Source organism: Treponema sp. Marseille-Q4130 (assembly GCF_014334325.1).
Lineage (GTDB): Bacteria > Spirochaetota > Spirochaetia > Treponematales > Treponemataceae > Treponema_D.
Genome location: NZ_JACSET010000002.1, coordinates 346030 through 403568, shown reverse-complemented (window position 1 = coordinate 403568; position 57539 = coordinate 346030). Strand labels below are relative to the sequence as shown.

56 protein-coding genes and 1 tRNA gene (1 of these 57 running past the window's edge) are annotated in these 57539 nt (G+C 49.6%); 45 read left to right on the top strand and 12 right to left on the bottom strand.

The features are described 5' to 3' along the window. Window positions 1–102 precede the first annotated feature (102 nt). Window positions 103–846 (top strand): MvaI/BcnI family restriction endonuclease, encoded by a 744-nt coding sequence (locus H9I36_RS03770; RefSeq protein ID WP_187384034.1) that lies wholly within the window; start codon window positions 103–105, stop codon window positions 844–846. On the opposite strand, the gene H9I36_RS03765 is transcribed toward H9I36_RS03770, so the two are convergent. Together H9I36_RS03765 and H9I36_RS03760 are read right to left on the bottom strand one after the other, a co-directional pair. Beyond that, entirely contained in the window at window positions 843–2162 is a 1320-nt protein-coding gene (locus tag H9I36_RS03765) for a DNA methyltransferase (protein ID WP_187384033.1), read from the bottom strand. The two genes, H9I36_RS03770 and H9I36_RS03765, sit on opposite strands and share 4 nt — an antisense overlap. Window positions 2163–2188: 26 nt before the next feature. After that, window positions 2189–2386, bottom strand: coding sequence for a helix-turn-helix domain-containing protein (locus H9I36_RS03760; protein WP_187384032.1), 198 nt, complete (start codon window positions 2384–2386; stop codon window positions 2189–2191). Window positions 2387–2626: 240 nt separating this feature from the next. Here H9I36_RS03760 and secG point away from each other — a divergent pair, with 240 nt between their 5' ends. The 25 genes from secG to rsfS all read left to right on the top strand — a co-directional run bounded on the left by secG (window position 2627) and on the right by rsfS (window position 24380). Beyond that, on the top strand, window positions 2627–3007 hold the full coding sequence (secG, locus tag H9I36_RS03755) for a preprotein translocase subunit SecG (protein ID WP_187384031.1): 381 nt from the start codon (window positions 2627–2629) through the stop codon (window positions 3005–3007). 18 nt (window positions 3008–3025) lie between these two features. Next, complete coding sequence (locus H9I36_RS03750; RefSeq protein WP_187384030.1) at window positions 3026–3490, top strand: PTS sugar transporter subunit IIA; 465 nt, start codon at window positions 3026–3028, stop codon at window positions 3488–3490. 3 nt (window positions 3491–3493) lie between these two features. Beyond that, window positions 3494–3805, top strand: a complete 312-nt coding sequence (locus H9I36_RS03745) for a hypothetical protein (protein WP_187384029.1) — start codon at window positions 3494–3496, stop codon at window positions 3803–3805. A gap of 14 nt (window positions 3806–3819) precedes the next feature. Then, a complete protein-coding gene (locus H9I36_RS03740) occupies window positions 3820–4845 on the top strand; it encodes a V0D/AC39 family V-type ATPase subunit (protein WP_187384028.1) in 1026 nt (341 codons plus the stop codon). Window positions 4846–4874: 29 nt separating this feature from the next. Further along, a complete protein-coding gene (locus H9I36_RS03735) occupies window positions 4875–6866 on the top strand; it encodes a V-type ATP synthase subunit I (protein WP_187384027.1) in 1992 nt (663 codons plus the stop codon). Between the two features lie 141 nt (window positions 6867–7007). Further along, window positions 7008–7334 (top strand): ATP synthase subunit C, encoded by a 327-nt coding sequence (locus H9I36_RS03730; protein ID WP_016519701.1) that lies wholly within the window; start codon window positions 7008–7010, stop codon window positions 7332–7334. Between the two features lie 16 nt (window positions 7335–7350). Then, complete coding sequence (locus H9I36_RS03725) at window positions 7351–7683, top strand: V-type ATP synthase subunit F (RefSeq protein ID WP_187384026.1); 333 nt, start codon at window positions 7351–7353, stop codon at window positions 7681–7683. Between the two features lie 12 nt (window positions 7684–7695). Continuing rightward, window positions 7696–8331, top strand: a complete 636-nt coding sequence (locus H9I36_RS03720; protein ID WP_187384025.1) for a hypothetical protein — start codon at window positions 7696–7698, stop codon at window positions 8329–8331. Continuing rightward, a complete protein-coding gene (locus tag H9I36_RS03715; protein WP_187384024.1) occupies window positions 8328–10118 on the top strand; it encodes a V-type ATP synthase subunit A in 1791 nt (596 codons plus the stop codon). Before H9I36_RS03720 ends, H9I36_RS03715 begins: the two co-directional genes overlap by 4 nt. After that, a complete protein-coding gene (locus tag H9I36_RS03710) occupies window positions 10115–11536 on the top strand; it encodes a V-type ATP synthase subunit B (protein WP_016519705.1) in 1422 nt (473 codons plus the stop codon). Before H9I36_RS03715 ends, H9I36_RS03710 begins: the two co-directional genes overlap by 4 nt. 3 nt (window positions 11537–11539) lie before the next feature. Beyond that, window positions 11540–12160, top strand: a complete 621-nt coding sequence (locus tag H9I36_RS03705; RefSeq protein ID WP_187384023.1) for a V-type ATP synthase subunit D — start codon at window positions 11540–11542, stop codon at window positions 12158–12160. A 20-nt stretch (window positions 12161–12180) separates the two neighbouring features. Then, entirely contained in the window at window positions 12181–12687 is a 507-nt protein-coding gene (locus H9I36_RS03700) for a universal stress protein (protein WP_187384022.1), read from the top strand. A 12-nt stretch (window positions 12688–12699) separates the two neighbouring features. Continuing rightward, on the top strand, window positions 12700–13506 hold the full coding sequence (locus tag H9I36_RS03695; RefSeq protein WP_187384021.1) for a J domain-containing protein: 807 nt from the start codon (window positions 12700–12702) through the stop codon (window positions 13504–13506). Beyond that, complete coding sequence (gene map / locus H9I36_RS03690) at window positions 13487–14242, top strand: type I methionyl aminopeptidase (RefSeq protein ID WP_187384020.1); 756 nt, start codon at window positions 13487–13489, stop codon at window positions 14240–14242. Before H9I36_RS03695 ends, map begins: the two co-directional genes overlap by 20 nt. Before the next feature lie 192 nt (window positions 14243–14434). Then, window positions 14435–15913: a Do family serine endopeptidase gene (locus tag H9I36_RS03685; RefSeq protein WP_255422643.1), complete on the top strand. Its 1479-nt coding sequence runs from the start codon at window positions 14435–14437 to the stop codon at window positions 15911–15913. A 254-nt stretch (window positions 15914–16167) separates the two neighbouring features. After that, entirely contained in the window at window positions 16168–17820 is a 1653-nt protein-coding gene (locus H9I36_RS03680) for an ABC transporter permease (RefSeq protein ID WP_187384019.1), read from the top strand. 40 nt (window positions 17821–17860) lie between these two features. Continuing rightward, complete coding sequence (locus H9I36_RS03675) at window positions 17861–18904, top strand: extracellular solute-binding protein (protein ID WP_187384018.1); 1044 nt, start codon at window positions 17861–17863, stop codon at window positions 18902–18904. A gap of 208 nt (window positions 18905–19112) precedes the next feature. Beyond that, a complete protein-coding gene (gene rplU / locus H9I36_RS03670; protein WP_187384017.1) occupies window positions 19113–19427 on the top strand; it encodes a 50S ribosomal protein L21 in 315 nt (104 codons plus the stop codon). Next, a complete protein-coding gene (locus H9I36_RS03665; protein ID WP_187384016.1) occupies window positions 19427–19765 on the top strand; it encodes a ribosomal-processing cysteine protease Prp in 339 nt (112 codons plus the stop codon). Before rplU ends, H9I36_RS03665 begins: the two co-directional genes overlap by 1 nt. A gap of 12 nt (window positions 19766–19777) precedes the next feature. After that, window positions 19778–20035, top strand: a complete 258-nt coding sequence (rpmA, locus tag H9I36_RS03660) for a 50S ribosomal protein L27 (RefSeq protein WP_180485238.1) — start codon at window positions 19778–19780, stop codon at window positions 20033–20035. Window positions 20036–20397: 362 nt separating this feature from the next. Beyond that, on the top strand, window positions 20398–21528 hold the full coding sequence (obgE, locus tag H9I36_RS03655) for a GTPase ObgE (protein ID WP_187384015.1): 1131 nt from the start codon (window positions 20398–20400) through the stop codon (window positions 21526–21528). Further along, entirely contained in the window at window positions 21525–22187 is a 663-nt protein-coding gene (nadD, locus tag H9I36_RS03650; protein ID WP_187384014.1) for a nicotinate (nicotinamide) nucleotide adenylyltransferase, read from the top strand. The genes obgE and nadD overlap by 4 nt, the downstream gene beginning before the upstream one ends. Then, window positions 22168–22758, top strand: a complete 591-nt coding sequence (gene yqeK / locus H9I36_RS03645; protein WP_187384013.1) for a bis(5'-nucleosyl)-tetraphosphatase (symmetrical) YqeK — start codon at window positions 22168–22170, stop codon at window positions 22756–22758. Before nadD ends, yqeK begins: the two co-directional genes overlap by 20 nt. A gap of 25 nt (window positions 22759–22783) precedes the next feature. Continuing rightward, a complete protein-coding gene (locus tag H9I36_RS03640) occupies window positions 22784–24010 on the top strand; it encodes an LCP family protein (RefSeq protein ID WP_187384012.1) in 1227 nt (408 codons plus the stop codon). 16 nt (window positions 24011–24026) lie between these two features. After that, complete coding sequence (gene rsfS / locus H9I36_RS03635; protein WP_187384011.1) at window positions 24027–24380, top strand: ribosome silencing factor; 354 nt, start codon at window positions 24027–24029, stop codon at window positions 24378–24380. Window positions 24381–24641: 261 nt separating this feature from the next. Here the strand turns inward: rsfS and H9I36_RS03630 are convergent, their stop codons facing one another. Next, the gene (locus H9I36_RS03630; RefSeq protein ID WP_255422642.1) at window positions 24642–24920 is read right to left on the bottom strand and encodes a hypothetical protein; all 279 of its coding nucleotides are present in this window, start codon (window positions 24918–24920) and stop codon (window positions 24642–24644) included. A 121-nt stretch (window positions 24921–25041) separates the two neighbouring features. Between H9I36_RS03630 and ispE the strand changes: the two genes are divergently transcribed. From ispE to H9I36_RS03580, 10 genes are all read left to right on the top strand, one after another. Next, window positions 25042–25917, top strand: a complete 876-nt coding sequence (ispE, locus tag H9I36_RS03625) for a 4-(cytidine 5'-diphospho)-2-C-methyl-D-erythritol kinase (protein ID WP_187384010.1) — start codon at window positions 25042–25044, stop codon at window positions 25915–25917. 26 nt (window positions 25918–25943) lie between these two features. Next, complete coding sequence (gene spoVG, locus H9I36_RS03620; RefSeq protein ID WP_187384009.1) at window positions 25944–26255, top strand: septation regulator SpoVG; 312 nt, start codon at window positions 25944–25946, stop codon at window positions 26253–26255. A 13-nt stretch (window positions 26256–26268) separates the two neighbouring features. Continuing rightward, a tRNA-Gln gene (locus H9I36_RS03615) sits at window positions 26269–26341 on the top strand. A 68-nt stretch (window positions 26342–26409) separates the two neighbouring features. Next, window positions 26410–26964 carry a 50S ribosomal protein L25 gene (locus H9I36_RS03610; RefSeq protein ID WP_021329190.1) on the top strand — a complete coding sequence of 185 codons (555 nt, stop codon included), beginning with the start codon at window positions 26410–26412 and terminating at the stop codon, window positions 26962–26964. Window positions 26965–27032: 68 nt separating this feature from the next. Beyond that, window positions 27033–28553 (top strand): tRNA lysidine(34) synthetase TilS, encoded by a 1521-nt coding sequence (tilS, locus tag H9I36_RS03605; protein WP_187384008.1) that lies wholly within the window; start codon window positions 27033–27035, stop codon window positions 28551–28553. Between the two features lie 3 nt (window positions 28554–28556). Then, complete coding sequence (locus tag H9I36_RS03600) at window positions 28557–30713, top strand: hypothetical protein (RefSeq protein ID WP_187384007.1); 2157 nt, start codon at window positions 28557–28559, stop codon at window positions 30711–30713. Window positions 30714–30720: 7 nt separating this feature from the next. Further along, a complete protein-coding gene (locus tag H9I36_RS03595) occupies window positions 30721–32355 on the top strand; it encodes a S1C family serine protease (RefSeq protein ID WP_187384006.1) in 1635 nt (544 codons plus the stop codon). Window positions 32356–32371: 16 nt separating this feature from the next. After that, window positions 32372–34174, top strand: coding sequence for a translation elongation factor 4 (gene lepA, locus H9I36_RS03590; protein ID WP_187384005.1), 1803 nt, complete (start codon window positions 32372–32374; stop codon window positions 34172–34174). A 98-nt stretch (window positions 34175–34272) separates the two neighbouring features. Next, the gene (locus H9I36_RS03585) at window positions 34273–34470 is read left to right on the top strand and encodes a type II toxin-antitoxin system HicA family toxin (RefSeq protein WP_222864629.1); all 198 of its coding nucleotides are present in this window, start codon (window positions 34273–34275) and stop codon (window positions 34468–34470) included. Beyond that, window positions 34467–34844 carry a type II toxin-antitoxin system HicB family antitoxin gene (locus tag H9I36_RS03580; protein ID WP_187384004.1) on the top strand — a complete coding sequence of 126 codons (378 nt, stop codon included), beginning with the start codon at window positions 34467–34469 and terminating at the stop codon, window positions 34842–34844. Before H9I36_RS03585 ends, H9I36_RS03580 begins: the two co-directional genes overlap by 4 nt. A gap of 93 nt (window positions 34845–34937) precedes the next feature. Here the strand turns inward: H9I36_RS03580 and H9I36_RS03575 are convergent, their stop codons facing one another. Further along, window positions 34938–36770 carry a 6-hydroxymethylpterin diphosphokinase MptE-like protein gene (locus H9I36_RS03575; protein ID WP_187384003.1) on the bottom strand — a complete coding sequence of 611 codons (1833 nt, stop codon included), beginning with the start codon at window positions 36768–36770 and terminating at the stop codon, window positions 34938–34940. A gap of 230 nt (window positions 36771–37000) precedes the next feature. Here H9I36_RS03575 and H9I36_RS03570 point away from each other — a divergent pair, with 230 nt between their 5' ends. Continuing rightward, complete coding sequence (locus H9I36_RS03570; RefSeq protein WP_187384002.1) at window positions 37001–37768, top strand: DUF1295 domain-containing protein; 768 nt, start codon at window positions 37001–37003, stop codon at window positions 37766–37768. A 53-nt stretch (window positions 37769–37821) separates the two neighbouring features. On the opposite strand, the gene H9I36_RS03565 is transcribed toward H9I36_RS03570, so the two are convergent. The 3 genes from H9I36_RS03565 to H9I36_RS03555 form a co-directional block, all read right to left on the bottom strand. Further along, a complete protein-coding gene (locus H9I36_RS03565; protein WP_187384001.1) occupies window positions 37822–39381 on the bottom strand; it encodes an NAD-dependent epimerase/dehydratase family protein in 1560 nt (519 codons plus the stop codon). Between the two features lie 29 nt (window positions 39382–39410). Continuing rightward, window positions 39411–40889 (bottom strand): SurA N-terminal domain-containing protein, encoded by a 1479-nt coding sequence (locus tag H9I36_RS03560; RefSeq protein ID WP_187384000.1) that lies wholly within the window; start codon window positions 40887–40889, stop codon window positions 39411–39413. A 106-nt stretch (window positions 40890–40995) separates the two neighbouring features. Beyond that, complete coding sequence (locus tag H9I36_RS03555; protein WP_222864628.1) at window positions 40996–42240, bottom strand: branched-chain amino acid aminotransferase; 1245 nt, start codon at window positions 42238–42240, stop codon at window positions 40996–40998. A gap of 153 nt (window positions 42241–42393) precedes the next feature. On the opposite strand from H9I36_RS03555, the gene H9I36_RS03550 reads away from it, so the two are divergent. The 8 genes from H9I36_RS03550 (at window position 42394) to H9I36_RS03515 (ending at window position 51953) form a co-directional block, all read left to right on the top strand. Further along, on the top strand, window positions 42394–43221 hold the full coding sequence (locus tag H9I36_RS03550; RefSeq protein WP_187383999.1) for an FAD synthetase family protein: 828 nt from the start codon (window positions 42394–42396) through the stop codon (window positions 43219–43221). A gap of 10 nt (window positions 43222–43231) precedes the next feature. After that, window positions 43232–43501 carry a 30S ribosomal protein S15 gene (gene rpsO, locus H9I36_RS03545; protein ID WP_180486678.1) on the top strand — a complete coding sequence of 90 codons (270 nt, stop codon included), beginning with the start codon at window positions 43232–43234 and terminating at the stop codon, window positions 43499–43501. 618 nt (window positions 43502–44119) lie between these two features. Continuing rightward, the gene (gene pnp / locus H9I36_RS03540) at window positions 44120–46216 is read left to right on the top strand and encodes a polyribonucleotide nucleotidyltransferase (protein ID WP_187383998.1); all 2097 of its coding nucleotides are present in this window, start codon (window positions 44120–44122) and stop codon (window positions 46214–46216) included. Window positions 46217–46233: 17 nt separating this feature from the next. Then, entirely contained in the window at window positions 46234–46683 is a 450-nt protein-coding gene (gene dut, locus H9I36_RS03535; protein ID WP_187383997.1) for a dUTP diphosphatase, read from the top strand. After that, window positions 46680–47939, top strand: a complete 1260-nt coding sequence (locus tag H9I36_RS03530) for an LptF/LptG family permease (RefSeq protein ID WP_187383996.1) — start codon at window positions 46680–46682, stop codon at window positions 47937–47939. The genes dut and H9I36_RS03530 overlap by 4 nt, the downstream gene beginning before the upstream one ends. Then, on the top strand, window positions 47936–49006 hold the full coding sequence (locus H9I36_RS03525) for an LptF/LptG family permease (RefSeq protein ID WP_187383995.1): 1071 nt from the start codon (window positions 47936–47938) through the stop codon (window positions 49004–49006). The genes H9I36_RS03530 and H9I36_RS03525 overlap by 4 nt, the downstream gene beginning before the upstream one ends. A gap of 2 nt (window positions 49007–49008) precedes the next feature. Next, window positions 49009–50142, top strand: a complete 1134-nt coding sequence (gene tgt, locus H9I36_RS03520) for a tRNA guanosine(34) transglycosylase Tgt (protein ID WP_021331470.1) — start codon at window positions 49009–49011, stop codon at window positions 50140–50142. 266 nt (window positions 50143–50408) lie between these two features. Then, window positions 50409–51953 (top strand): HEAT repeat domain-containing protein, encoded by a 1545-nt coding sequence (locus tag H9I36_RS03515; protein WP_187383994.1) that lies wholly within the window; start codon window positions 50409–50411, stop codon window positions 51951–51953. Between the two features lie 125 nt (window positions 51954–52078). Here H9I36_RS03515 and H9I36_RS03510 read toward each other — a convergent pair whose 3' ends face one another. The 5 genes from H9I36_RS03510 to H9I36_RS03490 form a co-directional block, all read right to left on the bottom strand. Continuing rightward, on the bottom strand, window positions 52079–53233 hold the full coding sequence (locus H9I36_RS03510; protein WP_255422641.1) for a M20 metallopeptidase family protein: 1155 nt from the start codon (window positions 53231–53233) through the stop codon (window positions 52079–52081). A 53-nt stretch (window positions 53234–53286) separates the two neighbouring features. Continuing rightward, window positions 53287–54816, bottom strand: a complete 1530-nt coding sequence (locus H9I36_RS03505; RefSeq protein ID WP_187383993.1) for an amidohydrolase — start codon at window positions 54814–54816, stop codon at window positions 53287–53289. Between the two features lie 255 nt (window positions 54817–55071). After that, window positions 55072–56082, bottom strand: a complete 1011-nt coding sequence (locus tag H9I36_RS03500; protein WP_187383992.1) for a uroporphyrinogen decarboxylase family protein — start codon at window positions 56080–56082, stop codon at window positions 55072–55074. A 23-nt stretch (window positions 56083–56105) separates the two neighbouring features. Continuing rightward, entirely contained in the window at window positions 56106–56603 is a 498-nt protein-coding gene (locus tag H9I36_RS03495; protein WP_021331449.1) for an L-2-amino-thiazoline-4-carboxylic acid hydrolase, read from the bottom strand. 53 nt (window positions 56604–56656) lie between these two features. Next, window positions 56657–57539: the final stretch of a M28 family peptidase gene (locus tag H9I36_RS03490; protein ID WP_187383991.1), read on the bottom strand. The gene runs 1013 nt beyond the window's last position; only the last 883 of its 1896 coding nucleotides appear in the window; its start codon lies off the right edge, out of view — the gene reads right to left on this strand; it ends in the stop codon at window positions 56657–56659.

Here is a 57539-nt window from a genome sequence, read left to right as displayed (position 1 = left end):
AAATGGTTAAGGAATATAAAATTATCCGATAATCAAGGATTTCGCATATTTTTATCTATAAATGCGGAATCCCTGATCCGATAAGTTTGAGAGAGGAAAATAATGTCTGTTCCCAAAAATTTAGAAGAATTTGTTGAAAAGTTTACAAAAATTACAAAAATGGGTTGGGTAAAAACTCATAGAGCGGGTCCTACCGGTATAGGGAAAACTCTTGAAGATTTGCTTGAAATACCGGAGAACAATATAGATGGACCTGACTTTGGTGATTACGAATTAAAAGCGATGAGGTCTTCAGCGAATAGTATGCTTACATTGTTTACAAAAACTCCCAAGCCGCAAAAAGTGAATTCGTTTTTGCTGGAAACTTATGGTTTTATGACTGATAATTATAAAAATAGAGAAAAAGTCTTACATTCGACATTAAACGCCCAAGTTTTTTCATCATTAGGAAATACAGGTAAAGCTTTAAAAATAAACTGTTACCCAAATAAAATTTCAATAGTTGATAATCATGGAAATGAACCTGCATATTGGGATGCTTTAGAATTAGAACAAGCATTTTTGAAAAAATATAGATACCGCCTTATTCATGTATTCGCAGATTCAATTTTCACTGGATATGATAAATCGGATGAAGAATTTAAATTTCATACGGCTTGGGAATTATATGATTTTAGTTTTGAAAATATGCTAAATCTTCTTAGAGAAGGAGTTTTAAAAGTTGATATTCGTATTGGTCAATATTCCGACGGTAGCCCACATGATCATGGTACGGGTTTTAGAATTCAAGAACAATATCTTGATAAGATGTTTAAGGCTAAGAATGTATTAGTTGAAGAAAATTAGAGCTTTTTCAAGACGATAATATTTTCAGTCATCATTGTATGAACGGTCTTGCCTTTTTCATTGGTAGGGCTGTTTTTATATGCCATTCGTTTATTCATAATATTTCGAGAATAAATTTTTTCGGCAGAATAACCGAGCGTTTTTGCAAATTCGGTAATAATAATATCAGTCCTTAGATATACTTTTTTTACAGTTCTGTTTCCTGTAACCAAAATAAAATATCCGCCCCTTTTTATATAATGATTTGCAGAAGTTAATGTTGAATATAAATCAGTGTAAAACGCAATGACATCATTAACCCTTTTACTATTGTCGACTTTTGCAATTTCTTCAGATTGTTCTGTGAGTTTATTAGATAATTTTAAAATAGACATATCAATATTTTTTGTATTTCCGCCAAGTAAACTTCTATCTAGTTGGATAATATCATCTTTTTGTGAAAGCCATTGCCACGGCAATCGAGAATATTGTCCATAAGCTACAGTTGTTTTTGAATCTCCATAAGGGGGAGAGGTTAAGATTAAATCTATAGAATGTTCTGGAATTTCCGAATGGATGATTCTCGAATCACCATAAATAAGAGTTTGTCTTGTTTTATTATTTCCTGTAATTTTATTATTTTTTTTTAGTAATTCAAAATTCCTTTGTGCGGTTTTAAAAAATTCATTCCAAACATCCGGTTCAAAATAGTTATTTATTTTTATCTTTGAGCGGTACATTTTAAATCCACCGTGGTCAAGAAATGAAGTTCTGCGTGAAATTTCACAGAGTACGAGAAGATAGAAATCCTTGATTTTTTCATCAACAATTTTTGAAATAATATCAAAAAGTTTTGATAATGACGAAATTGCTGCTTTTGAATACCAAAATTCGATATTTTTAAAACTAATTAATGAGAATTTATAAGATTTGTCTGAAAATTTATTTTCAATTTTTTTTATTTCTTCAATTGCAATATTTTCATCTAAATCTTGCAATTTTGTTTTTGTCATAAATATGGCAAAAGGATTCAATTCAATTCCGTAAGCATTTTTTATTCCTAAATATTTACATTCAAGTAAAGTTGTTCCTGAACCTGAAAAAATATCTAATACGGAAGCATCCTTTGAAACAAATGTTTTTATAATCTTTCTGACTAACTGGGGAATAAAGCGTGCTGGATATTGATGCAATCCGTGATTATAAATATTTGGATCAAATTTTCCAAAATCCCAAGTATTTTCCCATTCTTCTAATGTATTTGGCCTATAGTACAATTCATCTTCATTCAGAAACTTTTGCAAAGAATTCTTAATTAACTTTTCAAGCTCTGTCATTTGTTTCATCCGATGATATAATATCGCTATTTGCGATATTTGTCAATGATTTTTATTTCTATATTTAAAAATTCACAAAGTTTTTCGAATAAACCCAATGAGAATTCTTTTTTCCCTCTCAGTAATTCACTTGTATAACTTTGCGATAATTTTAAAGCTTCGCAAATATCTTTTTGTTTTATATTGCGATCAGAAATTATTTCATGTAATTTTTCTAAAAGCATAAGATCAAGATACTAAAAAAATTAAAAATATGGAATACATACGGAAAACAATTTTTATTCAAAAATAATAGCAAATCGTAAGGATTTATGAGCCATCGAAAGATAATACTTTTCTACCCCGAGAATCTCCGAATCTCCGAGTTTCCGATTGACCAAAGTGCACAATTAGGTTAATATACTAAAACAATCGATATTGTCTCTCCGCTTTTCTGCGGGGATTTGTTTACGGGAGTATATAAAATGGGTGCTATTCGTGTAATTCTGCTCGTCGCATTTATCATTGCGTGCGCGTTGCTTATCCTTATCATTCTCGTGCAGGATGACGGTTCGAGCGGCATGGGCGGCCTTTTGGGCGGACGCGGAACGACGGCATTCGGTTCTCATTCTGCAAATATTCTGACGAGGACGACTTTCGTGCTTGTCGTGCTTTTCTTCGTGTTTGCATTGGCCCTCGCGCTGCTGAACAAGCGGCCGCGCCTCGAACAAAATCTCGTTCCTTCAGGGACAGTGCAGCAGGGTACGTCTCCTGCCGATACGCAGTCGAACGATTGGTGGAAGACATCCGATACTCAAGGTTCGGCGGACAATGCCGGAAGCGTAGCGGTCGAACCGCAGCAGTGATTTGAGAGGAGATAAGCGATGTTAAGTCATTTACTCACTCCCGCGAATATCAAAGCCGATTTGGAAAGCACGGAAAAAGACGAAGTGTTTGAAGAGATGCTCGAAATGGTCGTTGCATCCCAGCCCTCAGTCGATCGGCAGGGTGCGCTGGATGCGCTCATGCAGAGGGAAGCGCAGCAGACTACCGGAATCATCCCCGGTATCGCCGTTCCTCACGCGCAGTGCGCTTCGGTGCGCGGCACGGCTTTGGCGTTGGGTTTGAGCCGTACCGGAGTCGAATACGATTCACTCGACGGCAGTCCCGTCAATTTTATCATCATGATGCTCTTCGCCGAGGGCGATACGGAATCGCATCTCCAGACGATGAAGGATGTCGCGAACCTTTTGCAGGCACCCGATTTTTTAAAAACAATTCTGGAAAAAAAGACGCCGCAGGAAATATTCGACGCCGTATGTAATTTTGAAATGTCGTTACAGGGGTAGTCTATGTCCGAAAGCGAAGTCAACGTTATCAATCATCTGCTTGAAGTGGAAAAGCGTGCATCGGGTTTGACGTCCGATGCGCAGGCCGAAGCCGATAAGCGCCTCGCCGCGTACCGCGCCGAAGCGGAAAGCGATTATAAAAAACAACACGACGAAATCTTGGCAAAATTCGAAAGCGACTATCAGGCGCAGACGAAAGCGATTGACGAAAAACACGCGGAGACGATCGCCGCATATCGATCCGAAATTCAAAATACGACACAGGATACCGGAGCTTTTTACAAGCTGCTCGATACGCTGCTTGCGGCAAACTGACGGACGGCGCGCGTATGGAATACTCCGGTGCTGCTTCTTATGTAAACGCTAAAGCTGCGGGAATGCTCCGAAAAGCCTTTGTCGGCGAGAGAGCTTCAGCTCTGTTTGCCGTAAAGACGCTTCCCGAATTGTGGACACTCGTGTTCGGTACGGAAGTGCCGCTTATCCCGCAGACTATGCTCGGCGAAAAATTGGAGGAAGAAGCGGAAGATCGTTTTTTGGCGCAGTATATTTCGCTCGTCGAAATGTACGATAAACCTCATGCCATTCTGACTGACCTTTTGTACTTTTACGTCGTTGAAAATTTAAAGACGATAAGCGCGGCGTTGTGCTTAAAAGAAGAAAAGATACCGCACCTCTCTGCGCTCGGCTCATACGGTATGCTCGATTATAAAGCGTGGCCGAATATCGCTTCGATCACGAAGGGGACTCCGTTTGCGTGGTACGATTCGGTGCCCGATATCCACGAGCAGCACATCGTCAATGCAAAGCTCGACAGTCAATACGTCAAGCTCATGTGGCAGTGCGTAAACGAAGTGCGCGGAGAAATTAAAAAGCCCGTCGTCGATTTTTTTACGCATTACTATGTTATGCAAAATATCGTGTGGGCGCTCCGTTTGAAAGTGTACTACGATATGAAAAAGGACGAGATATTGACGCACCTCGCGTATGCGGACGACGGCCGCGAATCGTCCGATCCGCTTGCCGCTCCTGCGATCGCGATCCTCGACAAAGCGACGGATACGTACGCCGATTGGAAGGACTGGCAGTATGCGCCGCTGCTCAATCCTCACGAAGAGGGAGCTGTGTGGAAACTCGATCCGCGCTGGATGGAAGATGCGTGTAAAGCCGACATAAATCGCCGCGCCGAACGTCTCTTCCATCGATATCCGCTGACCGATGTCGTGCTTATTTCGTGGTTTAAGATAAAGCAGCACGAATGCGATATCATACGGACGGCGGCGGAAAGCATCCGCCTCAATGTCGGCGCGGAAGAAGCGATGAAGATTGCGGGAGTGGCGGCGAAAGCCCGATCATGATGTTGCAGCAAATAGCGAGAAGGTAAAATATGGCACGAACGACTGAAATGAGGCTCATAGAGCTTATGACGCTCCGGCAGGATATTTCAAAAGTGATCGAATATCTCGGCAAAAAGGGTAACTTTCAGTTTCAGACAAAACTGCGCGATGGAGACGCTTCTCCTTCCGACGCTTTTAAAAACGCGGACAAAGAATTTTTCGACAATCTCCAGCGCGCGCGCATCTTTCTCGCCGTTCCAGACAGAACGGACGACGGGCGATCGTGCAGCGCACCTTCCGATGCGGACAGGGACGAGGCGGCAAAACTGCTTGCCGCGGTCGACGATTTGAAGCATCGCGTTACCGTAAGCATCGAAGAAGCCAAGCGTGTCGACGACGCGTATAAAGAAGCGCTCGCATTTTCGAATTTGAAAGCGTCGTATTCGGAACTCGAACATCTTTCGTTCCTTTCGCTGAGGATCGGCAAAATCGATCCGACGTTGTTTGAAGCGCTTAAAGATGCGGTCGGGGAGCGGGCTGTCGTCATTCCGCTCGGCAACGACAATTCGCGCATCCTCGCGGCGTCTTCGAAAAAGGGACGCTTTGCTCTCGACACGGAATTGAAAAAATTCAATTTCGTCAATATGGAAATCCCTCAGGATTTTAAAGGGATCCCCGACGATGTGCTTGCCGGTCTCAAAAACGAAAAAAGTGCCGCCGCGCAAAAGGTCGCCGCACTGGAAAAAGAGCGCAGCAATTTTGCCGAAACGCACCGTGAAAAACTGCTCGCGCTCCTGGGCGCGTTTTCGATCGGCATGCAGATTCAGGACGTCGAATCGAAGCTGCAGTCGACCGAACTCGTCTACCGCTTGACCGGCTGGGTTTCATCCCGCGACAGCAAAGCGATGATGAAAGAACTCGACGAACTGACGGAGGGGCGGATCGCTATCCGCGAATATCTGCCGTCCGAAGTGCCGTCGGTCATAAACGGAAAAGAGCAGGTGCCGGTCGAAGTGCATCATCGGAAATTCGTCAAAGGCTTCGAGCGCATGCTCTTCAGTTACGGCGCTCCCGTCTACGGTACGATCGATCCGACGCCCTTCGTTGCGCTCTTTTTTACGCTTTTGTTCGGTATCATGTTCGGAGATTTCGGACAGGGTCTTGTTATATTTTTGCTCGGTCTTTTGCTCGAAAGACGGATCCTGCGCATCGGTTCGTACAACAGATCCGCTCCCGTCTTTATCGCAGTCGGAGTGAGCAGTATGATCATGGGGCTTTTGACGGGCGAGTTTTTTACGAACGAAACGCTGCTCGAACCCTTTGCATATTGGGTGACGGGATTTTTCGGAAAGCCGCATGCGCCCATCATAAAGCTCATGCCGTCGGGAACCGACACGTCGGCGATGTTCGCGATGTTCGGCGTTGCGATCGCCGTCGGCTTTCTCATCAATACGATCGGCTTAATAATCAATATTACGAATAAATTCATCGTGCGAAAACCCGGCCGCGCGCTTTTCGGAAAGACGGGACTTGCCGGCGCGTGCTTTTTTTGGTACATCGTCGCGCTCGTCGTACGCGTTTTGTTTTTCCATCAAACGGCGTCGCGCTTCGACTTTATCGTGATCGGCGTGCTCATGTTTTTTGCCGCATTCGGAGAACCTTTCGAGCGCCTCGTTGACGGAGAGCGTCCCATCGCCGAAAACGGCATCGGTGCGCTCGTCATTTCGGGCGTCGTCGAACTCATCGAAGTGATTTCGACCTACCTTTCGAATTCGGTGAGCTTTTTGCGCGTCGGTGCGTTTGCGCTTGCGCACGCGGTGCTCGCGTTCGTCATTTCGATGCTCGCCGACATGATCGGCTCTCCGGGCGGTATCATCGTAACGGTGCTCGGAAACGCGCTCGTCATTGTGCTCGAAGGCATGATCGTCGCGATCCAAGTCGTGCGTCTGCAATACTACGAATTCTTTTCGAAGTTTTTCAATGAAACGGGTGTCGAGTTTTCGCCGTTTTGCTTTACGTATAAACAGGGCGCCGTGCAATAGGCTGCCTCATGAGTTTGCGTTGCAGACTCGAATATATAGCGTGCGCTTGCCGGAAACGTCGGAGTAAGGTTCTGCGCTTCGAAGCACGCGCATGATTAAAACTTTTTCGGATGCTGATGATATCCGAAAACGGGAGTTTCTATGTATAAAAAACTTATCGCGGTTGCCGTTCTTTCGGCAATTTTTTCGGTCGGCGCGCTTTTCGCGCAGTCTTCAAATGAAACGCAGAGCGCACCTGCCGTGGAATCGAAAGCTTCCGTGAGCGGCGGCATCCGCTACATCGCTGCGGCGCTTGCGGTCGGTATCGCGTGTATCGGCGGCGGTATGGCCGTCGGCAAAATCGGAGCGGCTGCTATGGGCGCGATGAGCGAAAACGCGAACCTTTCGGGAAAAGCGCTTCCCTTCGTCGGTCTTGCCGAAGGTATCTGTCTCTGGGGCTTTTTGATCGGATTCCTTATCATCAACTGATCGAGGATACACCGATTTGAACTATTTTGTGATCGGTGAACGCGAAATGGTTCTCGCATTCCGACTTGTCGGCGTCGACGGTGCAATAGCCGAAACGCGTCAGGAAGTGCTGGAATCGTTTAACCGCGTTACCGGCAGGGGCGGTGCCGTATCCGTTCCCGTTGAAAAAATTCCCCGCGTCCTCATTCTCACGGAAAGCGCCGCCTCTTATATTCAAGACGAAGAGCTCGAATGGCAAAAGACGGCCGACTATCCGCTTATCGTAGAGATACCCGGGCTCGAAGGCCATTTGAGCGGGCGCAAAACGCTTACCGAAGCGATCGGGGAAGCAATCGGCGTAAAAATTTAAAGGACTGTTGTTATGGAAGAATTACGCTCGACCGAAGTTCTCGACAAAGAAATCGAAACGGACGCACGGAAAAAAGCGGAACGCATTTTGGCAAAAGCCGACAGCGACGGAAAAGCGCTCGTCGCCGATGTGGCGCACCGCATCGAAAAATTTACGGAAGAAAAAACCGCCGAATATCAAAAAAAGGCGGAAAGCTATCAAGCCGATAGAGACGCCGTCGTCCCGCTTGAAAAAGAGCGTTTTCTCGTTTCGTTTATGGAAAGCGCGATTATTAAAGCGATCGATTCCTACCTCGAAGCGCTGGGGGAAGAAAAGCGTATCGCGCTCGCCGTCCGCCGATGGAACGCATATAAAGCGGTTGTCGCTTCTCAAAAAGTGAACGCGCTTGTATTCGGCTTCGATGCCGCGCGTGCGGAAGCGGCTTTGAAAAAAGAAGGTGTGCCGCTTGCATCCTGCTCGTCCGTCGCATACGAAAAAAGCGGCGACGAAGAGATCGCCGGCTTGACATTTAAAGAGGGTATCATCCTCGAAACGGAAGATAAAATGATCCGCTGCCGTCTGACGCTTTCACAGATCGTCGGCGAGCTTGAAACGGAACACCGCGCGGAACTCGCCAAAGCTCTGTTCGGCGGGAGGTTTGATTCATGACAGTTGAAGGGAAAATTACACGCATTTCCGGCCCCATCGTTTTTGCCGAAGGACTCGACGAATGCGGATTATACGATGTCGTCGATGTCGGCGAAAAAAAGCTCATCGGCGAAATCATCAGACAAAATAAAGGCAAAGCAACCGTTCAGGTTTACGAAGACGACACCGGCATGCACGTCGGTGAAAAGATCGTAAGCTACGGACGCCCTCTGTCGCTCAGGCTCGGGCCGGGACTTGTCGGTACGATTTACGACGGTATCCAGCGCCCGCTCGAATCGATGTACGAAGACGGGACTGCGTTTTTGCTTCCGGGGCAGCGCACCGAACCGCTCGACACGAAAAAGACCTGGCACTTCGATGCCGGAAAAACTTCCGACGGAAAAACGATAGGGGAGGGTTCTCCGATCGCGCCGGGTCTCCCGCTCGGAACGGTGCGGGAAACGCCGTCCGTTTTGCATACGATTATGGTGCCGCCCTATATTCGCGGGCGCGTGCTTAAAACGTTTAAAGGAAGTTGCGATTGTACCGTCGACGATGTCATTGCGACGACGGAATTGGACGAAGAGATAAAACTTTCGCAGTATTGGCCGGTGCGCACTCCGCGTCCCTATACCGAAAAGCTTACGGTATCCCAGCCCCTCGTTACGGGACTCCGCGTTATCGACGTGTTTTTTCCGCTGTCGAAAGGCGGAACTGCGGCGATCCCCGGCGGTTTCGGTACGGGCAAAACGATGACGCAGCACGCCGTTGCAAAATGGTGCGATGCCGATCTCATCGTCTATATCGGATGCGGAGAGCGCGGAAACGAAATGACCGACGTTCTCACCGAATTCCCCGAAATCGTCGATCCGCGGACGGGACGCTCCATCATGGAACGCACGATCCTCATCGCGAATACGTCGAATATGCCCGTCGCCGCGCGTGAAGTGTCGCTGTATTCGGGCATCACGCTTGCCGAATATTACCGCGATATGGGTATGGCCGTCGCGATCATGGCCGATTCGACGAGCCGCTGGGCGGAAGCGCTCCGCGAACTCTCCGGCCGCATGGAAGAGATGCCTGCCGAAGAAGGCTTTCCCGCCTACCTCCCGACGCGACTTGCAAGTTTTTACGAAAGGGCGGGACGCATCAATTCGCTGTGCGGGAGGGAAGGATCTGTTTCCGTTATCGGCGCGGTTTCTCCTCCGGGAGGCGATTTTTCGGAACCCGTCACCCAGCACACAAAGCGCTTTATCCGCTGCTTTTGGGCGCTCGACCGGGATTTGGCAAACGCGCGCCATTATCCGGCTATCGGCTGGATCGATTCGTATTCCGAATACGCCGACGAAGTGAAGGGCTGGTGGGAACGCCACAATCCCGAGTGGTCGTCGGTGCGCACCGGAGCGCTCGACCTCTTAAAGCGGGAACAACACCTCCAACAGATCGTGCGCCTCATCGGTCCCGACGCGCTTCCCGACGCCGACCGTCTCGTGCTTTCGGTTGCGGAAATGATTAAAAACGGATTTTTACAGCAGGATCAATTCGACCAAATCGACGCGTACTGCGTTTCGAAAAAGCAGATCGCGATCCTCGTGCTCATCATGGATTATTATTCGTCGGCGCTTGCGCTCATAAAAAGCGGCGCGCCCCTGGTCAAATTGACGGCCCTTCCGGTGCGCGAAGAGATCATGCGTATCAAGTCGAAATACACAAACGACGAAGCCGATAAAATTCAGGACGTGAAAATGCATCTTGAAAATCAACTCGACGAATTGAGACGGCTCTACCGAAGGACAGGCAGCGTATGAAAGGAATAGAATACCGCGGATTTACGTCGGTCGACGGCCCGATCGTCATCGTGCGCCGAACCGAAAATATTTTTTACCTCGAAACGGTGTGCGTTCGGGACAGAAACGGAAACAAGCGTATCGGGCGCGTCATGGATCTTTCCGAAGATGCGGCGGTCGTTCAGATTTTCGGCAATACGACCGGCCTCGACCTCGATGCGACAACCTACGAATTCCTCGATACGCCGCTCGAACTGCGCGTCGGCGAAGGCTTGCTCGGACGCATTTTCAACGGACTCGGTGAACCGATCGACGGATACCCTCCCATCGTATCGTCGGAGCTCGTCAATATAAACGGAAACCCGATCAATCCCTATGCGCGTATCTACCCGCGCGATTTTATCCAAACGGGTATTTCGGCGATCGACGGCATGAACTCGCTCGTGCGCGGACAAAAGCTGCCGATTTTCAGCGGCAACGGTTTACCGCACAATAAGCTCGCCGCGCAGATTATCCGTCAGGCAAAGCTCCGCTCGAGCGACGAACAGTTCGTTATGGTCTTTGCCGGCATGGGAATCAAATACGATATCGCGCGCTTTTTTACCGACACCTTTGAAGAATCGGGCGTCCTTTCGAAAGTCGTCATGTTTCAGTCGCTTGCCGACGCTCCGTCCATCGAACGCATCATCACGCCGAGGTGTGCGCTTACGGCGGCGGAATACCTCGCGTTCAAAAAAGGCATGCACGTTCTCGTCGTGCTCACCGATATGACGAATTACTGCGAAGCGCTCCGCGAAATCTCGACGACGCGAGGCGAAGTGCCCGGCCGCAAAGGATATCCCGGCTACCTCTATTCCGACCTCGCGGAACTTTACGAACGGGCGGGGCGCATCAAGGGCTCGGCCGGTTCGATCACGCAGATTCCGATTTTGACGATGCCGAACGACGACATATCGCACCCTATTCCCGACTTGACCGGCTACATCACCGAAGGGCAGATCGTTCTCGACAGAGAGCTTTCGCAAAAAGGATTGTATCCGCCCGTCGCGGGACTTCCGAGCCTTTCGCGCCTCATGAAAGACGGTATCGGAGTTGCAAAGGACGGCAGGGTCATGACGCGGGAAGATCACGCGAACGTTTCGAGTCAGCTTTTCGCTTCGTATTCGAAAGTGAAGTCGGTACGGAACCTCGCGGCGATTATCGGCGACGAAGAGCTTTCGCCGCTCGACCGCGAATACCTCAAGTTCGGTGATAAATTCGAAAACGAATTTTTGATGCAGGGCGAATACGAAAACCGTACGATAGAACAGACGCTCGACTTGGGCTGGAAGATTTTGTCGACGCTGCCGCGTGAAGAGCTCTATCGCATCAAACCGGAATACATCGAAAAATATATGCCGAAAAGCGAAGACGAAAGCGGAGATGCGGAGCGGAACTAGCCTATGGCAAAACTGAATATTGCGCCGACAAAATCGAACCTCCTCGCCATGAAAGAGCAGCTGGCCGTGTCTAAAAACGGCTACGACCTCTTGGAGCAAAAACGCGAAATCCTCGTCATGGAACTCATGCGCATGGTCGAAAACGTCAAGCTCCTCGAGCACGACATCGATAAAGTGATCGAGGAAGCGTATCCCGCGTTTCGAAAAATGCTTGCGAGCATGGGAAGCGATCAAGTCGAGCGCATATCGCACGGCGTGCACTACGATTTTGTCATACACGAAAAGCAGGAAACGCTCGGCGGTATGTCGTTCAAATCGCTCGATGTCGAACTGCCGAAGAAAGAATTGTTTTATTCGTTTATGGGCACCTCATCCGACAGCGATAAAGCGATGGATCTCTTTTTCCGCTTGCTTGCGCTTTTGACGAAGATGGCGTCGATCCGCACGATCGTGTGGCGCCTCGCGGGCGAAGTGAAAAAGACTCAGCGGCGGGTCAACGCGCTCGATAAGATGATCATTCCGCAGACGAGCGAAACGAAAAAATATATCGAAAGCGTACTTGAAGAGCGTGATCGTGAAAACATCTTTACGCTCAAAGCGCTTAAAAACCGCAACAGGCGGTAGTCGATAGGAGGTAGGATAAAATGAGTAAACCGCTTTTCCGCCGTATTCTTGTTGCCGTCAACGGATCCGAAGCTTCGATTCAGGCTGCGATGTACGGCATCATTATGGCAAAGACCTATCACCTCGATCTGAAATTTATATACGTCGTCGATACCGCGACGATCAAGCGATTGACCTTGTCGAAATTTTTTGCGAGCGATGAGCGAAAGCTCTACGAAGAAAATCTCATCGCCGACGGAAAAAAATATCTTGCGTATACCGGAGACCTGGCAAAGTCGAAAGGCGTTACCGCCGAAACGGAATTGCTCAACGGAGCCGTATGGGCGGAGATCGTCAAAGCGGCCGACGACTACAACGCGGACTTTATCCTCCTTGGCGGAAAAATACGCGACGTGTCGTACACGCCTTCGGGCTCAAACCGAAGCGATGTCGTTTCTCTCGATCAAAGCCAAACGATCGCCGCCGCGAATTGTTCCGTCATCGTAGTCAAGCAAAAAGACATAGAGCAATTATTTAAAATCGCATAAGGGTACGGCTGCTTGGAAAACTGCTATGAAATCCTCGGCGTAGCGCACGATGCATCGGCGTCGGAAATCAAACGCGCGTTCAGACAAAAAGCGAAAGAGTATCATCCCGATACGTCAAAAAGAAGCGATGCCGAAACGACCGCCCTGTTCCGCCGTCTCGTGCAGGCCTACGACATCCTTTCCGATGCGAGACAGCGTTCCATATTTGACAATTCTTTTTTCAGCCGCTATCATATACGGCGAGTTCGCAAAAATTCGTTCGATTATCACGCGTGGCTTTCGGAACGCAGCGACGATGAAAGCAGGGCAAAGCTCATATTTTGGGATCTGATGCACCACCGCGAAGACGAAGCCGTTTCGGAATTCAAACGCATGATGACTTCTCGTGCGGGCTTTAATCTTGAAAGATGGTTTTCGCGCGAAGACTTTATGGATTACGGCTACATCCTTGCCGAAGAGCTTACAGTACGCGGAGAGTTTTACGATGCGTTTTTGCTGCTCGAGCGAATTATTAAAATGGAATACAAGAGCGATTATTTCAGGCTCTTTTTTCCGGAAGTGATTTCGTTTGCGCTCCATATTTTAAAAAGCAATATCGAAGGAAATACGAGCGACGAGCTTGCCCTCGACGCGTGGGAGCGGGCTCTCGATCTTAAGTTTTCGGCGGCGGACGATTCGTTTTTTTTAAAAAAAATGGCGGAAGCCTATCTCAGACTCGGCGATCGGCACACGGCGGACATCTGCTTTGAAGAGAGTGAAAAATTAATAAAAAAAGATCAATTTCGAACACGAGGTGTTTATGATACGGTTAAAGAATGACGATGAAATCGCAGGTATCAGAAAATCCTGTCACCTGCTTGCGGATATGTTCAACGAAATCCTCCCGCGCGTAAAAGCGGGTATGTCGACGAAGGATATCGACGATATGTGCAAGCATTTTATGCTTTCTCATCACGGCAAACCCGCGTGGTACCGCGAAAACTTTCCCGGAGCCGTGTGTGTCAGCGTCAACGAAGAAGTTATACACGGCGTTCCGTCTTCGAAAAAAATAATCCACGACGGAGATTTGGTTTCGATCGATGCGGGAATCGATTTGGACGGTTTTATCAGCGATTCGACGCACACGGTGCAGGTCGGAAACATCCGGCCGGAGTGGAAAGCGCTCGACGACGTGACAAGGGAATGCCTTGCTGCGGGGATTGCTGCCTGCGTCGTCGGAAACAGGATCCACGACATTTCAAAGGCGGTCAATGATATCGCCGTGAGTCACAACTACGGCGTCGTCTACGAATACTGCGGTCACGGCGTCGGTCTCGACGTGCACGAAGATCCGTCGATCCCGAATTGCCCCTCGGGGCCGAATCCGCGCATTCAGGCGGGTATGGTGCTCGCGATCGAGCCGATGATCAATCTCGGAACGGCGGACGTCGTAACGGCGGATAACGGCTGGACGGTACTGACCGCCGACGGAAAAGCGTCCGCACACGAAGAGCACACCGTCGCGGTTTTTAAAGACCGTACGGAAATACTTACCGCGCTCGATTATGCCGGATAACAATTTTTTAAACTAACAAAATTTTATTAAGACTGCCGCGCTTTTTTGTAACACTTATCCTTCGATATGTATTATTTTAATAGTGTGGATGTCGAGATAAAAGTGTTTCATAATAAAATGCTTTCGGCATTCATATCAATAAAAGAGCGGACTGCGGCAATTGCGTGCAGCATCGCTCCGGAGGTTTTGATTATGAAAACATGGACAAAGAGGATAATCGGCATTTCGTGCGCCGCCGTTTTGGCATTCGGCGCAATTTCGCTTTCGTGCAGAAAGACGCCGGTAAACGGAAGCGCGGACACGGCTTTTGCGGAAACGAGAACGACGTCTCCGATACCCGCCGATTCTTTAAAGATGATCCAAGCTATGCAGGATGCGTTCCGCTCGATCAGCGACACGCTGCTTCCTTCGGTCGTTGAAATCGACGTGACGGAAACGAAAACGGTGCAGTCGAATCCGCTCGGAGATTTACCGTTCTTTTTTTTCGGCTTGCCGAACCAGGGCGGCGGAAGAGAGAGGCAGTATGAACAGCAGGGACTCGGATCGGGTGTTATCGTGAGGCGCACGGGGAATACGCTCTATGTGCTTACGAACAATCACGTTGCCGGCGAAGCGACGAAGATTTCCGTAAAGCTCAACGACGGACGGCAGTTCGACGGCAAACTCGTCGGAGCCGATTCCCGCATGGACGTCGCTCTCGTTTCGTTCGAATCGAGCGATAAATCGATTCCCGTCGCCTCTCTCGGAGATTCGGATGCGGTGCACACCGGCGATCTCTGCTTTGCGATGGGAGCGCCTCTCGGCTACAATCAGTCGGTGACGCAGGGCATTATCAGCGCGACCGGCAGAAGCGGCAGCGATATCGGCAACATCAGCGATTTTATTCAAACCGATGCCGCGATCAATCAGGGAAATTCGGGCGGCCCGCTTATCAATATTTACGGAGAAGTGATCGGTATCAATACGTGGATCGCTTCTCAATCCGGCGGCTCTCAGGGACTCGGCTTTGCGATCCCGATCAACAATATCAAAAGCGCGATCGACGACTTTATCTCGAACGGGAAGTTGGCATACGGCTGGCTCGGCGTTTCGCTCGTCGACATCTCTTCGGAATATAAAAGCGCGCTCGGTGTTGCGGACAAAGAAGGCGCCTTCGCTTCGCAGATTTTCCGCGATTCTCCTGCGCAAAAGGGCGGCATTCAGCCCGGCGATTATATCGTTTCGCTGAACGGAAAGAGCGTCAAAAGCGTCAATCAGCTTGTGCGCGATGTCGGCAACTTAAAAGCCGGTTCTACGGTGTCTTTCGAAGTGCTTCGCGGCAAGCAGACGGTAAAGCTTTCCGTCAAAATCGAAGCGCGGAATGAAAACGTATCGGGCGACAACAGCAAACTCTGGCCCGGCTTTATCGCGGTTCCGCTCACCGAAAAAACGCGAAAAGACTTGAAGCTCGACAACGCGAGAATACAGGGCGTTGCCGTCACGAGCGTGCTCGAAAAATCGCCTGCGGCTTCTCTTCGTCTGCAAAACGGAGACGTGATCACCGCCGTCAACGGCAAATCGATAAGTTCGATCGAAGACTTTTACGCCGAACTCGGCAAAGCCAAGCGCAGCGTAAACTTTGACGTGTATTCGAACGGCGGCACGATTACGACGGGAACGTATAAGTTTTAATGCCGCCTTTTTCTCTCCGCCGTGCGGCGGGGGGGGGGGAGGACGCGGTTGCCCCTTGCGTTTTGAGACCGCGTTTCGATAAAACGCAAGGGGCTTCACATGCGAAACGGCGGTTTTATATGTGAAGCGGTATTTTTTGTGCGAGTGTGCAGAGAATACCGCTTTTGTTTTTTACAGAATGTCTTTTCGAAATTTCACCGGTGCTATTTTCCTTGACAGGTCGTTTTTCGGGATGTATACTTAACAAATCAACTATGACTATACATCGAAAGCGATTTGAAATTTGGACAATCATATCGGTCGGGCTTTTTCTCGCGTTTTTGATTTTTTTTATCTATCCGATCGGGATGCTGCTTCGTCAGGCATTTACGACATCGCAAAAATCATATACGTTTGATAATTTTATTAAATTTTTCAGTAAGCCGTTCTATTACAATACTATTTTAAATAGCTTTAAAGTATCGGTTGCCGCCGCATTGGTATCGCTTGTCATCGGCATCGTGTTTGCATATTTTTATTCGTTTTATCGGCTGAAGGGCGCGCGATTCCTTGCCGTTGCAAGCGTTTTGTGCTGTATGTCGGCGCCGTTTATCGGTGCGTATTCATGGATTTTGCTCATGGGCAGATCCGGCGCGATAACACTTTTATTAAAAAATATCGGTATCAATACGGGGAATATCTACGGCTTCGGCGGAATCCTGCTTGTGCAGGCGACAAAATTATATCCTCTCGTTTTTATCTATATGAACGGTATGTTCGGTTCCATCGATAACAGTTTAATGGAAGCCTCATCCAACTTGGGCTGCACGGGTATCAGACGCTTTTTTTTAATCGTACTCAGCCTTTCCATGCCGACAATTCTTGCGGCCGCCCTGCTTGTTTTCATGCGCGCCTTTGCCGATTTCGGAACTCCGCTTTTAATCGGCGAAGGATATCGAACATTCACTGTAGAAATTTATAAACAATTTTTAAGCGAAACGGGCGCGGACTACGGTTTTGCCTCTGCAATCAGCGTCATTGCAATCGTTTTGACTGCGATAATTTTTTGGCTGCAAAAATATGCCACAAAGAAATTCAGTTTTACGATGAATGCGCTTCATCCTGTGGAAAAAAAGAGTGTATACGGAATAGGCAGCATACTCATGCACTTCTATTGCTACGGCGTTGTTGCGATTTCATTGCTGCCGCAGTTGTATATCATTTACATTTCTTTCAGAAAAACGAAGCTCGGAGTATTTCAAAATGGTTATTCGCTCGAAAGCTACAGGCTTGCCATAACACGGCTTTTGTTTCGGGCGATCAAAAACACGACGCTTGTCGGCGTCATTGCACTCGCTGTAATCATTTTGTTCGCCGTTTTAATTTCATATCTTGTCGTACGGCGCCCCAATCCGTTCAATCATTTGATCGATACCGTTTCGATGCTGCCGTATATCATGCCCGGTTCAGTCATAGCGATCGCATTAGTTATCGGTTTCGGGCGGAAGCCGATCGTACTTACGGGCACTCTTACCATTATGATAATCGCCGTTATTATAAGACGGCTGCCGTATACAACGCGGTCGGCTACGGCGACACTCGTGCAAATATCGATGAGTATCGAAGAAGCGGCGCTCAGCTTGGGTTCATCCAAAATGAATACGTTTTTCAAAATCACCGTTCCTATGATGTCAAGCGGTATCGTTTCTGGTGCTATTTTAAGCTGGGTTTCGATTGTGACGGAAGTGTCGAGCGCAGCGATATTATACAATAATCGTTCCATAACGCTTACTGTCGGCACGTATGCGGCGGTTTCCCGCGGAAATGTAGGCGAAGGAGCCGCTTTTGCAGCCGTTACGACGATGCTTACCGCGCTTTCTTTGCTCGTATATATCAAAATTAATAAAAATGAAAATTTTGATATTTAATAATTATTAATATCTGTATAACGGATACAAGGAGTAAAAGATGAAGAAAAGCATCGGTGTTTTTTGTATTGTACTGTCCGCTTTCATATTGTCGGTGGGCTGTAAAAAAAAGGATGTCGTATCGGAAGGTGCGGGATTAACGGGAACGGTTGTTGCATATAGTACGCAAACCGACACGGATCATGAGGTATTTTTAAATATTTTTAAAAAATATTATCCGAATGCTTCCGTAGAATTTATCAGCGGTTCGCTCGGAGAGCTTGTTGCGCGCGTCGATGCGGAAAAAGCGAATCCGCAAGCGGACATTATTTTGGGCGGACTGTTTCAAACGGACGGCGACCAGTATTTTCATCTCCTGCAGCCCTATACGCCCAAATACGCTTCCGAATGTGCTGCGGAATCGAACGGTTATTATACATATTTTGCATACCAATACGTGTGTTTGCTGAAAAATACGCAGGTACTTAAAGAACTCGGTGTCGATGTAAACGGATATGCCGATTTGCTCCAGCCACAGCTGAAAGGAAAAATCATTCAAGCCGATCCGTCCGCATCTTCATCGGCATGGCGGCAGCTTCAGACCATGTTGTATGTAATGGGAGACAGTTTCGGCGATGAAAAAGCGTGGAATTTTCAGCGTAAACTTATGCAGAATTGTTCCGGCGTTATTACCACAAGTTCTTCGGCCTGTTATCGAAACGTGTATAACGGAGAATACGCCGTCGGTCTTTCTTACGATAACGCATGTATTTCGCTTAAGATGAACGGCGCCGACAATGTGGAAATATGCTGGCCGAAAGAAGGCAATACCGTGGTTGTCGGAGGCGCGGGAATGGTAAAGAATTGTCCGCATCCCGAACTCGCGAAAGTATTCCTCGATATTTTATCGAGCGCGGAATATCAGCTTGCCCGAGAAAAGGCCGCAGGTTCACGCGGTCCCAATAAAACCTATCATTACGATGAAAGTTATTTTCCGAAAGATATCGACGACAGCGTTGTCCCGATGGACGTCGCAATGCTTGCAAAGCGCAAGACCGAGCTGCTCGATAAGTGGACGGATATGTGGGCGGATGTAAATAAATAACACAATATGTTTTTGCGCAGCCGTATGGTTCCGTCGTTTGGGTATCATGCGGTTGCACATTTTTTTACATACCTTTATCGACATATTGACTAATTCCCGTATTTTCCGATAAAATAATCGACACGCGTAATGTAAAACGGTTTTACAGAATCTCCGTTTCGTGTGCCGCCGTTTTATGCGCATTATTTTAATAATTAGGAGTGTTGCCATGTACGCACTTATCGAATATAAGGGCAAACAGTATAAAGCGGAAAAGGGTGCCGTTTTAACGGTCGATAAATTGAGCGAAGAAAAAGGCGCAACCGTCGAACTCGATTCCGTTTTGCTCGTAAGCGACGGCGATAAAATCAGCGTCGGCGCTCCCTATGTTGCGGGCGCTAAAGTCAAAGTCGAAGTCGGGGAAACTTTCCGTGACAAAAAAGTGCTTGTGTTCAAATACAAAGCGAAAAAGGATTACCACAGGCTTATCGGGCACCGACAGGCGTATACGAAAGTTACCGTAACGGAGATTATCGGCGCGTAATGATTTCCGTGCTGCTCACCTGCGGCAAAGACGGAGTGCTCGTATCGTGCAGGGCGCTGGGACACGCGCGTTTTGCCGAGAGGGGAAGCGACATCGTCTGCAGCGCCGTTACGGTTTTGCTGCGCACGACGATGCAGGCGCTTTCCGAAACGGAGGGCGTCTTTGTCAGGCTTGACGCTTCGGAGCGGGGGAGCTTGGATTTCGATGTGAGCGCGGAAAGCGCGCCGGCGGAATCACGGGCGGCGCTCGTATATGCCGGGCGATTTTTGGAAGCGGGACTCGCTTCTCTTGCGCGGGAATATCCGCACAACGTAGAATTGAAGATACAAACTGATTAAACGAGGTATACTATGGGAAGATCGAGAGGCGGCAGCGGCGCCAAAAACGGACGCGATTCCAATCCTAAAAATTTAGGCGTAAAGCGATACGGCGGAGAAGCGGTTACGGCCGGTTCCATACTTGTCAAACAGCGCGGAACGAAATTTTTTCCGGGCAGCAATGTAAAGCGCGCAGGCGACGACAGCCTGTATGCGACGGCGGACGGCAAAGTCGTCTACCACGAACGGATGAACAGAAAATATATTTCCGTTGCTCCGGCAAACGCGTAAAATTTTGTTTGACACTATGATGATACCCGGTTCAGCACAGCCTGCGCCGGGTATTTTCGTTTAGGGTAATTTTAAATGAAAATAGCAGGGCAACTGCACTGGAAATGTATACACAGAAAAGAAGCGTATACTTACATAAGAAAAGGCGGAACGCGAGGCAGCGGAACTGCCGCCGAGCCGCTCAGACCGATGGCAAGCAAACTTTTTGCGAAAAAAGTTTGTGCAGTCCGATTCCGATTACGGTCTGCCGCGGCGAACGCAGGGCTGCTGCCGGGAGTGCAGCCGATTTTTTATGTTACACCTTATTTTTTAGAGATTATAGTTTTCCAGTGCAGTTGCCCGGATATAAACAAGAGAACAGTATGGCACAATTTGCAGATGAAGCGGTGATCGAAGTCCGCTCGGGAAAAGGCGGAAACGGCTGCATCGCGTTTCGCAGAGAAAAATACATTCCGCGAGGGGGGCCGAACGGAGGAGACGGCGGCAAGGGGGGCGACGTTGTGTTTTGCGTCAAGCGCAATATGCGTACGCTTGCAAAACTCCGCAATCAAGTCGTCTTTAAAGCGAAAAACGGCGGCGACGGTTCGGGCTGGAACAAATACGGCAAAGACGGAGAAGATGTCGTCATCGCCGTTCCGCCGGGCACGACGATACGGGATGCCGAAACGGACGAACTCATCCACGATTTTACCGACGAAGACGAAAACGAGCGCTTCGTTTTTTTGAGCGGCGGTAAGGGCGGCTGGGGCAACGTTCATTTCAAGTCGTCGACGAATCAGGCGCCGCGTTACGCGCATCCGGGCACTCCCGGAGAAGTGAGGAAGCTCCGCCTCGAGCTTTCGATCATAGCCGATGCGGGACTCGTCGGTTTTCCGAACGCCGGCAAGTCGTCGCTTTTAAATGCGTTTACGAACGCGCGTCCGAAAATTGCGCCCTATCCCTTTACGACGAAAATCCCCAACTTGGGCGTGCTCCGCATCGATGACGATCGCGACATCATCATCGCCGATATACCGGGGATCATCGAAGGCGCGTCCGAAGGCGCGGGGCTCGGATTTAAATTTTTAAAACATATTTCGCGCACGGCCTGCCTCATCTATATGATCGACTGTTCCGACGAAAGCTGTATGGCCGCTTACGCTACGCTGAAAAAAGAACTCGCTTCGTATTCGCCCGAGCTCGCTGCAAAGCCGAAGATGGTGCTGTGCAATAAAATCGACGTGGAAGGAGCTGCCGAGCGCGCGCAAAAAATTATTAAATTGATTCGCGAAGCGGAAAAGGAAACTCCCGTTATCGCGATTTCGGTTACTGCGAATATGAATATGCGGAGCGCAAAGATCGGGATCATCGATATGGTCGATGCCGCTTCGGGCGTAAGGACTGAGGGGCAGGACGGCGAGATTTCTCGCGGAAATGAAGCGTCGTCGTTTCTTTCGACGCGGTCGGTCGACGAAAGTATGGAAACGCAGTATCCGGGGACGGAGCGTTCATGAAAATCGCTTTGCTCGGCGGTGCCTTCAATCCGCTGCACATAGGACACGCCATGCTTGCCGAAACTGCAGTAAAAGAGCTCGGCTTCGACAAAGTGCTCCTCGTCCCGACCTTTATCCCGCCGCACAAACACTTTACGGATGCGGCTTCTGCGAAAGACAGGCTCGGCATGGTGCGCTCGTTTTGCAAAGATTCTCCGCACTTTGCAGCCGAAGCGTGCGAAATCGAGCGAGGCGGGGTGTCATACACTTTCGACACGCTTGAGTATATTATTAAAAAATTCGGCGATTCGATCGAAGGAAAGCCCGCGCTCATCATCGGAGAAGAAAACGCGCGCGAGTTCGAAAAGTGGTATCGCGCATCAGACGTCGCTTCCATGTCCGATATCGTCATTGCGCGGAGGCGGGACGGAGAAAACGGAGAAGCGATCAAAGCCTTTCAAAATACGCCTCTGGGAAATTATACCGGCGGATTTGACGGAGTAGGGGAGTCCCTGCCTTTTCCGTTTCCGCACAGGCTTCTCGACAATCCTCGGCTTGCGCTTTCTTCGACCGAAATCCGCTCCCGCATCGGTTCGGGAAAAAGCTGGCGTTACCTTGTTCCCGAAAGCGTTTTTCGATATATTATACGGAAACGGCTTTATGGATACGGAAGATTTTAACGGCAGCTCCGCGCTCATCGCCCGCGTCAAAGACTATGCAAAAGCGGTTTTAACAAAAGAGCGTTACGAACATTTGGTGCGCGTTGCCGAAACCGCTTTCCGGCTTTGCAAAAAATACGGATTGGACGCGTCGCGCGGCTATCTTGCGGCCATCGCGCATGATATGTGCAAAGACATGAGCGACGAAAAGATCGCGGCACTCGCCCGTGAGGACGGAAAAGCGATTACGCCTCTTGAAGCGCAAAAGCTTTCGCTGCTCCACGGACGCGCGGCAGCTGTTATGCTCAGGGTCGATTTTGGCGTAACGGATAACGACATACTGCAGGCGGTCGCGGTTCACACGTTCGGAGAAGAGGGCATGTGCTCTCTTTCGAAAGTCGTCTATGTTGCGGATAAAATCGAACCCGGCCGTCCGCAGATGACAAAAGCGTATTCGGCTTCTCTCGAAAGTCTTTCGCTTGACGAACTCGTAGAAAAAGTGCTCGCCGACGGGATCGCGTATTTGAAAAAAAAGGGATGCGCCGTTGCACCCGAATCGGAAAGACTTTTGCGTTCGTTGAATTGCCGATAAATTATTAAGGAGTTCTTGGGATAATATGCATATCCGTGACGAACAAAAAGGCATACTGTTTTTGATCCTCATATTCGCCATCATCGCGGGCGTTTCCGTTTTTATCGCCCTGTCACTCCGTACCGACACGGTCGGCAAAAGTCTCGAAAACGATCAAGTGATCCGCACGCTCTATGTGCTCGACGACGGAAACGGAAATGCGCTTATGACGGAAGTCGTCATCTATTATCCGGTTTCGAAAAAAGCGGCCGTCGTCAATATCCCGTACAATGTCGGCGGCATTTACCGCGTGCTCGAAGGCGTCGAAGGCACGCAGGGACGTACCGACGGCATCGCGGTCATCTATCGCGAAAAGGGGATAGCCGCTTATCTCCGGCAAATCGAAAACCTGCTCGGAACGTCGATACCTTTTTATTCGATCGTAAAGCTCGACCATTTTATCACGCTGACCGATATGATGGGCGGTTTGCGCGTTTTTATTTCCGCCCCGGTCGACTCTCTTTCCGCCGACGGTGAGCGCTGGCTTTTGCCGTCCGGAGCGGTAACACTCGACGGCGATAAGGTTTCGACTTATCTCCGTTACCGCTTGAGCGAAGAGACGGACGCCGACGTATACGAGCGCTATCAAAACGTTATGATAGCCTATTTTACGCAGCTCGGTGAAAACAAAGCGATGATACTCGCCAAAAAAAATATTAATAAATTTTTGCCGCTCTTTTCGTCGAATCTCGATGCGAAAGATTTTGCGACGCACATGTCGCTCCTTGCGGAGATGAACACGGAATATATCATCAGGCAAAACGTGACGGGAAGGGTGAGTACCGTCGACGGCAAACAGCTCGTTTTTCCGCTCAACGGAGGCGACTTTATCAAACAGGCGGTCGCTCAGTCCACGAATATGCTCATCTCTACCGGCAATACGATGACGAGCCGCATCTACGTGCTTGAAATTCAAAACGGCACGACGGTGCAGGGGCTTGCGCACAATACGGCGATTTTGTTTCAAAACGCGAGCTACGATATTTTAAGTACGCTGAATGCCGACAGGAACGATTACGAAAAGACGGTGATCATCGATCACATCGGTAACAGGGAAATTGCGAAAATGGTCGGCGATTTTATCCGCTGCACGAATATTCAGGAAGAGGAAGTCAGGAGCGACACTGCGAACGAATCGGTTGCGAGCGTCGACTTTACGATTATTTTGGGAAAAGATTTTGACGGACGCTATGTACGCCCGTCCGCGAATTGATACAAGGATTGCAGTTATGAAAACTACGGAAGAAAAAGCGAAAGAACTCGCGCGGCTTATGGAAGACGGCAAAGGAAAAGACGTCTCGCTTATCGATGTTTCGGAGCTGAACAGCTGGACGGATTATTTTATCATCGTTACGGTTACGAGTTCGGCGCACAAAGAAGGTTTGTATAAACAGGCATGCGATTATGCGAAGGAAAACGAACTCGAACTTTACCGTACGCGCAGAAAACAGAGCGACGGTGACGACTGGCAGCTTACGGATTTCGGAGATATCGTCGTACACTTGATGTCGAGCGAAGCAAGGAATTTTTACGATTTGGAAAAACTGTGGCACGCCGGCCGCCGTGTAGAATTTAACGATTAACGCACGGTAGTGCTGCGAGTTTCGGAGGAAATGCAGAGCAGAAAAAGGCTTTGCGTGCGACAGGGATTGGAGAGGCGGCGGAGCCGTTCCGAAGGAATGGAGCCGGACGGCGGAACCTCGGAAAGCCCGGTTTTTGCGGTTTGCCGCAAAAAGTCGCCCTGAAATAAAAAATAATAATTAATAAAAACCCGTGCCGAAAAGCGAGCCTGTCGGAAATTTTCGAAAAATGAAAGCGCGCCGATCGGATTTTAAAAGGCGATATCAATAAGTGTCGTCGTCGAAGTCGTCGTCATCCGACAGCTCTTCATCGTCATCGCGTAAGCTGCCGTACCCGTCTTCTTCTTCGTAGTCGTCGTAGGGTTCGTCTATGTCGTCTTCTTCTTCAAGAGGATCGTCTTCGAAAAAGTCGGCGTCTTCGTCGAATTCGTCGAGCTCTTCGTCTCCGTCGTCGCTGCCGAAATCGTCCTCGGCATCAAAATCGTCATCATCGTATTCGTCATCGTATGAAAAGAATTCTTCGGCGGACATACCAACTCCCATAAAAACTTTTGTAGCCTGTATTGTGCATCACTCTCAAACCTCTTTTACTGTAAATGACCTGTGCAATCGTGTCAATAGAGTTTGACACGGCGGATTAAAATCTGTATAATTGGTTCGAGATATGATAACGGAAGTCTGTGTAACCGCTCCGGCAAAGATCAACATCGGTTTGCATGTTTTGCCGGGATGCGTAAACGGATTTCATAGGATCGAAAGCATTTTTCAAACGGTGACGCTTTTCGACACTTTGGTCGTGTGCTCATCGGAAAAAAACGGCTGTGTCGTCGATTGTGAAGGTATGGAACTTCCGAGCGACAATACGATTTCGTTGTCATATACTGCGTTCCGTTCCGTTACCGGGATCGATGATTTCGGTGTACGTGTTGAGCTGAAAAAACGAATCCCGTCCGGAGGCGGATTGGGAGGCGGATCATCCGATGCGGCTGCTTGCATACGGGCTTTCGAAAGGTTAAGCGGTATAACGCTTTCCGTTCGGCAGCTCGAAGCGATAGCTTCTCGGATCGGCAGCGATGTGTTCTTTTTTTTATTGTGCGGTGCGGAGGGATGTGCAGTCGTAACGGGTCGCGGCGAAATCGTAAAGCCGATTCGCGCCAGAAGCGATCTGTGTATACTGCTTGTTTTTCCCGGTGTGCACAGCTCTACAAAGGAAGCCTACGCGCTTATCGACGAGAGTTTTGCGGCGGGAAAGATAGCGCCATGCCCGGCTTATGCGGATTTAGAGACTGTGTACACGACTCCGGTTTCAGGCTGGAGTTTTGTAAACAGTTTTACTCCGTCATTAGTAAGTCGGTTTCCGGAAATCGGCTTTGCGCTGGACGACCTTCGTCGGGTCGGCGCTTCGTATGCCGAAATGTCCGGATCCGGTTCTACGGTTTACGGGATTTTTTCTTCCGAAGAGGAAGCGGAAAATGCCCGCTCTGTGCTGGCTTCAAGCTGGAAAGGATGTATTGCGGTGCGTCCTTTTCAGAGCACATAAGATCGTTTGAATGAGCGGAGGAACGTATGCAGATTACGGAATTGCGCATTCGGAAAGTGGAAGGCGAGGGTAAATTACGCGCCTATGTAACGGTCACTTTTGATAACTGCTTTGTTGTGCATAATGTGAAGATCATCGAAGGGAAAAACGGCTTGTTTATCGCCATGCCGAGCAGGAAAACTGCAAGCGGCGAATATAAAGACGTTGCGCATCCCATCAGTCCCGATTTCAGGGCTGAGCTCCAGAAAAAGATTCTGGACGAATACAACGCCGGCCACGTTGAAGAAGCGGGCTCCGGCGACGACGCTCCGTTCTCTTCCGTAGACGGCAGCCTGTAAAACAGTTTTTTAATGGGACGTCGGCAAGCGGTAAGCCCCCGGCTTTTGGTGCCGGTATTCCACAGGTTCGAATCCTGTCGTCCCAGCGAATATCGGAAAAACAGCGGATTCCGAAAAGCTTCTGCTGTTTTTTTAATGTAAGGAGTCCTAGGATATGGATCAGTTGGTTATTAATGCGAAAGTTCGCACGACGACGGGGAAAACCGCGGCGAAAAAATTGCGTGCTCAAGGTCGCCTTCCTGCGGTCATGTACGATGCGAAAGGCAAGTCGACGATGCTCGAAATCGATGAAGTTGAGTTCAATAAAGTGTGGCGTTCGATTACGCCGACGACGCTCATCTCGTTGAAAATAGACGGACAGGAAGCGCACGACGCTTTTATCAAAGATACGGAATACGCCATCCTCAAGGATAGAGTGCTTCATGCCGATTTTTTTGAACCCGATGCGGATGAAAAGCTTATCGCAAAATTCAAGCTTTCGTATACGGGAACTCCCGCGGGCGTTTTGAAGGGCGGCTATATGCTCAAGCATTTGCCGGAAATCACCGTACAGGCGGTGCCGCACAAGATGCCGCAGACGGTTACGGCCGACGTATCTTCTCTCAACATCGGTGACACGTTCCGCGTAAAAGATTTGAAATTGAACGAAGGCGTGACCGTTCTGACCGACGAAAACGCATCCCTCGTGAGCATCACTCCCGCCCGCTGAGCGCGCGGCGAAAAAGTACGCGGCTGTCTCTTGCGGGGCGGCCGTTTTTGTTTTAAAATACGAAGCGCATGAAAAGCGATATTGCTTCGGACGATGATTTTATCGACGATTTTATAGAGCGGGTGCGCGTCTCTTTGTGCTCGTGTACGGGCTGCGCGTTCGGCGGCGCATCGCCTGAAGCTCGGGCGGTTTTGCATGAAGCGGGCACGTCGAGGGCAGGGGGCGCATTCGATGCGGCATCATCTCAGGACGCTCCGATTTCGCTCGGAGCTGCGGTATCGGGCGGAGCGGATTCGGTCGCTATGTTCGTTTCTCTTGCCCGTATCGCGCGCGAAAAAAATATCGCGCTTCACGTCATTACGGTAAATCACAATATCAGAGACGAAAAAGAAAGCGAAGGGGACGCGCTCTACGTACAGTCGTTGTGCGCCGATTTTTTGAAGGAAGGCTTTCCCGTCGACTGCACGTGCAAAACCTTTTTGCCGGGCGAAGTGTTCGGCGAAGCGGAAAAGCGCAGGAAGGGTTTGGAAGAAGCCGCACGTCATCTTCGCTATAAAGCGTTCGAAGAATTCGCGCGAGAAAAAAAAACCGCCTTTATCGCGCTTGCGCACACCGAAGACGATCAGCTTGAAACCCTCCTCATGCGTTTTTTCGAAGGGGGAGGCGCGGACGGAGCGGGCGGCATAAAAAAAACGCGCGGTATGTTTATTCGCCCCCTGCTCGGCATTTCGCGGCGGGAGATTGAACGGTTTTTAACGTTGCAGCGTATTCCGTGGCGTGTCGACGGCACGAACGGCGATACGTCGTATTTCAGAAATAAAATCAGATGTCGTCTCGTTCCCGTTCTCGACGCCCTTATTCCCGGATGGAAAAGCGCCGTTTTAACCGGAGCGAAAAAAGCGCGAGACGACGACGAAGCGCTTACCGCGCTCGCCGATGCTTTTCCATGGAGCGAAAACGGAGACGGTATGCGTATGCCGCTTTCGGTTTTTTCTTCCGCGCCCCGTGCGATTCAAAGGCGGCTTTTATACCGCGCTTTTAATAAAATCGGAATTGAAGTGCGCGTGCCCTATCGCTTTGTCGAGCGCATCTGTAACGCAGCCGCCTCTTCCGGCGTTTTTTCGGAAGAGGCGGCGGGTCTTTTCGTTGAAATAGAGCGCGAATCGATTTCCGTAAAAAAAGCGCAAAAGGACGCGACCGACACGGGATTTTCTGCTATAATACGGAAAGCGGGCACGTATGAGATGCCTTTCGGTTTGCTCTGCGTCGTGCAAAAAGACGATGTACGAGGTCGATGTGCCCGAAAAAACGCGTCCGTTTTTTGCAAGGGGCAAGCGGGAAAATCCTCCGTGCTGTGCATTTCGCTTCCGTTTTGCATACGGAGCAGACAGACAGGCGACGCTGTTGCAACGGCTTCAGGCGGTGAAAAATCCGTATCCGATATCCTCTCGGATTGGAAAGTTTTTCCTCGCGACAGAGAGCGCATCCCGATCGTGCAGGAACTTGCAACTGCCGGACAAAAGATCGTGTGTATATGGGGAAGCGTATTTGGTATGCGCGATTGGATCGTAAACGATATCGAGGTTTGAACTATGAAAAAGACGGCGCTTGCCGCAGTGTTTGCATCGATTGTTTTTATTAATTTTACCGCATCGCTTTTTGCCGAAGATAAGGCGCTTGCCGCGGCGAACAGAAAAACCGCCGTCAGATTTTTAAAACTCGCCGAAGATTGTTTTGCCGACTCCGCGTGGGATGCCGCTCTTGCTCAGGCGAAGATGGGGCTTGCATACGATGACAATGTCGCCGACCTGCATTATATCGAAGCGGCCGTTCTTGCCAAGCTCGGACATCCTCGCGCGGAAATCCTCCCGCTTGCAGAAAGGGCGCTTACCGAAGGAGTGTGGACGGGCTATAACCGTGACGGAGCTCGGCTTTTGTACGCGGATTTATTGTGCGATACGGGCTCATACGAAAAAGCCGTCAGCGTGCTCGATGAGCCTTCATTTATCTATTCCGCGGACGCCGAGTATGTGCGCCTAAAAGCGTATTACCGCATGAGAAGTGCGGATACGATCGATAAAGCGCGGAGCATAGTGAACGGTGCGCGTAAAATCTATCCGAACGATACGCGTTTTCCGCTTTTGTTTTTCCGCTATGAATACGCGATGAAGGGCGACGATGTTCCGCTCATCGTTCAGTCGATAGCCGATTCGCTCATCGCCCGCATGGGGCGCCGGAACCGTACCGATGCGGAGCTTGAAATCTATGCGTGCCTCTTTGCATCGGGCGACGCACAAAAGCGTATGCTCCAAGCCTTCGCGGCGGCAGGCATGAGACATCCGCTCTACGCCCGCGCGGCTTTATCTGCGGGTCTTATATCGCAGGAGGAAGCCGTTTCGTATTTTTTTAATTTCGCCGATAAAACGATTTCTCTCCGCATACTTTCAGACTTTGCAAGTGCCCTCACCGAAGAAAACGCAAAGCGCATCTTCGTCGAACACATCGTATCTTACGGCGGCGTACTCACAGTCGACACGGACGGCGATTTGGAAGCGAACCTTACCGTCCGCTATGAGCGCGGGAGACCCGCATCGATCTCATACGACAAAAACAACGACGGCGTCGATGAGTGGAGCGCCCTGTGCGATTTCGGCGCTCCCGTGTCGCTTTCGATGCGGAATTGCAAAATCGAATACGGAAATTATCCGTCCGTTTTAAAAGCCGAGTTTACCGAACAGGATTCGCAAAATCATACATCGTCATTCGATTTTGCCGACGGCGCTCTTTTGTGGTCGCCCTTTTCGATGGATGTTCTTCGCGAGTTCAAAGACGATTTCGGACTCGATTTTTTTGTTCCCGTCGTAAAAAACGATGTGCCGCTGTCCGACAGCTCATCGCTTTTACTCGCCGCGTCGAAGTATGACGTGCCGTCGACCGAGCGGGAAGGGGCGACTATCTCATTCAGCGTGCTCGACGGAAAAATGCAGACGGCCGATTATTATGCGGGCGGTAAAGCGTATGCGAGAGCGGTCTTTGAAAACGGTTTTCCGAAAACGCGTTCCGTCGACAACGACGGCGACGGTGTTTTTGAAACCGTCGAAGTTTTCGGAAGAGATACCGAAAACGCGATGCACCTTTCTTCTGAAGAGCGTCTTCGCGTTTCGAAAAACATACTCGGCTCTCCGAAAGACGAAGGCGTCTATATCAAAGCGATCCGAATCGACAGAGACGGAGACGCTTCCGCGGATTTTATCGAAGAATACGCAGCCGACGGTGCGAAAACCGTTTCGTGGGATACCGACGGTGACGGTTTATGGGACGTGCGCTACGAGCGTATGGCGCAAAATGCCGGAAAAGCGACGGTTGAAAAGGCTTCGTTTTATCTCTTTCCCGAAAGACGTCTCGTCGTTGTCGGAAGCGAAAACGGTGTGCCGGTAAAAGTCGTTTCGGGCGGTGCCCCTTATGATGTCCGAAAAGGGAAACGCGCTTCTTTGTATTGGATAGGAGAAGCCGGAACGGCCGAAGACGAAGCGCGTGCCGTCTCCGCGCTTGCATCCGTTTCCGAAGAGGGAAAAGTGGCACCCGTTCAAGGTGCTTCGCGCCTTATGCTTGCAGTCCGTATCGGAGGCGTGACCTATGCCGCCCTCGTGCCGGATGTTCCGAAAGCGGCTCAGACTTCTCAAACGGCGGACGAAACGGGAAATGCGGGAGCCGTAAGCGAAGTGCAAAACGGAGTGCGGGGTAATTGAGGTTTTCATGCATGAAATAAAATTAATAAAATATATTTTTATCGTCGTCGCTTTATCGTTTGCGCTTTTGTCGTGTAAATCGCTCGGCGAGCCGAAATCGGTTTATGAGCGCTTAAACTACACGGAAAAAGACGTGTACGAAAACGAAAAAAAACGCATCGCCGATCTTGTTAAAACGGAGCCGGTAAACGCGCTGTGGCATGCCGAGCTTCTCGGAGATGCCGATACGATTTCTCTGTGCCGGACGACGGTCGCTCAAAAATACGACGAAGCGATAGAATCAAAAGACTATCTGTCCGCTTTGAAATATTACCGCTCGCTTTCCGCAGTCGGTGCGGCATCCGTTTTGCGCGGCAGCATGAGCGAAGGCGAATTGAGCGAATTGTGCGCATCCGGCGTTCCCGGTCTTTCGGTCGATGAGAGCTGCCTTCCGAAAACGATCTCCGACTGCATCGATGCCACGGTGACGGTGTGGATCGATCGCGGCATATCGATCAAAGACGGAGCGGGATACGCCGACCGCGTTATCGGTTCGGGTTTTTTTATCTCCAAAAACGGCTATATCGTGACGAACCATCACGTCATCGAAGACACGGTAAATCCGAAAAACGAAAAGTATTCGCGCCTTTACATCAAGCTCGCTTCCGATCCCGACACGCGTATTCCAGCGAAAGTCGTCGGCTACGATGCGGTGCTCGACCTGGCGCTGCTGAAAGCGGAAGTGGATGCGCCCTTCGTTCTTGCCCTCGGTTCAAGCGCCGAATTGGGAATCGGCGACAGAGTGTCCGCGATCGGCACTCCGCTCGGACTCGGCGGCACGCTTACGCAGGGCATCGTGTCGAACGTCGAGCGAAAGCTCTTTACGACGGGAAGCGTCTTTCAAATAGACGCTGCGGTGAACTCGGGGAATTCCGGCGGTCCCCTCATAGACTCTCAAATGCGCGTGCAGGCGATCGTGTTCGCGGGTATCGTGCAGTACCAGGGCTTGAACTTTGCGATTCCCGTCGAATATCTGCGGCAGGATTTGCCGATGCTCTTCCGCGGCGGAAAACGCGAACATCCGTGGATGTGCGCGTACGGGCACACGAAAAAGACGAACGACGGAAAACAGAATATCGGGCTTGAAGTGCAATACCTTATGCCCGGCGGCAGCATGTACCGTGCGGAATTCGCTGTAGGGGACGTCCTTACGTCTGCCGGCGGAAAAACGGTCGATTCGATCGAAGCGATGCAGGATATCCTCCGCTCTCACATCCCCGACACGATCGTAAAATGCACGTACGTGCGCGGAGATGCTTCGGGCGAAAAATACGTTTATCTTGCGCCGCGTCCCGACAACCCGGGCTACGAAATATACAAAAGCGATTTGATTTCGGGTTCATTCGTTCCGATTTTCGGCATGAAGCTCGCTTCTTCTTCGACCGTAAATCATCGCTCGTATACCGTCGTCGACGTGCTCAAAGGCGGCATCGCCGACGAATCGGGTTTTTCGGAAAACGATCCGGTGAGCGTTTCGCGCGTCGTATTTGCGGACGATAACGATGCCGTGCACGTTTCGTTGTATACGCGCAGAAGGAAAAAAGGTTTTCTCGACATCGCGATGGGATTAACGGCTCCTCTCGACAGTCCTTATTATTTTTAACAATTTCGGAAGTGCTATGGATTTAAAGTACAAACGCAATTTTTGCATTACGGCTCACATCGACCACGGAAAGTCGACGCTTTCCGACCGCCTCATTCAAAAGGGAAAAATCATCGACGAGCGGAAGATGAAAGACCAGCTCCTCGATACGATGGATATCGAACGGGAGAGAGGCATTACGATAAAAAGCCAAGCGGTGACGATTCCGTATACGGCAAAAGACGGCGTCGATTACGAACTCAATTTCGTCGATACGCCCGGCCATGTCGATTTTTCCTATGAAGTCTCCCGCGCCATCGCTTCGTGCGAAGGCGCCCTGCTGTTGATCGATGCGACGCAGGGTGTCGAATCGCAGACGGTGAGCAATATGTATATGGCGGTCGAACACGATCTCGTGATCATTCCGGTTATCAATAAAATCGATTTGGCGTCGGCCGACGTCGAAGGAACGAAAGCGCAGATCACCAAAGAGCTCGGTCTCGACGGAGATGAAGCCGTCCTCGTGTCGGCAAAGACCGGCGTCGGAGTCGATGAACTTATGGAAGCGATTGTCGCCCGTCTTCCGCCGCCCAAGGGATCGCCCGACGGAAAACTCTGCGCGCTTATCTTCGATTGCAATTACAACGAATACCGCGGCGTCGTCGTCCACGTGCGCATCATCGACGGAAAGGTAAAAAAAGACGACGTGATCCGCATGATGGCGGGTTCCGCCGATTACAAAGTCGAACAGGTCGGCATATTTAAAATCGATTTTGAAGAAACCGACTGCCTCGAAGCGGGCGACGTCGGCTATATCATCGCGGGGATAAAAACCGTAAGCGACGTGCGCGTCGGAGACACGATCACGAATGCGGCCGATCCCGTCGAAAAAGCGATGCCCGGTTTTAAAGACGTAAAGCCCGTCGTCTACTCTTCCATCTATCCGATGGATTCGAACGAATACGAAGAGTTGAAAAACGCGCTCGAAAAATTAAAGCTCAACGATGCGAGTTTGATTTACGAAAAGGATAATTCGCTTGCGCTCGGAAACGGTTTCCGCTGCGGTTTTTTGGGGCTGCTGCATCTCGAAGTCGTACAGGAGCGGCTCGAACGCGATTACGATCAGTCGGTTATCTTTACCGCCCCTTCGGTGCGCTACAAACTCGTTTTGACCGACGGCAAAGAGACCTATATCGATAATCCGTCGGAGTATCCTTCAGGCCGCATCAGAGAAGCCGAAGAGCCGTACATCAAAGCGTCGATCATCACGCCTTCTCTGTATCTCGGCTCTCTCATGGAACTGTGCAAACAAAAACGGGGCGAGCAGACGAATATGATGTATCTCGATGAAAAGAGAGTCGAGCTCGTCTACGAAATGCCGCTTGCCGAAGTGCTCTTCGATTTTTACGACAAACTCAAAAGCTACAGCCGCGGCTACGCTTCTTTCGATTACGAACTCATCGGCTACCGGCCGACAAAGCTTGCCAAAGTCGATTTTTTGGTAAACGGCAAACCCGTCGATGCGCTTTCCCAGCTGACCTTTGAAGGAAACGCAACCGAGCGTGCGCGGAGCGTATGCGAACGACTCAAAGGCGAGATAAGCCGCGAACAGTTTAAGATCGCGATCCAAGGCGCCATCGGCGGACAGATCATCGCGCGGGAAACGGTGAGCCCCGTCCGTAAAGACGTACTCGCAAAGTGTTACGGCGGCGACATCACGCGGAAGCGTAAGCTCCTCGAAAAACAAAAAGAAGGAAAAAAGCGCATGAAGATGGTCGGAAACGTTGCGATCCCGCAGTCGGCCTTCCTCGCCGTTCTCAAAGAAGGTGAAGAAAAATAATTGGGCGAATGGCGATTTGAGAAGAATCCAAATGCCGCTTCATTTTCAGACTTTGATAAGACGTATATAATTTATTGACAATACGTATTACACGTATTATGATTATAAACGTGAAAGACAAAGACTTTTTAAAATTATTATTAAAAGACGGCCGGGAATTAGTGTCGGTGAAAGGCAGCCATCATAAAATCACGAAAAACGGAAAAATCGAAATAATTTCCGTGCACGGCAAAGATATGAAAACCGGCCTTTTAGCGGCTATTCTGAAACGAACCGAACTGGAGGCAAAAAAATGAAAGTTATATATCCTGCAATTTTTCATAGTGAAGACGGCGGTTTCAGGGTTGAGTTTCCCGATTTGCCCGGATGTTCTACGCAGGGCGATACGGAAGCCGAAACGTATGCAAACGCGGTTGAAGCGATGGAGCTTTTTTTACAAGACGATTATACGGTCGATACCTTGCCTAAGGCGTCTGCCGCAAATAAAATTAAAACGGATAAAAAAAGTTTTGTGTCTTTTGTATGCGGCGAATTTAAAGTAAATGAAAAGGCAATAAAAAAGACATTGACAATTCCGGCATGGCTTAATATTCAGGCGGAAAAAGCGGGAGTCAATTTTAGTAAAACATTACAAGACGCATTGTGTGAAAAATTAAATCTTGTAATATAATGCAGCTTTCTACATCGCCTGATGTAGGACGATGATAACGCGCGTATTTTCGGCTTCGGGCATTGCTGTCGGAAGTACAGTATCCGCACTATTTTAATTTTTTCCCAAAATCGATTTTCCGACTGCAATGTCTTTAATAAAAAAATCGATCTCCGCTCTGACGCGTTTTAAAAATGATACGGTAAGCGATGATGTAAGTCCGTCGGGAAAATGCAGATACAGGTATTCGCGGGAGGCGAGCAGTTTTTCGATTTCAGCGCTGCGTTCGGCTTCGCTCATATTCTGCCCCGACGATAAAATATTTTTCAAGCGCGCAAGCGCTCTCTCTTCTTCTTCGTAAAAATTCAGAATGTCGCGCGCTTTTGTTTCGTCGAACGCCGCCTCTTCGGCAAACGTTTTTTCTTTTTCCGAACCAATTTTTTTTTCGGCAGTCTTTCGAGCGCTGCCAAGCGTCGCATTCGCTTTTGCTGCAAGTGTTTGCCCGCCTCTCGACGACGGCTTTTCGTCTGTACTTTTTCGGTTGCCGTGCGTTTCCGTACCGGCCGTATTACCGCTTTCCCGAATCAATTCGTCCGCATCCTTTTTCGGGATTCCCAAGTCGATGCCCGTCGTTCCCGCATCGAAGAGATTCGGCGATTCGGAAAAATAAGCGCGGAAGGTTTGGGCGTACGAGAAGAGGGCTGGGGAAGTAAAAAACAGGGTACCGTCTTTTCCGATAATTTTTTGCATGAAGGAAGCGAATGCCGCATCGTAATTTGCCGCAGGCGCGGTTTTGAAACTCGATGCAAGGCTCGACGTATGAGCTTCCGCTCCGCGCGCGTGCGTCGTACCTGCGCGGTATGAAAAATCGAGCCCCGTAACGAAGACGGGAACGCGATCGGTTTTTCGAAGCATAAGCGCTATCTTTGTCGCGGTGAGTCCCACCGAGCCGAGGGGCGGCATAACGGGAGGGATAATGTTCTTTGCGGCAAGAGAATCGAAAAAGACCGTGTCGTCATAGTACGGCGAAAAATAGCAGATATCGGCGCCGCACAGGTCGAAAAGTTTCGGCCACGACGTAATGCCTGCAAATACGCGAAAGCGCTTTCCGTTTGCGCCTAAAAAAAACGGTGCGATGACGGACTGCGCTTCTTCGCACACGACGGCGTCCGGCTCGATGCCGAGACGGAAAAGCGGGGCAAGGGCGGCATCGGCTGCGACGATATAAAACGCGTTTTGCACGTTTCGAATGCTTCGGGCGATTTTTTCCATGCTTTCGCCCGCACCGAAAACGATGATCGGTTTTTCGACCGACTGTATAAGGCGCTCGATCGGGACTGAGCGGGGAAGGCGTGCGATGTTTCGAAAAAGATTTCGCGAAAAGCGGCGTCCGAATTTGATGAGCGTAACGCGATTTTTCCAAAAACGCGCTACGGCATTTTCCGCAGCTTCCGTAAGCGCCGCGTAGTGCTGCGGAAAAAACTGCGTACCTGCCGAAAAGTCTATGCGCAAAACGCGGCGGAAGGTTCCTGCAGGGGGAAGAAGCGTTCCGCTTTTCGTTTCGGCGCGGCGCTTTGTGAGCATAAACGGGAGATTCGGCAGTTCGTCTGGCGAAAGCATCGCAAAACGGGCAAGCCCGAGCGGTATGTGTTTTATCGAAAAATCGTACAGAGCCGCGTCGAATTCGCAGCCGAGTACGAAACAGTTTTCGGGAAGCGAGGCGCACAATTCGGCAAGACATAAACACAGGACGGGGGAACAGGCGAGCACGAGGGTGCCGTGCGGGACGGATTGTGCGGAAAGCGCACTCCTCACCGCTTTTTCGGGCGCGTATTTTGAATAGAGGTATCTGCCCTTATACAAAACGGAAATGCCCTTTGCCGTTTGCACGGTACAGGGATTTCCGTGACCGCCTTCGATCACCACTCCTCCGTTTTTTATTAACATTCTGCTCAAATTTATTATATCGCATTTTAAAGCTGCCTCTAAAACTGCAGTTTCCAGAGGCTTCCTATGATATTTTTTATTTTAGAGCGGACATCGTATTTATGCAAGCGTACGCATCGGCATGAGTGCGGCGGCAAGACAAGCTGCTTGATTCGTGCGGAGGGTTTAATACCCCGACGCTTGCGTCGGGGTATGTTGATTAAAATAAAAAAAACGCCGATACTGCGTGTATGTCATATTCAACATATTGTGCCGTCGAGATAATTATGTTTGTCACAGGATTGATTTGTTTTTTCGCTTTGTATTTTATTCCCGCAGGATACGGGAAGCTCATCGATAAAAAATGGGGATTCGCTTTTAACAATAAAATCGCATGGATATTTATGGAGTGTCCGACGCTCATCGTTATGATCTATTTGCTTTGCGCGCTCAACTATGAACACAGGCCGGTACGCGTACTGCTGGCGTTTTTTTTTATCGCTCACTATATACAGCGTACCTTTGTTTTTCCGTTTTTATTAAAAGGCAAAAGCAAAATGCCGCTTACAATCGTGCTTATGGGCATGATCTTCAACACCATAAACGCGCTTTTAATCGGCTTGTGGATTTTTTATTTTTCTCCTGCCGAAATGTACGAGCGCAGCTGGCTTTCCGATCCGCGTTTTATTGTCGGGACGATTTTATTTTTTGCGGGCATGCTTATCAATATACGCTCCGACGCCTATATCCGCTCTCTGCGTCCGGTCGGCGACAGTAAGCATTATTATCCGTCCCGTGGAATGTACCGCTATATTACGAGCGCGAATTATTTCGGCGAATTGGTCGAATGGCTCGGCTTTGCCGTTTTGACGTGGTCGCTTCCGGGCTTTTTATTTGTGTTTTGGACTGCGTGCAATTTGGTGCCGAGAGCCGATGCGATTTATAAAAAATATGCCGAAATCTTTCCTGACGAAACGGCGCGATATAAGCCCAAGCGCATAATTCCGTTTTTATATTGATTTGCAATCGGCCGATAAAACGCGCGTCCTCGACGGATGCACCGCGGAGGCGTTTATTTTTCATATGCCAATATATCGCGACCGTCTTCGGACGAATACGATTCGGTTTCGTCTTTTCCGTGATCGTCATAGCGGAGCTGGGCATAAAACGGAATATGTTTTGCAAGCTCGCCGAAATTCCACGGCGGAGCGCTGCAGCATTCGGGGCACCAATGTCCCGTTTTTAGAACCAAGTACGGGCTTGCCGTAAAGCGGTGACCGTTGTGGCACTGCCACTGCAAAGGGCTGTACAGATCGCCCCTTGTCATTATTTCACTCACGCACTTTCCGCCGCGGAAACATGCCGCCTGTTTTACGTCTTCAATGCCGAGCTCTTCGGTCTTTTTCGTTTCATCGTAGCCGTGATTTAAAAGCAAACCGTTTTGTTCGATTAAAGATTCATCCTGTAATTTTTCGTAATCCAAAAAAGCGCCCGTTTCCTGATTTTGATTTTTGCACAATAAAGGAAATTTTTCCCAGCTGCGCGGAAGCGCGAGGTACGCTTCGAGCGAACCGAAAAAAGCGTTGATCCGTTTTGTAAGACTGTGCGAAACCCAAAAGGCAGGCGCATTGTTCGTGCGCAAAAGCGGCATTATCGCAAAACGTCGTACGAGACGCGGAAAGGGTTTTCCCAATTTAAAATACCATAATTTTTTTTCGAGTCGTGAAAAGAATTCTTCAAAACTTTCGTGCTGAAAATCGAGGTATTCGTTCAATACGTGCGAATCGGAAAACCACATACAGTGAAAGTTGCGCGTTGCGTTCCATTCGGGCTTAAAAATTTCGGTGCAGCTTCGTCCCATCATTTTAAAGCCGCGGTCGAGCGTTTCAAAACCCGTAACGCGGGAAGCCTTTCCGTTTCCGATGTTGTATACTTTTTTCCAAAAATCGGCGCCGAGCGTTCCATCCGAATCTTTTTCGACAAGATTTTTCAAAAGCAGACCGGACGTTTTCGCGGTCGCCCATTCGATCGGCGTATTCCAGCACGTATGGAACATCAGCCCGTCGTGCATATTATTAAAAAGTACGCGGTCGTATAAAATGCCGCTTTGTCGCAGTGACACCCAGCACAAAGGAGAATCGATAACCGCGCGTTCGGCTTTTATCTTGCTTGCAGCGTACACGTCGAATGCGCTCGGCATGAGCGGGTCTCCGACACGTCCCCACGGGTGTTTGAACGTTCTGTTTCCGTATTCGGCAACCGTGCCGATGTAAACGAATTTTGTCTTTTGGATTTGGCCGCTCGCAGCTACGGCTTTGAGCAGATTTTCGGTACCGAGCCGATTTGTGCGAAACGTTTCGTCGGGATTATGATCTGCCGCGGGCGGAATGATCGCCGCACAGTGAAGCACATAGTCGGCGCCTTTTACGGCGGTAAGACAATCGCCGTAATTTTGTATGTTGCCGAAGATAACTTCTATGTGCTCGTTTTTTTGAAGCTTTTTTGCCAAGCGTATATTCGCTTTTTTCGGACGCAAAAGAACGCGGCACAGAAATTTTTCTGTCCGCGCGATTTGAGCCAAAGCTTCCGAGCCCATCGTTCCGGATGCGCCCGTGATAAAAACGGTTTTCATTTCAAAAAAACAATCGGCCGAAGCCCTCGTCAGTTGGTATTTCCCGTATTCATAAAATAATTAAAATATACCGTAAAGAGATCGTTTTTCAGTTTGGGACTCGCCATGAGGTGCGAAGAAGCGGACGATTCGTCGCTGCTTGCAATCTGACCCGCAAGCGATGCCGCGTTTTCCGACGGTTCATCTTTTACTTCGTTCGTATACTGCAGCACGAGCACGGTTTTTCCGTTTACGATAGGAGAGGAGATTTCATTGAACTTTAAGGAAAACGCCGTCTGTAAAAAGTTTTTATTCGTGTCGGCTCCCGAAAGTCCTTCAATACTCGTGTCAATGGAATTGGCAAACGAAACGCTTCCGTAATTGAGCGGGAAGGGGGAGAGCGCCGTATCCTTTGCGCCTGCCTTTTGTGCGGCGGCGGCAAAACCGTTTACAGCCGCATCCGCGCCGAAATTCTTTGCGACATCCGTAAAATAATCTTCGATGCGTCCCGCTTCATTCGCGCGCAGATAGCTCCACACGTCTTTTACGATTTGTTCGTTTGTAAAATCGGGATCGGATGCACTTCCGTCCGCATGAAAGACGGAAAAGCCGATATTCGTTTCGATGACGGCACTCGTCGCATCTTTTGCAAGGGAGACGATTTTTTCGACGTCGTCGGAATTTTTTATGATGCGTTCGATTTCATATCGATATGAATTTGTTAATTTTCCGTTCGCGTCGCTGTAGTTTTTTGAAGAATATTCGTTTACCGCGTCCTCAAACGTGATCTCGTTGTTTTTGAGGCGCTTTGCGACGGTTTCGGCTTTCGATTTTTCGCCGCACGTGATGATCGACATATCGTATTTAATAAATTTTTTCGCATTTGCGCGTCCGTACGCTTCCCTTTCGCTGTCGGGATAGTCGTCGGTATTGAAAGACGCCATATCGAATCCTCGTTTTTCGGTGCCGAAATTTTCAAAAAAAGCGATTTCGTTTTCGGACGATTTCAATCCGTATAATGCGCTTCCCGCAAAGCGTGCGGAAGAGCCGAACATATCGTCGTTGTAGCGCCTCATCGTAAGGTCTTCACGGAAATTCTTTTGCATGCTTTCGATTTCCGATGCAGGCGTCTCCCGGTATCTGCGCTGGGAGTAATTTCCGTTTTCATCGGAAAAATACGGAAGCATCGCACGGTTGACGGCGCTCTGCGGCACGGCATAGCCGCTCTCAGCTACCGCCTGCGTATACGCTATTTTTTGAACGACTGCGTTGAACGCATAGTTGAAAATATAATAATTCGACTGAGGATCGATTTGTCTGCCCTGGGCTTGAAAAAATTCCGCGTACCTTGAAACGTAATTCGCAAAATCGGAACCCTGCTCGTATTTGATTTTTTTGCCGTCGTAAGATCCGAACGGAGGGAGCGTATTCGCATCGCCGTGTCCGACCATGGCGGGAGCGAGGATAAATGCAAAAGCCGATATCGCCAAAACGACGATCAAACCGACGGTATAAAAGCCCTTTTTCATGATAAAATCCTTATGTCAATTCGTATAAATAGAAAATTGTATAATTTTATCATTATATGAACGGCGTGTCAATTTATGCGTTGCATATTGCGCGTATCGAAGGTGATTATGTTACTTCGTATATCCAGCCTTTCGGCGCGGGGATGTGTCCCATCTGTATGCCCGTGAGCGTGTCGTACAATTTTTTGAGTACGGTGCCCATGCCGTTTTCGCAAGCCGCAAAACGTATGTCTCTGCCGTGATCGTATATGCTGCACACGGGAGAGATCACCGCCGCCGTTCCGCACAGACCGCATTCGGCGAACGACGAAAGCTCCCGCTTGTCGATTTTGCGCTCTTCGACGGGAATGTGCAGGATATTTTCCGCGATGTACACGAGCGAGCGACGTGTGATCGACGGAAGGATCGTGTCGGATTTCGGCGTGACGATTTTGCCGTCGTGCGTGATAAACAGAACATTGGCGCCGCCCGTCTCTTCGATAAATATATGCGTCGCGGGATCGAGGTAGATGTTTTCTGCAAATCCGTTTTTGTGCGCGTCGACGATATTGTGCAGGCTCATCGCATAATTGATACCTGCTTTGATATCGCCCGTTCCGCGAGGAGCTGCGCGGTCGGAATCGGAGATGCGCACGGCGATCGATTTGACGCCGCCTTTAAAATACGGACCGACGGGAGTGGCGAAGATGCGGAATTGATATTCGTCGGCAGGCTTTACGCCGATGACGGCGTTCGAGCCGAACATATAGGGACGGATGTAAAGCGTCGCACCGCTTCCGTAGGGCGGCACGTAAGCTTTATTTGCTTTTACGACGGCGAGAACCGCTTCGACGAAGTGCTCTTTCGGAAATACGGGCATTTCGAGACGCTCGCACGACCGCTCCATGCGCTCCGCGTTTAAGTTCGGACGGAAAGTAACGATGCGGCCGTCTTCGGTCGTGTACGCTTTGAGGCCTTCGAAACAGGTTTGCGCATACTGCAGGACGCCCGCGCATTCGGAAAGGGAAATCGTATCGTCGGAAGTGAGTTTGCCGGCGTTCCATTTGCCGTTTTTGAATTCGGCGACGAAGCGCTTGTCCGTTTTGATATAGCCGAACGGAAGATTTGCCCAGTCGATTTTTTTAATCGATTTTTTCGATGCGGTTTTTGCCGCCGGTTTTTTAAGGTTCGTTTTTACCGCTGCGGTTTTTCCTGCTTTCGATTCGGAACGTTTTTTTGCCGCGTTCTTCTCCGCCGTCCGTTTTTCAGCTGCGGCTTTTGTCTGAGCTTTCGCCGTTTTTTTTGCCACTGTTTTTTTTGCACCGACCTTTGCCGTCTTTGCCGATTTTTTTATCGTTTTTACCATTGCCATATCCACGCTCCAAAATACGCCGCCGCTTTGCCGCCGCGGAAAAATTAATATATTTTAGCGCGCGGGGACGTTTTTTTCAATATGTGTTCTCAATGTATTATCCGCGCTTTTTTTCACGCGACATTTTTTTTGAAATGTGATAGAGTATGCCGCATGATACGTTTTACGTGGGAAGAGATCGAAAGCGTCGCCGCAGGGAAAACCGCAGCTCCCGATGTATTCGCGCGCGGTACGGCGCTCACGGTCGGAAACTTCGACGGCCCGCATATAGGGCACGATTCGCTGTTTTCCCGCGTCCGAGCCGAAGCGGAAAAAGACGGTCTTACACCCGGCGTCGTCGCGTTTAAGCAGTCGCTCGGCGCTTTCAAATCCAAGGGATTTTATGAAGGCGATCTTTCGACGCTCGCACAGCGGCTTTCGGTCATAGAAGCACGCGGCATGGACTTCGCGATACTCATTGACTTTTCCGATAAATTCGGTAAAATAGAGGGACACAGTTTTTTATCGATGCTCGTGCACGGCTGCGGCATGAAATTCATCGCGGAAGGATGGGATTTCCGCTGCGGTTACCGCGGTGCATACGGCATGAAAGAAATCCGCGCGTTTTCCCTCGAAAGCGGCATCGTTTCGGAGTTTCCGGAACCGACGCTGTATGAAGGTGAGCGTGTAAGCTCTTCGCTTATCCGTCTGCGTATTTTCGAAGGTGATATCCCTTCGGCCGAAGCCATGCTCGGCAGAAAATACGTGCTCGATTGTTCGGCTTCCGTTTGGAAAAAGGACGGATGCGCGCTTACGGCAGAACGAAGCGCTTTTGCGCAAGTGCTGCCCGAACGCGGTACTTACGGCGTTCGTGTCATAGCCGACGGATATACAGCGGAAGCCCGCTTTACGGCAGAATCTCATATCCTTCGCCTTGAGAATTTGCAAAAAGACGTGCGGCACATAAAGGCTGTAGAATTTATAAGAACGATAAAAGAATAGGAGTATACGAATGGCACTCTCGAAAGAAGCGGCATCCGCCGTTATCGCAAAATACGGTGCGAACGAACACGACACCGGCAACACAAAGGTGCAGGTCGCCCTGCTTACCGAACGCATCCAGCAGCTCACTGAGCACGAGCGCGCTTTTCCGAAAGACAAAAGCGCAAAGCGTGCGCTGCTGAAAATCGTCGGTGCTCGGCGGAAGCTCTTAAAATATTTCGAGCGGACGAACCTCGAAGCGTACCGCTCTCTTATCAAAGAGCTCGGTATCCGTAAATAACGCAAGCAAAAAAGCCTGCATGACCGCTTGCTCTGGCGGCGCAGGCTTTTTTTATAGGTCGAATGTCGAGTTTGGAAAGTATCAGCTACTAAAGCTGTGCTTACGGTGAGAACTTCGTTCGCTGCGCTCACTACCGAGTTTGCTTTGCAAACTCGCCGTGTATGTGTCGCGGTCGAGCTTTTTAAGACAGGCTTCCGTAAGCCTAACGCTCGAAACGGCACGCAGCCGGAACCTCGCCGTAAGCATAATTTAATTTACTTTCCAAACTTGCCCTTCAGTTGGTGAGCAAAGAGGATGGAAAATTTCGAGTTTCGAAAAACTCGAAATTGAACCTTAAATAGCTTTTGCGATATCGGTCGGCATTCCGGCCGATGCACGTGAACATGAATTTTATTGATTATTAATTTCGGAAAAGAACGACAAAGAATTGAGAACGGTAAAACGAAACGCTGAAATAGCGCGTCTCGTTTTACTTCGAGTTTTCTTTTGAAAACTCGTGATGTACGTGTGCGCCGCTCGAAACTTCGCGCTTATGCGCTTGTTGCGAGTCCCGCGCACGAATGCGACATCTTCGGAAGTTGACACTTCCTGCAATGCCGCATTTTTAGGAAGGACAAGATGGTACAAAGAGTAACTGCAAGAGTCGGAGACGCCGACTTGATTTTGGAGACGGGAAGGATAGGCAAACAGGCGAACGGCTGCGTATTCGCTCAGTGGGGCGGAGCGGCCGTCATTGCGACGGTGTGCGCATCTCACGATGCGGTTGAGGGTATGGATTATGTTCCGGTCACCGTCGATTACAACGAAAAATTTTACGCTGCGGGAAAAATTCCCGGCGGCTTTGTAAAGCGGGAAGGGCGGCCGAAAGATAAAGAGATCCTCGTCTCGCGCCTTATCGACCGGCCGATGCGGCCGCTGTTCGAAATGGCGTTCGGACGCGAAATTCAAATCGTGCCGACCTGCGTTTCCGCCGACGGCGTTCATACGCAGGATATCATTGCGGTTATCGCGGCGAGCGCCGCAGTGACGATTTCGGACATTCCGTTTCACGGACCCGTTGCCGCCTGCCGCGTCGCATATTTGAACGGCGAATACGTCGTCAATCCGACGTTTGCGCAAATCGAAAAGGCCGATTTGGAAATCGTCGTCGCGGGTACAGCCGAGGGCTTTACGATGGTCGAAGGCGGCGCGAACGAAGCGTCGGAAGACGTGATGCTCGGCGCGCTCGAAAAAGCGCAGGGCTTTATCACGGAGATGTGCCGCCTGCAGGAAGAGCTGCAAAAATTATGCGGCAAAGAAAAGCTTCCGCTCGCGCCTCTTTCGGTGACGCTTGCAAATGCGGAAGCGATCGAAGCCGAAGCGACGCCGCTCATGAAAGAAGCGTGTTTCCGTGACGGCAAAATGGAGCGGAGCGCCGCAGTCAAAGCGGTCAAAAATAAAATCGCCGAAAAATACGCCGAACAGCTTTCGGACGAAGTGCAGAAAAAACTCTTCGGCGCGCTCATGGACGACATTCAGTATAAGCTGCTGCGCAAAGCGATTCTCGACGAAGGCGTGCGCATAGACGGACGCAAGTGCGACGAAATCCGTCCGATCACGTGCGAAATCAACGTGTTGCCGCGTCCGCACGGTTCGGCACTCTTTACGCGCGGCGAAACGCAGTCGCTTGCGGTGACGACGCTCGGTACGACGCTCGACGAACAGGCGTACGACGATATCGACGGAAACAGAAGCGAACACTTTATCCTGCACTACAATTTCCCGCCGTATTCGGTCGGAGAAGTCGGCAGGCTTATGACCGGCCGCCGCGAAATCGGACACGGAAACCTCGCCCGCCGCTCGCTCGCGCCTATGGTGCCGGGCAGAGACGAATTCCCGTATACGATCCGCGTCGTTTCGGAAATCATGGAATCGAACGGCTCGTCATCACAAGCGTCTACTTGCGGCGGTTGTCTTTCTCTGCTTGCCGCCGGTGTGCCGATGAAAAAGATGGTCGCGGGCGTCGCGATGGGACTCATCACCGACGGACCGAAATACGAAAAGTATAAAATCCTTTCCGATATCCTCGGCGAAGAAGATCATTTGGGCGATATGGATTTTAAAGTCGCGGGAACGAAAGACGGCATCACCGGTTTCCAGATGGACATAAAGATTGCGGGTGTTTCGACCGAAATCATGCGCGAAGCTCTCGCTCAGGCAAAAGCCGGCCGCTTGCATATTTTGTCGATTATGGAAAAGACGATCGATAAACCGCAGCCGATCAGCCGCTATGCGCCGAAGATCATTTCCATGAAAATCCCCGTCGACAAAATCGGTGCGCTCATCGGACCGGGCGGAAAAAATATCAAAGCGCTCTGTGCCGACTACGACGTTACGATCAATACCGACGACGACGGAACGGTTACGATTTACGGAAAGACGGGGAATGCCGCCGAAGAAGCGAAAAAAGCCGTCAAAGGCATCACCGAAGATCCGGAGCCGGGAACGATCTACAACGGAACCGTCAAGCGCATTATGGACTTCGGCGCTTTCGTTGAAATCCTTCCGGGAAAAGAAGGGCTTTGCCATATTTCAAAGCTTTCGCATTCCCGCGTCGAAAAAGTTACCGATGTGCTTAAAGAAGGACAGCAGATTCCCGTAAAACTGCTCGAAGTCGATAAGATGGGACGGCTGAATCTTTCGTACATCGACGCGCTCGACGAACAGGCGAAATAACGAACGAGGAAAGAGCCGTGACAAAACCGGTCGCCGTTGCGTGTACCGCGCTTTCTGGCGCTCTTCTTCCCGAATATAAAACGGAAGGAGCTGCGGGCGCGGATATATCCGCGTTTCTCCCGTCTCCCGTAACGATAGAGCGCGGCGCCTTTGCGCTCATTCCGACGGGCTTATGCTTTGCGATTCCCGAAGGCTTTGAAGCGCAAGTGAGGCCGCGTTCGGGGCTTGCGGCGAAGTCCGGCGTTACGGTTTTAAATGCGCCCGGTACGATCGACAGCGACTACCGCGGCGAAGTGAAAGTCATCCTCGTCAATTTCGGAAACGAACCCTTTGTCGTGCAAAACGGCGACCGCATCGCGCAGATCGTTATTGCACCCGTTACGCAGGCGAATTTCGTCAAAGCGGATTTTCTCGATGAAACCGTACGCGGGGAGGGCGGCTTCGGTTCTACCGGAGTGAACGTATGAAGCGCAGGGGCGCCGATTCGGGCGGTTCGTATTGCGCCGCACTTCGCAGGTATTTTTCCGCGTTTCGTCGGTATCTTTCCGTCTTGAAAAATCGTTTTACCGATTGTGCGCAATCCGTTCGGACAAAGCTTTTCGGCGCTTCTCTCCGCCCTCATGTTCTTACCCGCTATCTCGTGCGCGAGCTTTTGCTGTATTTTTCCGTCGCATTTTTATTTTTCTTTACAATCTTTTTCGTCAATCAGATTTTACTCATCGCGGAACATATTTTAAGGCAGGGCGCTCCCGTGTGGGACGTCGTAAAGCTTATGACCTACAGCCTTCCGTTTATCGTCGCGCAGTCTTCCCCCTTTGCCACCCTCGTCGGCTTTCTCATGTGTTTGGGGCGATTTATGAGCGACAACGAAATTATTATTTTCCGGGCATCGGGCTTCAGCTACGCTCACATTTTGACTCCGGTGCTCGTCATGGGGCTCGCCATTTCGATTGCGTCCTTTTTCGTAAACGATTATCTTTTGCCGCTCGGCACGATCCGCTACAACCGTCTGCGCCGTATGATTTTGTCGTCGAACCCCGCCGTCGCCCTCGAGTCTCATTCGGTAAAGCGCCTCAATACAGCGACGCTCGTTACCGGAGATGTGTCCGACACGAAAGTTTCCGACCTCGTCATCATCGATACGGGAAGCGACGGGAGAGTGCGTGTCATTTCTGCAGGCGAATCGGAGCTGAAATCGGTGCGCAAAGAGGGCGTACTCATGCAGCTTACGATGACCGATGCGCTCTCGCTCTTTTTAGGCGCGAATTCGTTTTCCGATTACGACCGGCTTTCGTCGGATACGGTGACGTTCAATCTTTTTGAAAGCGCTTTTTTCAGCGACGGCGGAAGTACGAGCCCGCGTGAAATGACGTCTTACGATTTGGGAAGGGCGCTGCGCGATATGAAAAAAAACGCCGATACCGATAAACGCACGCTCAACAACTATACGCTCGAATACAATAAAAAATTTTCGCTGCCGTTCGGCTCGCTTTTTTTCGCGCTCCTCGCGCTGCCGCTTGCGTTTTTGTTCGGCAGGCAAAACGGACAGACGATCGGCATGATCGTCGGAATCATCATCAGCTTTTTGTATTGGACGATGATGATACTCGGCCAGTACGCATCGAGCAGAAACGGCTTTAACGGATTTTGGAGCATGTGGATTCCGAATATCGTTACGGGCGCGGCGGGGGCGGCGTTTTATATCGCGCTGAAAAAGCGATGACGCTCGTAAAATATTTATTTAAACGGTTTTTGCCCGTCTTTTTAGGCGCCGTATTTTTTTCGGCGATCGTTTTAAATCTCGTCGATCTTTTGATGAACTTGTGGCGCTATATTCAAAATCAAGTGCCGGCTTCCGTCGTGTTTAAAATCATGGCGCTCTATACGCCGAAAACGATTTGGTACGCCGTCCCCATGGGTATCCTCTTTGCTTCATCTTATACGCTGAGCGCCCTCTATGCGAATAACGAGCTTACGGCCGTGTTTGCCTCAGGAGTCTCTCTTTTCCGTTTTACAGCTCCGCTTTTACTTTTGTCGCTCCTTTTGAGTTTCGGTTTGTTTTTTCTCGACGACGCGCTCGCCGTCACTACCTATGCGCAAAAGCAAAAGCTGCAAAGCACCGTTTTGAATCAGGAAAAAACGCTCGACAACGATGCGATAGTCATCCTCGCCGAAGGGGGCAATCTCATCTATAAGGCCGCCGTCTACGACGATGCGCAAAAGCGCCTCTACGACCTGTATTGTATTTTTCGAGGCGACGATAAAAAACTTGAAGCCGTCATTCACGCCGATTCCGCGCTGTGGGATACGGATCGCTGGAGACTGCAAAACGCGGTAGAGTTTTCGCTTGCAGGCGGGACGGTTACGCGCAGTGTTCCCGACGCCGCTTTTACTTCGCGTCTTTCCGAACCTTTTGAAACATTTCGGAACAACGTCGTTTCGGTCGAAGAGGTTACGGTGCGCGAAGCGAAAGAATACATCGAACACTTGATGCGGACGGGGCTGCCCTTCGGAGAAGCGCTTTCGCTGTACTACAAAAAGTTCGCGTTTCCGTTTATCGTGTTTATCGTCGTTTTCCTTTCAATCGGCCTTTCCGGGCGATCGAGAAAAAACGTCATGCTCATAAGTCTCGCGCTTTCGATCGGAGCTGCGGTTTTGTTTTACGTGACACAGATGATTACGATGCTCCTTGCAAAGTTCGGTTATATAACCGCCTTTTCCGGAGCGTGGTTTCCGGTTATCCTGTTTATCATAGCGAGCGCCCTCCTTTTGCGCTTTACGAGGACATAAAAGTGAATATTTTTGAAGTGCACCATACGAGTTCCGACGGCTCGGCGCGGACGGGGCTGTTGACGCTGCCGCACGGCACTGTTCGAACTCCCGTCTTTATGCCGGTCGGAACGAATGCGACGGTCAAAGCCGTGTCGAAAGAATCGCTCGAAGAGATCGGCTTTGAAATTATCCTCGCCAATACCTACCACCTTTTTTTGCGCCCCGGCTCCGATTTGATAAAAGAAGCGGGCGGGCTGCACGGTTTTTCGAAGTGGCAAAAAAATTTTCTCACCGATTCCGGCGGCTTTCAAGTGTTTTCGCTCGCAAAGCTTCGGAAGATCGGCGCCGAAGGTGTCGCGTTCCAAAGTCACATCGACGGTTCGCGGCACTTTTTTACGCCCGAAAACGTCGTTGAAACGCAGGCGAAATTCAACAGCGATATTCAAATGCAGCTCGACGTGTGCACGGGCTGGAATGAAGGCAGAAAAGAAGCCGAGCGCGCTCTGGCGATTACGACGGATTGGGCGAAGCGGGCGCTTTCGGAGTGGAAGCGGGAGACCGAGCGCGGCTATCGCGGTTTTCTCTTTCCGATCGTTCAGGGTAATTTTTTTGAAGATCTCCGCAAAGAAAGCGCTCTCTTCGTTTCGTCTCTCGATACGGCGGGCATCGCGATCGGCGGTCTTTCCGTCGGAGAACCCGCTGAGGAGTTCGCGCGCTTTTTGCAGTATACGGTGCAATACTTACCCGAAGCGAAACCGAAATACGTTATGGGAATCGGTACGCCCGAATACATACTCGAAGCGGTCGCCTCCGGTATCGATATGTTCGACTGCGTGCTTCCGACGCGCAACGCGCGCAACGGTTCGTACTTTACGCACGACGGTATGCTGTCGATAAAACAGGAACGCTTTGCGCACGATTTTTCTCCGATAGATGCCGAGTGCACGTGCAAAGTGTGCCGCACCTATTCTCGCGCCTATCTCCGTCACCTTTTCAAAGAGCAGGAAATACTCAGTGCGATGCTTTCATCGTATCACAATCTCTATTTTCTTCACGCGATGATGGGCGAAATCCGTAACGCGATCGAAGAGAACAGGTTTTTAGAGTATAAGCGCGATTTTCTTGCGCGATTCGGCACCGGAACCATCCGATAGGTCGAATGGCGAGTTTGGAAAGTATCAGCTAATAGCGCTGTGTTTACGGCGAGAACCCATCCGCTTAGCCGCGGTCGAGCTTTTAGGGTGGGCTTTCATGAGTCTAACGCTCGAAACGGCACGCAGCCGGAACCTCGCCGTAAACATAATTTTATTTATTTTCCAAACTCGCCATTCCGTTGGTGAACGAAACGGATGGAAAATTTCGAGTTTTAAAAAACTCGAAATTGAACCAAATAATATGATCGACTGATCGAGGATTGCTTATGAACATACGCTATGCCGCAGCCGCCCTGACTTTTTTTGTGCTGCAGCCCTTTTGCCGAGCTCCCGCCGGCATCGACGGCTTTATCGCTTCGCATTTCGGCACGGCGGCTTCTACCTTTGCTCAAAGCGCTTCGACTTCTTCGGCGCAAAGTGCGGCACCGACCGGAACTTCGACCGAGTCGGTTTCAAAAAGCAAAAAAGCCGTCACGATACCCGAAGCGAAGCGCCCTGCAGCTCCCGATAAAGAAAAGAGTGAAAAAGCCGCTCTTTCCGATAAAAGCCCCGACACTGTAAAAGAATACCGCGATACGTTCCGCTACGGTGTGTCGCCTGAAATCACGTCGCTTTTGCAAAAGTGCATAGACAACGACGATCCCCGCTTTTCGGACGACGCGTACGATTTATTTCATACGACGCGCTCTTCGCAAGTGCGCGAAAAGATTCTCGAATATTTTACGCATCTGAAAGATCCGTGTTTGGAAGATTATGCCGTCGGCGTTTTGGACGATCCCTACGATACGAAAAACAGCACGGTCGAAGCGGTGTTCCGCTACGTTTCCGCGGTAAAGTGCAAAGAAGCCCTTCCGGCAGTTCTCGCCCTTTTGGATACGGACAGCGATGCGTATTTTCAAGCTGCACTTACGACGATCGGAGAAATCGGCGGGCCGGAAGAAGCGCAGTATCTTGCCGGCTATATCGACCGCGATGATTTGACCGTGGTGCAAAAGCAGGCGCTTTCGCGCGTGCTCGGAAAACTGCATGCAACTGAAACGTGGGCGAAGCTCGTTTCGATTGCGCAAAATGAAGACGAAAACGCTTTTGTGCGGATGTACGCAGCGGAAGCGATCGGCGCGATGCAAAAAAGCGAATCGATTCCGATCCTCGCCGAACTCTACGAATCATCCGATCCGAATTTCCGCCAGTACGTCATCAAAGGATTGTCTCACTATCCCGGAAGCGGAGAGGCGAAAGAAATCATCGTGCAGGGCATCCGCGACGAACACTATAAAGTGCGCCTCGAAGCGATAGCCGCAGTAAAAAAACTCAAATTTACCGAAGCGTCTCCGTACCTCGTCTACCGCGCAAAAAACGATAAAGAAAAAGTCGTCAAAACCGCGTGCTACGATGCGCTCGCATCCCTCGGCACAAAAGACGGAAACTCCTATCTTATCGAAATCGTCTCCGATCCGAAGTCAGGCGATACGGCAAAGGCGGATGCGGCGAAAGCGCTCGCTTCTCAAGGCTCGGTCGGTGAAAAGGAGATACTCGCCCTTGCCGGAGAGACGCTCAAAGACGATAGGCGAAAGCAGCTGCGCTACGCGCTCGGGAAACTCTTTGCAAAGTACGCGCGAGCGGGCTATGCGGATATCTGCCGCAATTTTTTGCTTTCAAAAGATGCGGCGACGGTGAGTCTCGGTCTCGATATGTACGCTAAAGCGAAATACGCTTCCGCTTCCGCCGCCGTCGTCTCTCTTGCGAACGATAAAAAATCGGGGGCAAACGGAGAACGCGCTCGGAAGATTCTCGGCATGAGCGAAGAGTAGGGGCGGCTGACGCGCGCTTGCTGCAGAGGCGGCTTTTCGATTGCCCTGCGACGGGACGATAGGCTCGAATAGATCTTATCGATTGCAGTTTGTTTGCATTTGATGCATGGGGGTAGCGGTACCGATTATTTTCTTCGTATAAAATCGATATAAAATCGAACGGCATTTGCCAGTGCCGATTCGTCCATATCGAATTTACTGCTGTGGTGCGCGTACCCGATCCCTTTCGCTTCGTTTCTGATACCGATAAATGCATAGAAACCGGGGAATTCCTGCAAATAACAAGCGTAATTATCCGATCCCATAATTTTTTCAAACGGAATGACGTTTTCGTTCCCGAAAACGGCTTCGGCCGCCGGCAGCGCTTTTTCGACGGAAGCGGCGTCGTTTGCGACCGGCGGAAGTTCGGCAGTCGATTTCCATTCGACTTTTGCTCCCGTCAATATTTCCGCCGCTTTACAGCTTCGGTCGACGATGCAAAACAGATGTGCTTTTTCACTATCCGAAAAATACCGCATCGTTCCGCCGAGTTCTGCCCGGTCGGGAATGATATTGGTCGCCGTTCCGCAGTGAAACGATCCGAAGCTGAGCGTACTGTGCCGCAGCGGATTGAATTCCCTGTCTTTAATACGGAACGCTTCCCCGATAATGAGTGCGCCTGCATTTATCGGATCGATCCCCTGATCGGGTCTTGATCCGTGACAGCTTTTTCCCGTTACGGTAATGTGAAAGCTCGTCATTCCGGCCATAACCGCGCCTGCTTGCAGCGCCATTTTACCGGCGGGGATATCCGCCCATAGATGCGAACTGATGACGGCTTCCAACTTTCCGACGGTTTTGAGATACGCGATGATCGCTTCGTGTCCCTGAGCGATTTCTTCGGCTTGCTGAAAACACAGATAGACGGTACCTGCAAGTTCGGCGCGCATGGCCGCGAGTTCCCGAGCGAAAGCCAAAAGAATCGCAATGTGCCCGTCATGACCGCATGCGTGCATACAGCCTTCATGCGTCGATTTAAAAGAGAGACCGGTATCTTCGTCGATAGGCAGTGCATCGATATCGGCACGAAACGCATAGGTTTTACCGGGCAGATCGCCTTTGATACATGCAACCGTTCCGTATTCGCCGACCGGTTCATACGACACACCCGATTTTTTCAGTTCGTCCCGAATGTTTTCGGCCGTTTCTTTTTCCTTTAAAGAAAGTTCCGGTATTTTGTGAAAGCGCCGCCGCTGAGCGACAACGTATTCTTCCATATCTTTCAGCATAGTATTGCCCATAAAAAAATTATATATCTAAAGAAAATCTGAAAACCGGGAATTTCCGCAAGTTTTCATTTGTTTACCCACACGGTTTTTCCGCGGTAAACGGTTTCCAAAATTTGTATCTTATCCAGCTTGTCTTTCGGATGCTCCAGAGGATTATCGGATAAAATGACAAAGTTCGCTTCTTTTCCCGCTTTTATGCTTCCCCGTTCATCTTCTTCAAAACCGAGGTAAGCTGCATCGATGGTGACCATTCTCAACGCTTCTTTTACGCTGATCCTTGACGCGGGTACGCTGAGATTGACGGCCGCATGAATACCCAACAGAGGATTCATCGAAGTTACCGGCGAATCCGAACCGCCTCCGACGATTATTCCTCTATCCAAAACAGGGCGCAATGCGCATCTCATGGCAGCCCGTTCCGGCCCTATGTGAGGTATGTAAGTGTCGGACGGCCAATAGTAGTCGAATATGGGCTGCATAGCCAAGGTTACTTTCAAATCTTTTGCAAAATCCATCAAGTCATACGCGGAAACTTCAAAGTGCTCAACCCTGTGTCTGTGATTTTCTCTCGGAAATTCGGTTAAGACTTTTTTATACGCCTTTAGTGCCTGCTCTATAGCGGCGTCTCCGATCGCATGCATACAAATTTGCAGTCCCGCTTTATGCGCTTCTCTGAAAAAATTCTCCAGCCGTTCTTGCGTAAAATAAAGGTTACCGTAGTTTTTGGGATTATCGATATACGGCTCGCGGAAAGCGGCGGTACCCGGTTCAACGTCACCGTCTAAAATACAGCTAAAACATCCGCCGATTTGTTTTAAGCCGAGTCTTACGACTTCTTCTACGTTGGTAGTTTGATAATAAATTCTCAAGTGAAAAGGAATTTCATCTTTATCCCGCAAAAGAGCCAATACGTCGGGATCGTTTACGGGACTTCGGCCTTCCATCGTATGGACAGCCGTGATCCCGTTGCTGATACATTCGTGTATCATCTTTTCCCGCGCTTTCTTTTTTTGCTCTTCGGACATCAATTTCGGCGGCAGCGAATACGCAAAGAGATTGGCTTCGTTCCGTAAAAATCCTTCCGCCTTGTCTTCTTCGCTTATGGCAATTCCCGCATTTTTCGCTTCTTCAATAATCAATTTCAGAGCTTTGGTATTAACAAAAGTTCCGTGCGTTCCCGCAGTTCGCAAAAATACCGGATGATCGGGGACGGCTTTATCCATCTCTGCCAATGTGATAGGCCTGTTTTCCGCAATCGGATGTCCGCCGTATCCGTTTATAAACAAAACTTCGTCTTTTGAAGCTTTGTCCGCTTCTTGCCGAAGCCCCGCTACAATTTCCGCTATTGAGGATGCTTCAAAAAGCGACGGTTGCGTCATCATTTCGCCGGAAAAACTCATATGACAATGAGAATCTATAAATCCGGGTACAAGCGTTTTTCCGTTAAGGTTAATTAATTCCGCATCGGGATACTTTTCTTTTGCTTCCCGTTCACAGCCGACAAATACGATCTTATCGTTTTCAAATACTACGGCTTCTTGGGTATCGTCCGTATCCATCGTCAAAACAGTTCCGCCGAAAAACATTTTTTTCATAATTGAACCTTCCGTAAAATTGCACAGCGAGTAAATCTCCAGATTTAGGAGATGTGCAATCGGTGCGCACGAGCGCACACGTACATACGCGAGTCTTCAAAAGAAAACTCGAAGTTAAAAGCGCCGAACAATCCGTATTCGGATTAACCGGCAGCCGATTTCTTAAACCCGTATTGTGAAAACGCAGGGACGGCCGCTACGCGCATCGATAATTTTTTGCAAAAGAATTCGCGCACAGCTCGTCCCCGTTTTCCGCTACCGTTTGCTGTACTTTTCGGCGTACTTCCTTACTTCGTCAAGCCGCTTGTATCCTACTTGCGGAGGAACGGTACAATCGGCACCTATGATAACGCCGACGCTTCCCGCATCCGCTATTATTTCCTTTACGCGGTTTTCGATTTCGGCATCGGATCCGACATCGAGCATCGTTCCTTTGCTGTTTGCAAATCCGCCCAAAACGCACGCGCCGCCGAAGAATTTTTTTCCTTCCGACAGCGGGACTTTTTCGGTATAGACAGCCCAATTATACACTTTTGCCTTATACTCTTTATAAAAAGACAAATCGTTCGTAGAGCTTCCGTAGCCGCATATATGCAGAATATTGTTGTCCCATAGTTTGTTTATTGCGTTCAAACCCTGAAGATCGGATTCCATCACATACCGCTTGTGGAAGTTCAAATCGGCTTTTTCGGATTGTACGCTTTGTACGCTGTAGTAAATGCCGTCTACGCTTGTATTCTTTTTGATTTTATCCGCGAGAACCGATACGTCTTTCGCGATTTCCAAAGATGCGGCGAGCATCGCTTCGGGATCTTCGTTGAACAGCTGCACGAATAATTCAGGGCGCTTTTTATAGCATTCGGTGTACAGGCGGATATAATTGAGCGGTGCAAAGATGTTGTAAAAGGCTGCGATTTCGCCGTCGAAATGTTTGAGAATTTCGTTGATCATATCGACTTGCTTATCATACCACGGAGAAGACGCTCCGATGGATTTGATTTTTTTTATGTCGTCGATAGTGTTAATATCGTTTTCCATAATGGACGGGTGTCCGAAAAAACCGTCCGACATGATTTTTACCATATCCGGCTTGAGGTCGTCGTACAGCTTTTTGGTGCCGTCGATTGTCGCCTGAACGATCCCTTCATCCATAAGTCCCCGGAATTGCCGATATTCGTCGGCAAAGTGCCACCAAAACCCTACGGGAACGCGATTGACGGCTTTGTTGTCAAACGCATCCAAAATCAGTTTTTTCTTTTCTTTCATTGTCTACCTCCATAAAAGTTTTTTTACGATTCGGTATTGTGCTTGTTCGGCTGCTTGATTCTGATTTCACATATCGGGTCTCCCTTTGCAATCGTTTTTCCCAATTTAAAATCAAGCCCCAACACTTCGCATATCCCTCTGTCGCCGTCCATAGCGATATCGCACAGGAGTGCGATTTCGTCATCGCTTGCCCCGATTTTTTTCCATGCCGACACCAAAGGGCAATAATGGAAATCCACGCTCAAATCTCTCTCAGTGCATGTATCCTCCATTTGAAAAATATCCTTAACATTGTCATTGACGAATTCTTTGTGGAATATTTCGAAATCGTCGGTGTGTGTAAATTTGTGAGCGCCGTGAAAATTGCCGCATTTTTTTATGGCTTTACGCGCGAAGTCTTCGCTCAAGCCCGCTGACACGGCTTCTTTGTACAGCACATAAAGCCACAAAGCCCTATGTTCAAATGCGTTTCTCATATCTTCGATATGACGTCCTTTAAATTCGGATTTGTTTTTTATCATTTGCCACCTCCATGATAAACCGTTTTAAAATCCCGTTTTCGAAAACGCGTCGGCTACATACATGCTTTCATCATGTCGATAAGTTCTTCGACAATGCTTATTTCCGCCGCAATTTTTGTTTTAAGCTCCGTTTTTTGGACGGCAAGTTCCCTTTCAAGTTTTGCAATAACATCGTTGCAGTTATCGCTTCCGCCGTCGCGCAGCTTTTGAAGATCTCTGCCGATGTCGTACATATCGGCTATCGTCGTAACTTTTCCTTTCGCCCAGGTAAACGGCACGGAATCTCCGATGACTTGATCGACCAAGAGATCATACGTCGCTCTGTCGAAGTGATAGCCGTACCAACAGAGATCCACGTATCGCAAATCTTCGTCCATAGCTTTCGCTATATTGCCGGATTTAATACTTGCAATCGCTGCCGTCAAAGACTGGATATTATTGCGGTTCCGTACGTGGATGAAATTGTATTGCTCGAACCAATCGAGGCCGAACAATTCGTTTACGACTTTTCCGAAGATTTTGCTTACCTTTTTGTTATACGCTTGCGTTGTAGCGTTCATTTCGGTAAACGAATCGTTTTTTTGCTTTAACTGCACGGCAACGTCTTTTGCTTTAAGGATCGTTTCGCGAAGCTGTTTCGTGTCTCCCATACTCGCTTCGTCGATTTCCTCAAGCATGTGTTCGTACAGCGCCGTAAAATTCAGCGGCCGTACCGGTAGTTTATCGAATTTCTGTAAAATGGAACCGTATAAAATATGCGAAGAAAGAAACGTTCTGTCGTCATAATCGTTTATCCACTTTTGATCGGATGACGAGTGATACGAAGGCCAAAAATTGACTCCTTCATAAAAACTTTCTATCGTCGGTATGCCGAGGCAGGCGTACATATAGCTTTCCGTCCACGTCCACATGGGGCTGTAGGTTCCGAAAGGATAT

Excerpts from the sequence above, each read along its gene's own strand:
- H9I36_RS03770 (WP_187384034.1), top strand. The coding sequence starts at position 103 with ATGTCTGTTCCCAAAAATTTAGAAGAATTTGTTGAAAAGTTTACAAAA.
- H9I36_RS03765 (WP_187384033.1), bottom strand. The coding sequence starts at position 2,162 with ATGACAGAGCTTGAAAAGTTAATTAAGAATTCTTTGCAAAAGTTTCTG.
- H9I36_RS03760 (WP_187384032.1), bottom strand. The coding sequence starts at position 2,386 with ATGCTTTTAGAAAAATTACATGAAATAATTTCTGATCGCAATATAAAA.
- secG (WP_187384031.1), top strand. The coding sequence starts at position 2,627 with ATGGGTGCTATTCGTGTAATTCTGCTCGTCGCATTTATCATTGCGTGC.
- H9I36_RS03750 (WP_187384030.1), top strand. The coding sequence starts at position 3,026 with ATGTTAAGTCATTTACTCACTCCCGCGAATATCAAAGCCGATTTGGAA.
- H9I36_RS03745 (WP_187384029.1), top strand. The coding sequence starts at position 3,494 with ATGTCCGAAAGCGAAGTCAACGTTATCAATCATCTGCTTGAAGTGGAA.
- H9I36_RS03740 (WP_187384028.1), top strand. The coding sequence starts at position 3,820 with ATGGAATACTCCGGTGCTGCTTCTTATGTAAACGCTAAAGCTGCGGGA.
- H9I36_RS03735 (WP_187384027.1), top strand. The coding sequence starts at position 4,875 with ATGGCACGAACGACTGAAATGAGGCTCATAGAGCTTATGACGCTCCGG.
- H9I36_RS03730 (WP_016519701.1), top strand. The coding sequence starts at position 7,008 with ATGTATAAAAAACTTATCGCGGTTGCCGTTCTTTCGGCAATTTTTTCG.
- H9I36_RS03720 (WP_187384025.1), top strand. The coding sequence starts at position 7,696 with ATGGAAGAATTACGCTCGACCGAAGTTCTCGACAAAGAAATCGAAACG.
- H9I36_RS03715 (WP_187384024.1), top strand. The coding sequence starts at position 8,328 with ATGACAGTTGAAGGGAAAATTACACGCATTTCCGGCCCCATCGTTTTT.
- H9I36_RS03710 (WP_016519705.1), top strand. The coding sequence starts at position 10,115 with ATGAAAGGAATAGAATACCGCGGATTTACGTCGGTCGACGGCCCGATC.
- H9I36_RS03705 (WP_187384023.1), top strand. The coding sequence starts at position 11,540 with ATGGCAAAACTGAATATTGCGCCGACAAAATCGAACCTCCTCGCCATG.
- H9I36_RS03700 (WP_187384022.1), top strand. The coding sequence starts at position 12,181 with ATGAGTAAACCGCTTTTCCGCCGTATTCTTGTTGCCGTCAACGGATCC.
- map (WP_187384020.1), top strand. The coding sequence starts at position 13,487 with ATGATACGGTTAAAGAATGACGATGAAATCGCAGGTATCAGAAAATCC.
- H9I36_RS03685 (WP_255422643.1), top strand. The coding sequence starts at position 14,435 with ATGAAAACATGGACAAAGAGGATAATCGGCATTTCGTGCGCCGCCGTT.
- H9I36_RS03680 (WP_187384019.1), top strand. The coding sequence starts at position 16,168 with ATGACTATACATCGAAAGCGATTTGAAATTTGGACAATCATATCGGTC.
- H9I36_RS03675 (WP_187384018.1), top strand. The coding sequence starts at position 17,861 with ATGAAGAAAAGCATCGGTGTTTTTTGTATTGTACTGTCCGCTTTCATA.
- rplU (WP_187384017.1), top strand. The coding sequence starts at position 19,113 with ATGTACGCACTTATCGAATATAAGGGCAAACAGTATAAAGCGGAAAAG.
- H9I36_RS03665 (WP_187384016.1), top strand. The coding sequence starts at position 19,427 with ATGATTTCCGTGCTGCTCACCTGCGGCAAAGACGGAGTGCTCGTATCG.
- rpmA (WP_180485238.1), top strand. The coding sequence starts at position 19,778 with ATGGGAAGATCGAGAGGCGGCAGCGGCGCCAAAAACGGACGCGATTCC.
- obgE (WP_187384015.1), top strand. The coding sequence starts at position 20,398 with ATGGCACAATTTGCAGATGAAGCGGTGATCGAAGTCCGCTCGGGAAAA.
- nadD (WP_187384014.1), top strand. The coding sequence starts at position 21,525 with ATGAAAATCGCTTTGCTCGGCGGTGCCTTCAATCCGCTGCACATAGGA.
- yqeK (WP_187384013.1), top strand. The coding sequence starts at position 22,168 with ATGGATACGGAAGATTTTAACGGCAGCTCCGCGCTCATCGCCCGCGTC.
- H9I36_RS03640 (WP_187384012.1), top strand. The coding sequence starts at position 22,784 with ATGCATATCCGTGACGAACAAAAAGGCATACTGTTTTTGATCCTCATA.
- rsfS (WP_187384011.1), top strand. The coding sequence starts at position 24,027 with ATGAAAACTACGGAAGAAAAAGCGAAAGAACTCGCGCGGCTTATGGAA.
- H9I36_RS03630 (WP_255422642.1), bottom strand. The coding sequence starts at position 24,920 with ATGGGAGTTGGTATGTCCGCCGAAGAATTCTTTTCATACGATGACGAA.
- ispE (WP_187384010.1), top strand. The coding sequence starts at position 25,042 with ATGATAACGGAAGTCTGTGTAACCGCTCCGGCAAAGATCAACATCGGT.
- spoVG (WP_187384009.1), top strand. The coding sequence starts at position 25,944 with ATGCAGATTACGGAATTGCGCATTCGGAAAGTGGAAGGCGAGGGTAAA.
- H9I36_RS03610 (WP_021329190.1), top strand. The coding sequence starts at position 26,410 with ATGGATCAGTTGGTTATTAATGCGAAAGTTCGCACGACGACGGGGAAA.
- tilS (WP_187384008.1), top strand. The coding sequence starts at position 27,033 with ATGAAAAGCGATATTGCTTCGGACGATGATTTTATCGACGATTTTATA.
- H9I36_RS03600 (WP_187384007.1), top strand. The coding sequence starts at position 28,557 with ATGAAAAAGACGGCGCTTGCCGCAGTGTTTGCATCGATTGTTTTTATT.
- H9I36_RS03595 (WP_187384006.1), top strand. The coding sequence starts at position 30,721 with ATGCATGAAATAAAATTAATAAAATATATTTTTATCGTCGTCGCTTTA.
- lepA (WP_187384005.1), top strand. The coding sequence starts at position 32,372 with ATGGATTTAAAGTACAAACGCAATTTTTGCATTACGGCTCACATCGAC.
- H9I36_RS03585 (WP_222864629.1), top strand. The coding sequence starts at position 34,273 with ATGATTATAAACGTGAAAGACAAAGACTTTTTAAAATTATTATTAAAA.
- H9I36_RS03580 (WP_187384004.1), top strand. The coding sequence starts at position 34,467 with ATGAAAGTTATATATCCTGCAATTTTTCATAGTGAAGACGGCGGTTTC.
- H9I36_RS03575 (WP_187384003.1), bottom strand. The coding sequence starts at position 36,770 with ATGTTAATAAAAAACGGAGGAGTGGTGATCGAAGGCGGTCACGGAAAT.
- H9I36_RS03570 (WP_187384002.1), top strand. The coding sequence starts at position 37,001 with ATGTCATATTCAACATATTGTGCCGTCGAGATAATTATGTTTGTCACA.
- H9I36_RS03565 (WP_187384001.1), bottom strand. The coding sequence starts at position 39,381 with ATGAAAACCGTTTTTATCACGGGCGCATCCGGAACGATGGGCTCGGAA.
- H9I36_RS03560 (WP_187384000.1), bottom strand. The coding sequence starts at position 40,889 with ATGAAAAAGGGCTTTTATACCGTCGGTTTGATCGTCGTTTTGGCGATA.
- H9I36_RS03555 (WP_222864628.1), bottom strand. The coding sequence starts at position 42,240 with ATGGCAATGGTAAAAACGATAAAAAAATCGGCAAAGACGGCAAAGGTC.
- H9I36_RS03550 (WP_187383999.1), top strand. The coding sequence starts at position 42,394 with ATGATACGTTTTACGTGGGAAGAGATCGAAAGCGTCGCCGCAGGGAAA.
- rpsO (WP_180486678.1), top strand. The coding sequence starts at position 43,232 with ATGGCACTCTCGAAAGAAGCGGCATCCGCCGTTATCGCAAAATACGGT.
- pnp (WP_187383998.1), top strand. The coding sequence starts at position 44,120 with ATGGTACAAAGAGTAACTGCAAGAGTCGGAGACGCCGACTTGATTTTG.
- H9I36_RS03530 (WP_187383996.1), top strand. The coding sequence starts at position 46,680 with ATGAAGCGCAGGGGCGCCGATTCGGGCGGTTCGTATTGCGCCGCACTT.
- H9I36_RS03525 (WP_187383995.1), top strand. The coding sequence starts at position 47,936 with ATGACGCTCGTAAAATATTTATTTAAACGGTTTTTGCCCGTCTTTTTA.
- H9I36_RS03515 (WP_187383994.1), top strand. The coding sequence starts at position 50,409 with ATGAACATACGCTATGCCGCAGCCGCCCTGACTTTTTTTGTGCTGCAG.
- H9I36_RS03510 (WP_255422641.1), bottom strand. The coding sequence starts at position 53,233 with ATGGGCAATACTATGCTGAAAGATATGGAAGAATACGTTGTCGCTCAG.
- H9I36_RS03505 (WP_187383993.1), bottom strand. The coding sequence starts at position 54,816 with ATGAAAAAAATGTTTTTCGGCGGAACTGTTTTGACGATGGATACGGAC.
- H9I36_RS03500 (WP_187383992.1), bottom strand. The coding sequence starts at position 56,082 with ATGAAAGAAAAGAAAAAACTGATTTTGGATGCGTTTGACAACAAAGCC.
- H9I36_RS03495 (WP_021331449.1), bottom strand. The coding sequence starts at position 56,603 with ATGATAAAAAACAAATCCGAATTTAAAGGACGTCATATCGAAGATATG.